We start from the raw sequence: 57,671 nt of genomic DNA on the forward strand, positions 1-57,671 counted from the left end.
GTCGTGCTGCCCGCGCTAACACTGCAGTTTGCTTCATTCAGTGAACTGTTCGGCGGAGCCGTTCTTGCAGAGCAGGTATTTTCCTATCCGGGCCTGGGGCAGGCCACCGTTCAGGCTGGGCTGCGCGGAGATGTGCCGCTGCTGCTTGGGCTTGTGCTGTGCAGTACCGTCTTTGTTTTTACAGGCAATATGATTGCAGACATTCTGTATCGTATCATTGATCCGCGGATGAAGGAGGAGCTGGTAACATGAAGCCGAAAGTAGAGCAGTCCTCTAGGCCGGTCCGTGAAATGCCTCGGTTGCAGAAAGTGATATTGGGCAATAAGGGGAAGCGGAACAAGGGTGAACCACCGAAGCTTCAAGCAGGAATGGCATTAGGGGAAAATGGCTTCAAGAGCCAGCAACGGTATCACAATCCGCGAAAACGGGCACTGATCAGGGGGAGTTTGGCATTGATCTGGATCGCGATCGTGTGGCTGACAGGGTTCATGCTCCCCGCAGAATCAACCTTAACTTCATTAATGGATCGGAATTTGGCCCCGGTATGGGCACATCCCTTCGGCACGGATTGGCTGGGGCGAGACATGTTCATGCGGACATTAAAGGGATTGGCGACCAGTATTCAGGTTGGGCTGCTTGCTGCCTGCGGTGGTGGGCTCGTGGCACTGCTGCTCGGTTTAGTCGCCGCTTCGGGCAAGCTTGCTGACAGGATCGTTTCCTGGCTGATTGATCTGTTTCTGAGTGTGCCTCATCTGGTGTCACTGGTAATGCTGGCCTTTGTCTTTGGTGGAGGGTTGTCCGGCGTGGCGGCTGCCATCGCCTTCACTCATTGGCCGAATCTGGCCCGGATTGTACGTGCGGAGATGATTCAGCTGAAATCCGCAGACTATATTCATATTTCACGCAGGCTGGGCCAATCCCGGTTTCGTATTGCTGTACATCATATGCTGCCGCACCTTGTACCGCAATTGTTTGTTGGTATATTGTTGATCTTTCCTCATGCTATTCTGCATGAGGCTGCCATTACGTTTCTGGGACTCGGGCTGTCGCCGCAGCAGCCGGCGATCGGCATTATTTTGTCAGAGTCGATGAGATATCTATCTGCGGGCATGTGGTGGCTTGCCTTTTTCCCGGGGCTCGCGCTGTTATTGGTTGTTCGTGCCTTTGATGTACTGGGAAGCAGTTTGAAGGTATTGACAGGTACAGGCAGTTCAAGGGAGGTCGGATCATATGGCTCTTCTTGAAGTAAAGGGAGTCTCCGTTTCATTCAGACGTGCTCGTGGCTGGTTTGCACATGAGGAGAGCAAGGTCATTCAGGATCTGGATCTGACCGTGAATGAGGGCGAGATTGTAGCTGTCGTCGGTGCGAGCGGGTCTGGTAAAAGTGTGCTGGCACAAGCGATCATGGGCATTCTTCCGGCCAATGCCAGGATGGAGGGACAGATCAGTTATGCGGATGAACCACTGACGAGAGAGCGGCAGCTTCGTCTGCGCGGGGATGAACTGGTGTACATTCCCCAATCCGTTAGTTATTTGGACCCGCTGATGAAGGTGGGGAAGCAGGTCCATCCTGTTAATCGGAAGTCAGATCAGCGCCGATTGTCATCCAGATCACAGATGGAAAAAGCAGAACAGGAGCTGGCGGGCCGCTATCAATTGCCTCAGGGAACCTCCAGGAAATATCCGTATGAGCTGTCCGGAGGCATGGCCCGGCGGGTGCTGATGGCTACAGCGACCTCCGGTGAGCCCAAGCTGATTATTGCCGATGAGCCGACTCCTGGTATCCATCCGGAAGTGCTGGCTGAAACGATGAGGCAATTTCGGAAACTGGCAGATCAGGGAACAGGCATTTTATGGATTACCCATGACATTGCCTCTGCATTGACCGCAGCAAACCGTATCGTCGTATTCTATGCCGGTTCCTGTGTAGAGACAGCGCAGGCTGTCGATTTTACGGACAATGGAAATGGTTTGAGACATCCTTATACACGTGCACTATGGGATGCTTTGCCGCAGAATGGATTTCAGCCCATCCCGGGCTCCCAGCCCCTAGCGGATCAAAGGATGGAGAAGGGATGCCCGTTTGCACCCCGCTGCCAAGCGGCGACTCATGCATGTATAGATAAACATCCTGAAATACGCAAGGTCCGAGGTGGAGAAGTGAGGTGTATTCATGCCACTTGAAGCACGGAATGCAGGTTACCGATACAACAAAGATAACTGGATATTTCGCGAGATGAACATGGAAGTGGAGCGTGGACAAGTCGTGGGATTGTGGGGACCCAGTGGATGCGGAAAAACGAGCTTGGGGCGCATCCTTGCAGGATATGCCGAACCTGTGACAGGACAAGTGCTGCTGGACGGGAAGCCGCTCCCTTTAACGGGAGTTTGTCCAGTCCAGCTCGTATTTCAGCATCCCGAGAAAGCAGTCAATCCACGCTGGCGAATGCGGCGTGTGCTGGGCGAAGCTGGGATGGAGGACCAACAGCTGCTGGATGCATTGGGTATTCAGTCTGGCTGGATGGATCGCAGACCCGGCGAACTGTCTGGTGGTGAGCTGCAGCGTTTTTGCGTAGCACGCGCACTGGGCAAGGAGACGCGTTACCTGATCGCCGATGAGATGACTACGATGCTGGATGCCATTACTCAGGCCCAGATCTGGCATACTGTAATGGACACGGCTCGCCAGCGCAAATTGGGGCTGCTTGTCATCAGCCATGATCATGATCTGCTGAGCAGGCTGTGCGACCGGATTATTCCCATGCCTACATTGTAGCTGCAATCAGAAATAAGCCATCTTCCCTTGATCAAATCCAGGGGAGATGGCTTATTTTCAGTATTTTGCATCAATCATTTTATTTGTTTATTTTGTTCAAAAGCACGGATAATCTGCGCATGGCTTCTTCAACTGTTGACCGTGGACAGGCTACGTTCATGCGCATGAATCCGGTGCCTTCCAATCCGAAGACTGTTCCGTCATTAAAGGCGAGGCCTGCGTCGTTCAGCAGCATCCGCACAAGATCTTCCTGCGGGATACCCAGCTTGCGGAAGTCCATCCAGAGCAGGTAGGTTGCCTCAGGCAGCTCGATTCCAACGTCCGGCATATGCTCTGCAGCATACTGCTGTACGTATTCCATGTTTCCGCGAATGTACGCAAGACAGTCGTCCAGCCATTGCTCGGCTCCGTTATAGGCTGCCTCTGCTGCAACAGCACCCAACGTGCTGATGCTGGCGAGCCCCATCGTTTTTACACCTTGCATAAAGGATTCCCGCAGGCTGGCGTTCGGAATGATGATATTGGAGGTGCACAGGCCGGGAATATTAAATGTTTTGCTTGGTGCCGTGCAGATGATGCTCAGATCCGCGATCGCATCCGAGACAAGAGTCAGCGGTGTATGCGCGCCACGTTGGTGCACAAGATCGGCATGAATCTCATCCGAGACCACCAGTACATTATATTGCACACACAGAGCAGCAAGACCTTCAAGCTCTTCGCGAGACCACACACGTCCAACAGGGTTGTGAGGGCTGCACAGGATTAACATTTTGACCCGGCCTGTCTGCAGGCAGGACTCCAGATGTTCCAGATCCATAGTGTAATGGCCATCTTCGAGACGCAGTGGGTTGGTCATCAGTTCTCTGCCTTGACCACGTACAACTTCATAGAAGGGGGCATAAACCGGAGTCTGGATTACAACGGCATCTCCCGGTACTGTGAACCGCTGGACGGCAATACTCAGGGCAGGAACGATCCCAGGTGTGAATACAACCCAATCATCACTGATTGTCCAGTTGTGACGCCGCTCCATCCATTCTCTCAAAGCTTTATGATAGGATTCCGTACGTACCGTATAACCGAAGATGCCGTGTTCCATGCGAGTCTGTAACGCCTCAATGACTGATGGTGGTGCGGCAAAATCCATATCGGCCACCCACATGGGCAGGGCATCGGCCACACCGAAAATTTCCTCCAGCGCGTCCCATTTCTCTGATCCGGTAGAGAGACGATTAATCGGCTCATCAAATGTGTTTTTCTTCATTATTAGGTTCCCCCTTCTAATCCGTTCATTCGACCACAATCGACAGATTATTATCTAATAAATTTGCTGTTTTCGCAACTCCCAGCCTCAACTTAAACTCCATAAGGTATGGTCCGAATTCCCTGAATTTATTCATAAATTCATGCATTTTCTATCATTTGATTCCAGTCACGATGTAAAAGCTACTTTTGGTTAAAGGGTTATTCCCTACAACTGAAAAAACCATCACAGTGCCATCTTACGATGACTTCCTGCAATGGTTATAGACTGGCTCAGCTTGTCTCATTCAATGAATTACAAGTGCTCGTTGAACCATCCGGCGATGTGCTCAAGACGTCGTACCCTCAGATGTGGGTGGCCGCCTCTGGACAGTTCATGATTAGCACCGGGGAAACGAACGAGCCGGGTTGTCTGTTTGCGGCGCTTCAGAGCAACATACAGCTGCTCAGCCTGCTCAATCGGACAACGCAGGTCCTGTTCACCATGCAGGATCAACAGCGGCGTATTTACATTACCGACGTAAGCAAGAGGGGAGTGTTTCCATAATTTTTCCGTATCGTCCCACGCATTGCCGCCAATCTGATCTTCTGTGAAAAAATAACCGATGTCACTCACGCCGTAAAATGAGAGCCAGTTGGAGATGGAACGCTGGGTGACAGCCGCTTTGAAGCGGTTCGTGTGCCCGACAATCCAATTGGTCATGAAGCCCCCGTAGCTGCCCCCGGTCACGCCCAAGCGGGTTTCATCAATGAATTCGTAGGTGGATAAGGCATAATCAACGGTCTCCATAAGGTCGCGGTAATCACCACCGCCATAGTCACCACGGCAGGCGTTCACAAATTGCTGTCCATAACCCAATCCGCCTCGTGGATTGGTATACACAACGGCATAGCCCTGTGCTGCGAGCATTTGGAATTCATGCATAAAGGTAAAACCATACATCATGTGAGGACCGCCATGAATTTCAAGAATGGTGGGGATCTTGATGCCGTCTACCATGCCCGCCGGTTTCATGATCCATCCTTGCAGTTGAATTCCATCCGAAGTATCAAACCAGAAGGTTTCCGGTGTACTGAGCTGGATCTCCCCTTCCAGCTGGGGATTACTGTGAGTCAGTTGAATGGAATCTGTTCCTTGATCATCAAGCTTGGGATATAAAAAGAGGTCACCTGGGTTTAGCGTATCCGCTGCGCCTGCAACGATGTGTCCGTTTTCCAGTTCAGCGAACTGATAAAATTCCTTCTCAGCTGGTAATATATACTCAGCGTGACTGCCATCCCGCGCAAAGCGTGCAATTCGGACACTGCCCTGGGCAGTAGCCAGACAGAGAATGGATGAACCGTCGCGGCTAAATACCGGACCTGTCGGGGTCAGATGTGCGCGCATATCCCCAACAAGGCTGTGATTCATCTGTACGTCCCAGTCACTGCTCAGGCACACAGGTTGGCCGCCCGAGATAGGAAGGGTGTAGAGTTTCACGAGTGTGGCATTTCCGTAGGATCGATCACTGGCAAGCAGGGCAAGAGATTGTCCATCTGGTGCATAAGCCAAACGGCTGAAAGTAAATCCTTCCGGGGTTAGCTGCTGCACATCGGACCCGTCTGCTTTGGCCTGGTACACGTGATTGGTCAGTGTATAATCGTTATGCTCCTCACCTTCCTCCGGCATTTGGGCAATCCAGACAATGGATGCTCCGTCAGGTGCCCACGCATAATCTCCGACATCATAGTGACCTGAGGTTACTGGTGTGGCTTTACCACCATCGATCGGGATAAGGAAGAGGTGAGTCCGTCTGCCATTCCATAATCCTCCGCCATCGGACTTCATGCGAATACGGTCCACAACGAGTTCTTGCAGCAGTTTGCTGTCCTGATCGGAGTCTGCTTCAGTTTCTTCAAGGATATCGACCGAAGATTTTACAAGTAACGTCAGGCCGTCCGGAGACCAGGTGAGTGAACTGGCCCCGTGCTTCAATCGGCTGATCTGTTGTGCTTCTCCCCCATCCGAGGCGATTAGCCAGACTTGTGTTTTTCCGTCATGCTCCCGCAAAAAGGCAAGCTGTGACCCATCCGGCGACCAGCAAGGTGAATGATCCTTATCACCGGAGGTGAAAGCTCTGTCCTTCCGGCTCTCCAGATGGAAGAGTCTCAGGTGAGAAGAATAACCGTCTCGTTTTTCGTTCGTTTTCCGGCTTACATATACCAGCTGTCCGCCATTGGGAGACGGAGTTGGATCATTAACCCATGTCATCTGAAAAAGATCTTCCGATGTGATGCCACGCAGACTGTTCATTGTTTGTCCTCCCCCTGATTTAGCAGATATAATTTCCTGACCTTTCCATTAATACTAAAGGAAAGCGGGAATGAGGACAACATGCTTCTACACGTCTGGCGATTACTCTACTCAACATGTGCCAGCGTAGAAGGAATTGCTGAATATACGGCGAATCCTAATGGTTGAATTGTTATGAAAGAGCTGGATATTGGCCTGATCATGCTGTTTGATATGTTGGTGTTTTGGTTAATAAGTTATGTTATTTCTGTCTGTCTATCTGTCTATCTAGTAAAGAAAGAATTCATATATAGATATAGATCATACATATTTCTGTTGAAATGAAGGAGGAGTACGAAATTGTCGACATCCTATGAACAGCAGCATGTGGAATATCCTAGCCGAAAACGAATGGGATGGCTTGCGATGGGGGCGGCACTTTTTGTGGCAGCCGGATTTTTTTTGATGTTTAGCGACTCTTCTGATTCAGGAGATTCTGTAATTTCTTCGGTGGTTGGTCTTGTTTCTGTCCTGTTTTTTGGACTCTGCCTCTGCTACAGCCTGGTGAAGATCATTAAGAAGGAACCTTCCTTTGTCGTCGATGACCAAGGATTCGTGGACTCCTCATCGTATACATCAGGAGGATTCATCCCCTGGAAAGATGTAGAGAATATTTTCATGTATGAGCTGATGGGGCAGTCTATGATCGGAGTTAAACTTAGGGACGAGAAGGCCTTTCTGGATCGTCAGACTGGCGTAAAACGCAAGCTCATGACCGTGAACACACAGATGGTGGATGCTACGGTGAGCATTGCTCAGAGCAGTCTGTCTTTACCGCTGGAACAGCTATATATCATGATGGTTGGAAGATGGAAGCGGGCGAGTGAGGAAGCGCGTACGCGTAACCCGCTGGGCAAGTCTTAAAATCGAACTAGTCTCAAATAGGAGGTATGCAAATGACACATGGACAGAAGAAGCGCACCGTTCTGCTGCCTGATGGTACTGCACTGCCTGCCATTGGGCAGGGTACCTGGTACATGGGAATAAACCGTTCCGTCCGAGCAGAAGAAGTAAAAGCATTGCGTAACGGCATTGAACGCGGAATGACGGTGATTGATACCGCAGAGATGTATGCTGAAGGCGGAGCGGAGGAAGTTACCGGAGAAGCGATAGCGGACTGCCGGGATGATGTTTTTCTGGTTTCCAAGGTCTATCCGCATCATGCAGATCGCAAGCAGATGGTTACCGCTTGTGAGAACAGTCTTAAACGTCTCGGTACGGATCGGCTGGATCTGTATTTGCTGCATTGGCGGGGACGTGTGCCGCTTGAGGAGACAGTTCAGGCTTTGGAGCAGTTGAGAGAAGCGGGGAAAATTGTGCGCTGGGGCGTATCCAATCTGGACACGGAGGATATGCAGGAATTATGGGATATTCCGGCTGGACAGCATTGCGCCGTGAATCAGGTATTGTATCATGCGGCATCACGCGGCATTGAAAACGATCTGCTGCCCTGGTTGCGGGAACGACATGTCCCTGTGATGGCGTATTGTCCGCTCGCTCAGGGAGGAAGGCTGCGGACCGAGCTGCTGGAGCATCCGGTCATTCGTGATATTGCCGGACAGCGGGGAGTCAGTACATCACAGATTGCATTATCCTGGGTCATCCGTGATGGTGATGTGTTGGCAATTCCCAAGGCCGTACAGTTATCTCATGTGGCAGAGAATGCCGCGGCCATGGACATTGTTTTGACACACGAAGAAGTGGAACGGTTGAATGGTGCATTTCCTGCACCTGAAGGCAAAGTTCCTTTGGACATCGTATAGATTCGGTGTATTACACTAGGCTAACTCACAGATAGCTGATGCCAAGAAAGAGCAGATCTCATGATCTGCTCTTTTTTTATTTTGCTCAGAGTGTTTGGACATTCATGAGAAATGATTGCATAAAGTTAGAAAGGAATGGGCTTTACATTACCAGAACACTAGTGTACTATATAACTAACACACAGATACAGGAAGGAGCGAGTGCTTTGTGACTATGGAATTTGATAACAACTTACCTATTTATCTGCAGATTATGCAGTACATCAAGAAGCAGATTGTAACAGGCACACTGAAGGCTGGAGATAAGATTCCTTCGGTTCGTGAACTGGCGGCTGAATTACAGATTAATCCCAATACGGTACAACGGACATTTCAGGAGTTGGAGCGGGAAGAAGTAGTGGAAACGAAACGGGGTCTGGGAAGATATGTGACAAGTGAGGAGTCGAAAATTATGACGATCAAAAAAGAAATGGCAGGAGAGCTGCTGGAGCGTTTTTTGACAGGCATGCAGGAACTGGGCATTGAGGAGCAGGATATCGTTACGATTGTAGCGGAGGCCGTAGCGCAAGGGCAGCATTCACAGCAGGGCAATGAACAGGGAGGGGCGGGGCATGAGTAACATCCTTGAATTGAATCACGTTAGCAAAATGTATGGCGGCAAGAAGGCTCTAAGCGATGTTACACTTGCCATCGCTCCGGGCAGAATTGTGGGACTGCTCGGAAGTAACGGCAGCGGCAAGAGCACCCTCATGAAGCTGGTTGCGGGTTTGCTGCATCCTACGAGTGGAACCATTCAGATTACGGGTAAACCGGTTGGACTTGAGACCAAGTCACTCGTTTCTTTTATGCCGGATCGCCCATTGACCGAGAAATGGATGAAGGTTCGTGATGCCATCGCATACTACCGCGATTTCTATGCTGATTTTGATGAAGTGAAGGCCAGGGAAATGCTTGATTTCATGAAGCTTGCAGAGGGTGACAAGGTACGGCATTTATCCAAAGGCATGAACGAAAGACTTCAACTAACACTAGCTCTTTCCCGCAAGGCTCGTCTGTACTTACTGGATGAACCTATTGGAGGTGTCGATCCGGTTGCCCGCGGCAAGATTCTGGATGCCATCGTGAAATTTTACGACGAAGACAGCAGCCTCATTATTTCCACCCATCTTGTGACGGATATTGAGCGGATTTTCGATGAAGTCATTTTCATTCGTGAGGGCGAGAAAGTGATGCAGGAAGAGGTAGAGACGCTTCGCCTGAAATACGGTAAAAGTGTGGATGAAATGTTCAAGGAGGTTTATGCGGAATGATGACATTGTTGAAGTATGATTTTAGAAGAAATATAAGCAGCCTGCTGGCTGGGCTGGCGATCCTGATTGTCATTCAGATCGTTCTGGTATCATTCCTTCCTGAAGTGGAGTCAGGCATTCTGGCTATAGTAGCCTACATCGGCATAGGCGTGGCCCTGTTTGTGAAAATGATTAAAACCTACTGGTCCAACATCCGAGCCTACAATCGGCGGCTTGTACCCGTGTCGGAATTATCCCATGTGATCTCTCCACTTTTGTTTGGAACGATCTGCGGATTGGCATTGTTCGCTGTGGGGGTACTCCATTTCACCATCTATAATGCCGCATACCCGGGTTCACAGGTCGCAAGTTATATCGAGATTATCAACATTGGAATTTCGGATGTAGCAACGGGTGTCCTGTTTGCCTGGTGGACTGCGATGTTCATGGCCGTTACCATCTTTTTGTCGATCTCCATTGGTGGAAGCTTCCGCTTCAAAGGCGGACCTTGGATTGGCATTGTTTCATTTTTCATCCTGAGCACCCTGGTAAGCTGGCTGGATAATCTCATTTTCTCCGGACGGATTGATCCGATGGACGTTTTCCAGGTTACCGAGAGCGATACCGAAATTTCGTTTACCTCCAGCATGTTCGAATGGTCTGGTGCCGTGTATGCGCATATTGTGTTCGAAGCTGTGCTCATGGCTCTGTTTATTGCGGCGGCGGTTTATCTGAACAGCAAAAAGGTAGAGGTTTAGACCACCAATTCATTCTTAAGTTAGCACATCTGTCAGATGGATCAGAGGATTGGTTATACTCCAGGCAGCACAGCTGAAACGGGCGATCACGATCGCTCGTTTTTTTATGGTCTGGAAGCTGGGAATTCTCCACGTTATGAAGCCTTTTCCAGTTCGCATACGTAAATAGAGATATAATGTGTGCTTTATGCCGGAGCAGGTTTAATTTGAGTAAAAGGGGAGGATGTCATGGAGCTGTATTTCAGGGACAACTTTTTCAACGCAGGCTACACCGAAATCATGACTCAGGATCAGGAGCAGGCAGGACATTTGGATTTGAAAAGTGCATTTGGCACATCGATCGATGTGTTCGATCCAGCGGGGCTGACCTGCAGCGGTCAATTCCGCATGTTAAGCAATCGCTGGGAAATAACCTCAGCGGATGGAGGACAAATGGGTGTCTTACGAGCCAGAATGAGCTTTTTCAGCAAAAGGTATGAATATGATGCGGGACCACGAGGTGTGTATGAGGTAACCGCCCCGGCATTTTCTCAGGAATATGACATTACCGGGATGGGCGGCAGAACGGTGGCAAGCTTTAGACGTACAAGCGGCTGGTTCAGTTCGGGAGCTTTTGTACTAAATAATGAGTCTGATCAGCTGGAATCCTATGAATTGATAGCCGTCGTTATGGGTGTGCATGCGATTAACAAAAGACGGAATTCAGCCGCCACATAGATCATATTAACCAACCCGAACCAGATGGTTCGGGTTGGTGTTGTTATGGGGTTATTCGCATCACGTGAGCCGGTTCAGACCTCACTTCTGGCTCCGGATCTGCATAGCGGGCAAGCACCTTGGCAGCGGTCTCGGACATGCGCTTTCGAAGCGCCGCATTCTCTACAATTCGAACCCGTTTGCCCAGAAAACGCATTTTGGACAGCACATAATCCATTTCACTCCGGGGAATCGTCAGCTCAATCCGGTAAGAACGCTGTGCTTCCACGTACTCAACCTGTTTCTCGAAGCAGGAGAAGGCATATAGAATTCGCGACAGTTCCTGGTTGAATTCAGGCAGCACTTCAATCGTGACCGTTGTCTTTCGTTTCTCGGTCAAAATAGGAATCAGTGCGATGTATTGCGACAGACTTTCCGGTTCGATGTGCTGTGGCTCCGCAGTGATCATGTTGCGCAGCTTGGTTGACATCAGCTTGCCGAAGCGGGGAGCGTACCAGAGCACGTACCATTCTTTTTTGACCATGGAATATTCAAGCTTATAAGGGAACCCGAATTGATCCTGAATGATTTGCCCATTGCGGACCCGCCCCGTCAGACGAAAGCCCTGCTGATGCATAATGATCTTTCGCAATGGTTTGAGCAGGGGATGGGAGACGCTGTTTTCTTCACTCTTCGCTTTTTCGGTCAAGTACTCCTGCAGGTTCAGATCCTGCTCCATATCCAGCATATCTTGCAGTTTGCTGTACGTGGAAGGGGTCAATGCTTCCTGGGCAGCCGTGTGATTCAGCATCATTCGGAGCCAGGACCGTTCCTGCGAAGTCCAGGTGAAGAGTCCAGTCTCATTCAATCTCGTCATGATCTGATAGTTGAACATCTTCTCGAACAGATTCATAATATTGCGCAATCTCCTTCCATTCCTTGATCATCTCCTGACGCAGCCTATGAGGTGCGATGACCTCGCAGCTTGAGCCGAAGCTCCGAAGCCACGGCTTAATCTCCGTTGTACCATTCACCCGGATTTCATACAGAAAGGTGTGATCCGTTTCGGGTGTAATCGTGCCCCACTGGCCTTGCAGACGCACCCGATCCAGAATGAAGTTGCGCTGACCGCTCTCGGGATGAAAAAAACGGACTTGAACCGTTACCGTGTTCGCCGTATCCACCAGCCAGCTGTACCGGCTGGCCTCAGCCCATTGCTGTTTGAGTTCAAGCATATACGCTGCGTCGACCGCATCCAGTTCCTCCATCTGCGTAATGCCTTCCATCCGAAACTTCACAAACCCGCGGCGCCCTTGATATCCAATGACATACCAACGGCCATACTGGTGATCATAAACCACTTCGAGCGGAAGAATCCGATTGGCGTGTCCGCCGGCTTCCCGTTCAAATCGCGGATTTGTATTCTGCGAGCTGTAGCTGGATGGCTTTTTGGGTGGAAAATAGACAAACTGGACCCGCTTGCACTGGCGAATGGCACTAAGCAGCGTGTACAAGTGCGCTTCGTCCAGAATGCGGGAATAATAATGGTACTTGTATATAAAAGGTTCAGTGACTTCCTGCTCGGGATAGCTAGTGGCAATTGCCTTCTTGAGACTGTCTCTTAACAAATATCCCTGTACTGACGGGACTTGGGTATTGGCCATGATGTCTACAAAATCATATAACTCCAGCTGCTCCTGGGCCGTTAGTTTGGTGAGGACGTCCTGCTGCAGCATATATCGATAAGGCCTGCCACCTGATTCCTTCCGGATCACGCCGACTTCCTCCAGATACTTCAGATCGGTGCGGATCGTTTTTTCGTCAGGCAGTGCCAGTTCCTCGGGCAGATCGGCACAGCAGGCATCCAGCAGTTCCATGGCGGTCAGTGCGCTGCCTTGCAGCGTATGTAAAATGACGGAAAGTCGCTGAACCTCCGTCTCTTTCATCGATTTGGCACGATAGAGGAACAGCAGCATGGGTTCTGCAGTTTCACCATACTGAAAACGGACGAGGTCCGTCATCTCTTTACTTGGCTCGGATCCGCTGCGCGGGTCCACAACAGTTTGCATGATTTCTTTTAACCTGCGTGTGGTTTTATCGAAGGTATGTACGGAGATGCCAAGTCGTTCGGCATACTGTTTGCGATTGTATGCACCGTTTGTCAGAGACAGCATGCGGAGAAACTGAATTTCTTTGTCAAAGCTTTCTTTGGCCATGAATCATCACTCCCTGGTGGCCTGGAGTCAGGCAAATAGAATAATGCTATGCTTCTCACTTCTCGTATCCCTTCATTGTAACAGGAAGAGTGGCTGGTTTCATTTTAAACTTATAAAGGTCGCCATACTTTCGCCATGTTCTTGTATAGATGGGTTAGGCATAATGAGGGTATGAAGAGATGTTTGGAAAACAACAGAACAGATGAAGGAGGCAGGCAGACATGACCCACGTTCATGAAGAAATGAGAGAGACGATTCGGCAGCAGCTTGCACAGATTGAACAGGAGGAACGGGTGCGCATTATCTATGCCTGCGAGTCAGGCAGTCGAACCTGGGGATTTCCTTCACAGGATAGTGATTATGATGTGCGTTTCCTGTATGTGAGACCGCTGGAATGGTACTTGTCGATTGAAGATAAACGGGATGTCATTGAACGGCCGATCAGTGATCAGCTCGATATTAATGGTTGGGATCTGAAAAAGGCGCTCAAGCTGTTTCGCAAATCGAATCCACCGCTGCTGGAGTGGCTGCAATCGCCCATTCACTATGACGAAAGGTACAGTGTGGCAGAACACATTCGTTCATGGTCTCCGCTCACGTTCTCGCCCAAGTCGTGTATGTACCATTATCTGAACATGGCCAAAGGGAACTTTCGGGATTATTTACAAGGCGAGCAGGTGAGAATCAAAAAGTACTTCTATGTGCTGCGTCCACTGCTCGCGTGCGGCTGGATCGAACGATATGATGCAATGCCGCCAATGGAGTTCGATCAGTTGCTTGAGGAGATTATACCTGCCGATACCCTGCTCTATGCAGAAATTCAAGAGCTTTTAAGACGAAAAAGAGCCGGCGAGGAGCTGGATCTGGAGCCGCAGCTGCCAGCCATTCAATCCTATTTGGCAGAGAAAATTGAGCATTACGAACACATGGCTGCGGCCATGACGAATGAACAGGTAATTCAATATGAAGAACTGGATCGCATTTTCCGCTTCGCACTCGAAGAGGTATGGGCGGATGAAGTGTAGGCAGAAGGACATGAAGGCATAGTAATCAAACCGGAAACGTTCCGCGCCTGGAATGGGAACAAAATGATCCAGCCTGAGATTAAAGTACGAGGTCGTGCATATTTGCACATCATCTATGGGATGGATTACCTGGAACCCGACAAATTGTCCCGGCTCAGTAAACGCAAAACGTCCAAAAAAGAACGTCATGCCCTGATGGAAAGCGCACTTGGGATGGAGGGGATTGAGCGTTTTGTACGCAGGGAGCCTGTGGAGCGGGTTCATGAATGTGTGCTTGCGACACTCTCTCTGGAGTCCGAAAAGGTCGATCCTCGATTGTAATAGAGTTCGAAAAAGCGGGGAATGCATATTGTATTAGCTAGAAATAAGGCAGGTTTGGATGAGATCTAGGCCTGTCTTTCTTTTTATTTGTAAAAATTTTGCATTTAAGATCATTTGAATTAGGAGTCTTAATTTCAATATAACTAACCTAAGCCCTATATCCTTCGCATGTCATCTGGGTAATAATGTTATATATAGCAAGTAGTCATTGGAATCTCATAACGTAACGATAGGGGGTAACCTACATGGCGTCAATGATTCTGCTGGTGAAACAGACGGAGGACGATGAAAAGGTTATTTATCGATTCGGACCCAATGAGCGGAAGATGGGACTGATTGAAATGAACAAAATCAAGGAAAGCGTGAAGGAATTGGAGCCCGTTCAGGTCGAAGGGGTAAACCCGAGCTTTTTCTTCAATCGGGCAGCACAGCGGCTGGTTCGATGTTTATTCAGGGAAGGCGGCAAGTTTCCGGAACGGACAACGTTTGAATCCTAATTTTCCTCGGGCTGTGCAGTAAGAGTTACTCGCACAGATGGCATATGTTGTGACACGAAAAAAGTCCAAGCTCATCCGATTTACGGAGCGCATGGACTTTTTTTGTGTATCAAAATGTTTTGGCAAAAGAAATGAGTGCCGTAATGGTAATGATGTTCAAGAGTGTCGAGATGAGCACCGTCTGAGCGGCAAAGTCAGGTTCGTTGTCATATTCCTCGGCCAGAATGGACGCATTTACACCGGTAGGCATACCGGATGCAATAATCAGTGCCTGTGCAGCAATCCCCTCCAGACCCAGTAGCAATACAATCGAGATTCCGATAGCCGGGCCAATCAGGAGACGCAGAAATGTGCTAATATACACATCAAGACGATACAGCCGAATAGGATATTTTACAATCTGTGCTCCGAGTGTCAGCAGTGCCACGGCAACCATACTTTGCTGCGCATATGTCAGCGGCATGGAGAGGAACGTAGGCAGCGGCACCTTCCACATGTGGAACAGAATCCCCAGTAAAAGCGCATAGGGAACCGGCATTTTGAGAAAACCGATAATCACCGCACGGTAGTTACCTTTTAGCTTCGCACCCTGGATGGATAGTACTCCATACGTAAAAGTCAGCAGGGACTGCAAGGACATGACCAAAGCCTGTATGGAAGAAGCCAGCGGGTCTCCGCGAAATACGAGCGCATTAATCGGCAGACCATAGTTGCCTGCATTGTCCAGCATAACACTGTTGTTGAAGGCGGCCTTCATGCCTTTGTTCAGCCGAAGTGTACGTGCTAACACGGACCCTACGATGTACAGAATAACTACATATATGGCATAGAAGAGAGTAACAGTCCCGAGCAGTTCACCCGACATATCAGAATGATACATGCTCATAAAGACGGCTGCGGGGGTAATACAATAGAAATTGATTTTGGCGAGGGTGTACAAGTCGAGCTTGAACACCTTTTGCATCCAGGACCCGACTCCGATGAGGAGAAAGACGGGCAGGACGACTTCAAGCATGATGTCTGCTATCATCAGTTCAGCTTCCTTTTTCATGAAAATTTCAGTCCGATTTCGAAAACACTTCAACCATTATATCATTTTATACACCAGGGAGGTCATGTGAATATGATTCCAGATCATCTGGATGTTGGGTTATCGATTCTGTTTATCGGATTTAACCCCAGCATTACATCAGGCGAAACCGGTCATCATTATGCCTATAAAGGCAACCGTTTCTGGCGCATTCTTGAACGTTCCGGTTTGACTCCTCGTTTATATCATCCGGAAGAAGACGGTGAGCTGCTTAAGCTAGGGTATGGATTTACCAACATTGTAGCCCGGCCCACTAGAGGTGTGGAAGATATTACACGTGAAGAATATGCGGAAGGACGCCAGATTTTGCGGCAAAAGCTGGAACAATTCCGACCGGAGGTTGCCTGTTTTGTCGGGAAGGGAGTGTACACCCAGTACAGCAAGCGTGCCAAAGTGGAATGGGGCTTCCAGGACGATCCGGTCGTACCGGACATTCAGGAATTCGTTGCACCGTCCTCCAGCGGACTGGTACGCATGTCGATGGATGAGATCGTTGCGATCTACTCACAGCTTAGTGACTTTGTTTCACAGAAACGATGAGGGTTATAGGCGGGAGAGAGACCGAACAAGATTACTTACTGTGCCAAAGCTTGATGAGGATTCGCCCAACCGGCTTTAACCGGATCGGAGCGAATTCTTTTTTTGGGATAAAGTGAGAAGTTTTGGAAAGTACTTCCGTCTATATAGTACAGAACCATGCATGGAAGCTGTAGAGAAGGGGGATTACATGACTCAACATATGCAGGAGGAGGAGCTCATCGAGCGTATTATTGCGGGGGATAAACAGCTTTTTTCCGTGCTCGTGGATCGATATAAAAATAAAGTCTACGGCATTTTACGCGGAATGGGCGCGAGTCATCCGGATGCGCAGGATCTTGCACAGGACACGTTTATCCGGATCTATCGTTATCTCCCGTCCCGGAGGGAAGGAAGCAGTTTCTCTTCCTGGGTATATACCATCGCTGTGAATCGGATGAGGGATTTTATACGGCAAAAGAAACCGGTCATGACGGCAGATGAACCTGGCATGGAGCCAGCCAGTGAAGAAACGCCGGAAAGGCATGTGCTGCATAAGGAGATGCAGCGGGAAATTTACCGCCAGATGGAACAACTGCCGGAATCATACCGGCTTGTCCTGCTGTTGAAATATACCAATGAGCTGAGCTATGAAGAAATTTCAGATATTACCGGCATGAGTGCAGCGCAGGTTCGAAACGCCATGTACCGCGGGAAAAAGATGCTCAAGAAACAGATGGAGCGCAAAGGAGGGTTAGCCACATATGAAGCCTATTCCAAATGATGAGGACCGGTTATGGGAGCAGCATTTGTTCCGCGAGGAGCCTGAACCAGATTTTACGCTTCAGGTGATGAAGAAACTGGATGGTGTCTCCATGGAACGTGAAGCAGAAGTGAATTTTTTCGTGAAAAAGTCTTCCAAAACCCATTGGATGCGCCGTATGGGGGTTACAGCAGCGGCTGTTGTAATTCTTGCAGGGGGAGCCTGGTTTGCTAGGGATTATAAAATAGGGCCTGAACAACCTGCGGTCAACGCAGTGAATAATCCTCCACTTCCCAATATTCCTGTACCAGAGGAACTGAAGTACTCCTATCTGGCTGATGATTACAAACGTCTCAAGCCGCTCGGTCTTGTGGTTAATCCCAATATTCATATCGAGGATCAGGGTTACACGCTTAAGATTGAAGATGTACTAGTGGACCGTTCGCAGATTGTACTTACTGTACAGCAAAATGCACCTGATGGGAGTACGATATATTCGGTTAATCCCGAAATGGGAAGGATTCATGTTACTGACGAAGAAGGACGGGAGGTCGCGACCCTTGCGAGGGATACCAGATCAAGCGGCGGCTCTCTTGATAAGTTTATTTTTCAGCTGCACGATGATATCCCTGATGAGGTAGTTGTACGTGGGGAACTGGGGCATTTGAATGTAGGGGGCCAATACAACTTCGAAACAAAATCATACGAAGATAAAGAGACGGTGGATTGGAGCTTCCAGTTTAACATCGATATGACCAAAGCCAAATCACTGGCTGTTGAAGCTCCTATGAATAACACATATACGACGCCAGAAGGTTTGAAATTGGATATGACGCAGCTTGTACGAACGCCAAATGGAACCCGGCTTGATATGAATGTAAGTCTAGACGATCAGTTGCGTGACAAAGTAGGTGAAGACTGGGAGAAACATATGGACATCCTGTATCACATCGAAATTCCCGAAACGAATGAGTACCGAATATTCAATGGAAGCAGAGCTATTGCACGTTATGCCAAATTCAGATTAAGGGATACGAGCCAGTTAAGCCAGAATGGTGGGCAAATGAAATTGTCTGAAACGTGGGATCCTGCTTTAGTGACGGTGAACGCGAAGAACATCCGCTTTGTGCTGGATGGATATACGATACCAGTAAAGGCAGAGAAGGGGATAGAAGTGGATTTGGACAAGAGACGTACGGAACCTAACCGATTCTACACTTTCGCCCGATTTGAACAGTTTGGCGATGAGGTTCTCTTATTTGATTACAATTATGAGCCAGTGTATAACGCGTCAAAGGGTGGTTTGGAGGAGAAATCCTCGCTTGTTCTAGAGGGAAGTGGAAGATTTCGAAATGAGATCAGCGGCGATAAGTGGGTAGCTGTTGATCGTCATGGAACGGAGTACCCTGTTGAAGTGATCGGAATTGTGGATAAGCCTGATCAAAATGAAGAATATATTGTGGATGATTTTAAACTGATGATCCACGGTTTTTACAAAGAGAACGGAACGAAATTCACCTTGAAAAGAACGGTAGTCCATCGGGACTTTCGGGATGTGAACTGGGCAGTGGATCTCCCTTCGTTTAAAAGTCTGCCTTGGGAGTAGTAAGATGGTTTTAATGAGCCCTTTAAATAACGGAAGCCCCGCACTATTGCGGGGCTATTTCCATATGTACACGAGCCTTTTTTTAAGGCGTAAGGCGATATCCAGTTAAGCTGATTCCCGTGGAATAAGGGAAGTGGCGAGCATGACCGTCTCCTTCGGTGTCCCTGGGCGTTCAATGCGTCTCTGCAAAGCCTCAATGGCCCGCTGTCCAAGCTCCTCCTTACACAGGTTGACCGTCGTCAGAGGTGGAGAAGACGTGGCGGCAGAGTGGACATTATCAATGCCGATCACGCGGCAGTCTTGAGGTGTGGAAATTCCGATCTCCTGCAGCTTGTTCATCCATTGCAAGGCGATATCATCATTCACTCCAATCCATGCATCGGGTCTTTCATCCTCGGGCATCTGCATGATCTCTTTTGCCAGTTGGTTAACCCATTCCCCTTGCTCATAAGGAACATTCCACTCCCGGAATGTCGCAGTGTGACCCTGACCTGTATGGAAATGATTCAATGCCAGCTCCATGCCAATCTTGCGCTGGGCGAAGCTGGCCGCACGACCGTCATCCGTAATTAATCCGATTCTGCGGGATTGTAGCGATAATAGATATCGGACAACGGTAATGCCTGCCTCCAGGTTATCATGGCTGATCGTATCGCAGTTCAGGAGCGGTTCCTGATGATCCGCCAGAACGATGGGACGGCCTGTTTGAGCAAGTCGCTGCAGAACGGCATGAGGAAATGCACCCATAACAATGACGCCAGCGCAGCGTTCCCAGTCCAGATGCGGAGCGATTGCCCGTTCCGGCGGTGTATGTTCATCCCCGGTACCAAGTGAAGGGGATACAATGGCATGATGCCAGCCACGCTCATTACAGCCAGAGATCATACCGGATAACACCCGCTGCCAGTAGTGAGGCTCCCCGCGGTTTAGCTGATTCATGCAGATGAGCGCAAACGGTGGTTCCGATTGATCTGCAGCCGTGGGTGCACCACTACTGCCAGGCGTGTTTTGACGGTATCCCAGAGCTCTGGCTAATTCAAGCACACGGGCGCGGGTGGACTCGCTGACTCCAGTCTTGCCACTGAGTGCACGGGAAACGGCATATTTGGATAATCCAAGCTGGTCAGCCAGCGTCTGAATGGATACTTTGCGGGACATTTTCATGACTCCTTCATATGTAAACAAATATTATTTTGAAGTGAACTCGTAGCAGTTTTAAATTGACGACATCACCAAGACACAGTACACTACACTTAATAACGTTATTATATATTATGATAACAAAAATAACAATAATAAACCTACGAAAAGAAGACACCATCTCTGGGAGAGTAAAAGAGCAGCTAAATCCAGACACCCAACCATACTTCATGTCGAAGGAGATAACGCCCATGGAACAGTTCAAATTACCGAAAATCCCCATGCCACATCTGGAATTGCCGCAGGCTGTGCAAGATATTCTGATCGAGGCGGACCAGCAGCTGCAGCACAGACCGAGACTGCTTGCGCAGTTCCGCAACTGCTTTCCGAGTACATTGGAAACGACGACCAAGCTGCTTGAGGATGGGACAACGTTTGTCATTACCGGAGATATTCCAGCCATGTGGCTGCGTGATTCAGTGGAACAAGTCATGCATTATGTGCCGCTCGCGAAGGAAGATGTAGCATTACAGCGGATTATCGGAGGACTGATCAAACGGCATATGTTCTATGCTGACATCGATGTTTATGCCAATGCGTTCAACGAAACGGCCAATGGCTGGCACTGGGATGCGAATGATGAGACCGAGATGTCGCCATGGGTGTGGGAGCGCAAGTTTGAACTGGATTCCCTTTGTTTCTCCATGAAACTGGCCTATACATACTGGCGTGAGACGGAATTAACAGATATTTTCGATGATCGCTTCAAACGGGTGATGGAGAGTGTGGTCCATTTATGGCAAACAGAGCAGCGTCATGCCGAGCAATCGCCATACCGGTTTATGCGCCGCAATTGTCCTGCCCATGATACGATGCGCAATGCAGGACTCGGAATGCCTGTGAACTATACGGGAATGATTTGGTCCGGTTTTCGTCCGAGTGATGATGCATGTGATTTTCACTATAACATCCCTGCAAATATGTTTGCTGCGGTGACCCTGCGCCAGATGGGGGAGATCGCCAAATGGGTATTCCGGGACGAACAATTGGTTAGCGAAATGACACGGCTTGAAGAAGAGATTCGTCATGGGATCTCTCTTTACGGCATATACAATCATCCGGTCTATGGACGAATCTATGCCTACGAAACAGACGGTTACGGCAATTATTGCCTGATGGATGATGCGGGGACGCCGGGGCTGATGTCCATCCCGTATTTTGAATATGCGTCAGCGGAGGATGCCGTGTATCAGAATACGCGCCGGTTTATTTTAAGCAAGGAGAATCCGTTCTATTATGAAGGGCAAGCAGCCAAAGGGATCGGAAGTCCGCATACTCCGCCAGGATATATCTGGCATATGGCGCTGTCCATGCAGGGACTGACGGCGGACAATGACGAGGAGATGCTGGAGATGATTGAACTTCTGGAGAATACAGATGCAGGGACGGGGTATATGCATGAAGGCTTTCATGCCGATGATCCGGACACCTTTACAAGACCGTGGTTTGCCTGGTCCAACAGTCTGTTCTCGCAGCTGGTGTACAAAGCAATGAAAAAAGGGATCCTATAGAGGGATATAAATTGGTTATACTGTTACACTCAAATACTGCAATTGCATTACCATCTTTCGATCGCTGTTATCATTTTGTGAAAATGCAACAAAATACTAAACAGTCAAGCCCAACCCGCAAATCTGTGCGGTTGGGCTTGGTTGTTTATGAAGCTATGGAAGGCCTCCGTGCTACATTGTTTTCAGCAGATCGGCAATGAACACTTTCCGGCCCGAGCGGGCGCTTTCCAGGGAAGCGAGCACCATCGCCATGCTGAACTGGTTGTCGCTGCAATCCGTCTCTGGCAGTCGCCCCGATTCGAGCGCAGTGAACATGTCTTCGAGGCAGCCATGATGTCCGGATTTCTCCATCACAGGCAGCTGACCTTCAATTCGTTCTGAAGGCTGGAAAAAGGAAGGTTTTCCGTCAGGACCAAGGTGCTCCGCAGCAACAACTTCTGCATAAATATCATCATGTCCATCCCAGATGGCCGTCCCTTTTTCTCCTGTTACACGCCATGATGCTTCCCATGAAGTAGGTGCGCCTTCTGCACACCAGGATCCGCGGTAGTTGAAGACGGAACCGTCAGACATTTCGAAGATGCATAAAGCCATTGCATTGCCTGCATACCAGGAACCTGGAGGATTGAATTCGTGACAGTAGACCGACACCGGATTGGCTCCGAGGATAAGTCTGGCCTGATCAAATGTATGAATGGCCATGTCCAGCAGCAGCGGACTGTCCATCATATCACGGAATCCGCCAAAATGAGGTCCGAGGAAAAAATCTGCCCCCGCATAACCGACCTTGCCAATGCTGCCTCCGGCGATAAGCTCCCGAAAGGCACGAATGCGCGGATCGAAGCGGCGATTCTGCATCACAGCCTGGATGCGGCCTGTCTTGCGTGAAGTCTGGACAATGTCCTCACATTCAGCGAAGGATTCTGCCAGTGGCTTTTCGCCAAACACATGGCATCCTTGCTGCAATGCTGTCATGGCGATGCCATAATGACTTGCGGGAATGGTGACATCAAATACAATATTGGCTTCTGTAGCTTTAATGGCCTCAGCAATATCCGTAAAAATGGGACAGGAGAGACCGTGCCGTGCAGCCAATGCTGCTGCTTGGTGTTCCTGTAGATCGACAAGCCCAACGATTTCCGTGTCCGGTCTTTGCATGGCGTAGTCCACCCAAGTATTGGACATGGCTCCACAACCTGCGACAACTATCCGATGCTGCTGACTCACTCAATCATCTCCTTATACCGGATTCGGAACAAAATCTCCGCCGCGGCATTGTTTCAGATAGCGAAGAGCGTGCACCTGTCCCGTCATTTCCAATTCATCTTTGTACACCGGGTCGTGCCAGCCTTCAATGTCGATCATTCCCTGGTATCCGTTTTGCCGCAAAATGGTGATGATGTCGGACCAGTTGGTATCTCCGAAGCCGGGCGTACGATGCCAGACAAACTCATGTGGACCATGAACACCATGTTCCTTGACGATATCCCAGGCAATGGTTGCATCCTTGCCATGCACGTGGAACACTTTGGGCGCCCATTTGCGAAGCTGGGGAATCGGGTCAATGAGGCTGGTCATCTGATGGCAAGGCTCCCACTCGAGGCCAATGTTTTCATCCGGAACAGCATTGAACATCATTTCCCAGGCCGTCGGATTGTGGGCGATATTCCAGTCGCCTTTCTGCCAAGTTCCGTCCATATCACAGTTTTCAAAAGCAATTCGTACACCCCTGTCTGCCGCCCGGCGTGCCAATTCGCCGAAAACCTCCTTAAACCGCGGTATGGACTCGTCAATGGGCTGATCGGTAAGACGACCCGTAAACCCGGAGACAATATCCGCTCCAAACAAGTGGGCATGATCAATTACCCGTTCCCAGCTGGCTAATGTGTCTGCGTTGTTCCCGGCACCGGTCAGCGGATTGCCGAAAACACTGACTGCAGAAATGGTAATGTCATGTTCGTCTACCAGCTCGCGGACACGTTTGGCTGTTTCGGCAAGGTCCAGATCACCTGTCGTTTGCCAGAAGGTCAGATTGAATGATTCGAAATCATGCTTCATGATCTGCGGGATTACACGGACAGCATCTGCTCCACCCACGAGGGTGCCAATGCGCAATTGATTTTTCATGGTTGTATTTCACTCCAATATTGGCTTATAGTACTTCGTGACACACTCATTATAGCCGCGCATCTGCCGTGTGGCTCTATACAATCTTGTGCAATATTAGTCCGATTTTGTGAGGAAGGGGAAGAGGCCGTGCTGGACCTGAAAGCGCTTCACGAAAATACCCGAATTGATCATAAATCACATCCGTTTCAACTGTTCCAGAATCGCTGCTCAGGCATGAAATCGGAAGAGTGTATCATGTATCTGCATTGGCATGAGCACTTTGAATTGATTGCCATGCGTAAGGGCAACGCCGTGTTTCATATTGACAGCAGGCCTTATACGGCTGGACCGGGAGAGGTACTGGTCATTCCGGGAGGGACGCTTCACGTGGGTTATGCCCTGGAAGAGGGGGATGTGGAGTATGATTCGGTCGTCGTCAATGCGGCATTATTTCATGACTTCACGCATGATCCACTTCATTTGCAGTACGTGGCTCCGTATCTGGAGGGGCGAATTCGCTTTCCGGTAAAGCCAGCGGAGCAGGACAGGATCTGCCTCGACTACTACTCGCTAATCCATGATGCGATTGAAGAGATGGTTATGCAGCCGCCTGCCTACCAGCTCGTTGCAAAGTCCAAACTGCACGCCTTGTTTACGATGCTGGCCCGTACCTTTATGCCCCAGCAGCTTCCGGAAAGAACAACGGGTTCGTATTTTCCAAACCGGGAAAGGTTTAAACAATTGATCGAACATATCGAAGCCAATGCTGCCGATAAAATGTCCGTGACCGAAGCGGCCAGTCAGGTGGGACTGAATACATATCATTTTTGCAAAATGTTTAAAAAACTGACGGGCCGTACCTTCGTCGAATACGTGAATGGATGTCGGATGACAGAAGCCGAACACTTGCTGCGAACCAGCAATCTGACCATAACCGAGATTGCTGCCAGAGTGGGGTGCGACAATGCCAATTATTTTACGAAACTGTATAAGCAGTACAAGGGGATGACTCCTTCCGAGGGGCGGATGAAGAAGGAGACTGGAGGACTGCACTGATCTCCCTTGTACGTACGGAAAAACCCGGATAGCTGCCATCTCTGGCTCTGATCCGGGTTTGAATTATTAATGGTCTGAAGTGAGAAGGCATCTAACCTTCCATTCTTATTTCATAAACCTGGCGAACAGGCGATTTGCTTTTTTGGAAAGGTCGTCCATTTTGAGATTGGCTTGATCCAGCTGATTGTAACCCCATTTGATCGTCTGCAGCATACGTGGTGAAATGGGTGTGCCTTTGATTTTTGGATAAATGTTGTGATATGCCCAGACGAGATGTTCCCACCGATTGTCATTGCCTTCCTTAATGTACTCGGATACATCAAGCACTTTCGCACGTCCATTCTGAAGCAGCACATTTTTGAGATGCATGTCTCGTGGATTCAGGCCCCGGCTGCGTACGGCTGCACGGGCTTCGTCGACATCAATCATGACCTGCTCGGGAACCGGGATTCCTTTTTCCAGACACTCCAGCAGGGTATCTCCGGGTTCATAACTGATCACGAGAATGTTTCGTCCGCTGCCGTAATAAGTGGGGAAATAAGGCAATCCTCTGAGTTGTTCATAGACCCGCTTCTCGTTCTCCAGTTTCTCCAGCGCGTGATCGGAATACACTTTGAAGGCGTATTGCGGCAATCCGTCATAGGTAAAGACAGCCGCATCCGTACCTGTTCCGATGCAATAGATACCTTCTGCATGACCGATGATATTCACCAGCTCATTCCGGTCGCTGCCAATGACCTGGATCTGTTGCAAAGCTATTTCCGCCTGGAACCAATCCGGTCGATTCATGGGTGGTGCCTCCTTTTAGGATATGCCTGTACATGTTCTAATGATATGCAACATCCTGTCCTCTATTTAGTATATTATGCGTTTTGCTCCGCAATTTCATCTTTTGGTGATGTTACTATATAAACGTTACGCTTCGAATCGGAAACGGTTGCGTGCAGAAGAAAATAGCGGGAGAGCTTGCGGCATTTTTACCCTATCCTTTATACTGTGAGCATCAAGGGATCTCAAGCAGATCCGGTATACAGAAAGGCAGAACAGCTTATGGCACAATACCCGCAGTGGTCTTATTCGCAGTCGCGGGCAAGCATGTTCGATGAGTGCCTGCGCAAATATTATTATCATTATTACGGAGCCCATAACGGCTGGAAGACCGAATCGGCTGATGAGATGCAGGTTCGACTGTACCGATTAAAACAGCTCAGCAATCTATATCTCGTGTTTGGTGATCTTGCACACCGCATGTGTGAGTCTGCGGTTCGCAGCAGGGAGGAAGGCAAAGACAAGCCGCGTGAGCATTTTCTGGAACAGACGATGCGCAAGCTGCTTAATCAGGCCTATGTGGAATCCATGGATCTTGATCAGTGGCGGCTGGACCCGAAGAACCGGGTGATGTTATCCGAGATCTATTACGGAGATGACACGCTGAATGACCGAATTGCAACCATCAAGGAGCGAGCTTCGGCATGTGTCCACAATATGTATCAGACGCTTACCTGGGAAGACCTGTCCCGGGCGAGTACGGACATTTTGGAAATTGAGAAATGGGACACCATGATCCTGCATGATACGCGTGTATATGTGAAGATGGACTTGTTGTATCGCCGCAGCAACGGCAACATTGTGATTGTGGATTGGAAGACAGGCAAGGAGGATGACTTCACGGATCAGCTGATGCTGTATGCAGCGTATGTGAGGGACCATTACCGGGTGCCGCTGGAGCAGATTGAGCTGCGAGTGGAATATCTGTTGACCGGAACACATCGCGAGTTTACCCCGACCGAAGAGGAACTGCAGAAGGTCGAGGACAATGTGGGAAGATATATCGAAGAGATGCGTTCCTGCGTGGCGGATGAGTATTACAATCGTCCAAAGGAGATGTCGTACTTTACCCCGATGCCCTCACGCCGGGCATGCAGGGATTGCAATTTCCGGGAAGTGTGCAGTGACCGAGCAGTTTGAACCACATGAAAACCCAGAACTTATAACCATACGCGAGTCTATTCCCCGTAAAAATAAATCAAGAAGCGCCAGTTCGGTCAATGCCTGACCGGACTGGCGCTTCTTCTCGTTCCACAGGCCAGCGACAAGGCGCCGGGTGGAACGACCATATACAGATTACTGGACAGCGGCAGGATTCTCCAGCGCCTGTCCTGCAGGAACATAGGCATGCCCGAGATCCCGTGCCACTGCCTCATACGTGATGTGTCCATTCAGCACGTTGACCGCGCTGCGAATGGACGCATTGCCGCGAATCGCGGAGGCTGCACCATGGTTGGCCAGCTGCAGCGCATAAGGCATGGTGGCGTTGGTCAGCGCCACCGTGGACGTGCGCGGCACCGCGCCTGGCATGTTCGCTACCGCATAATGCACGACACCATGTTTCACATAAGTTGGTTCATCATGGGTCGTGATATGATCAATGGTTTCGACAATCCCGCCTTGATCAATCGCCACATCCACAATGACCGATCCGGGTGCCATGGTCGTAACCATCTGCTCGGTGACGAGTTTGGGCGCTTTGGCGCCGGGGATCAGCACCGCACAGATCAGCAGATCTGCAGCAGCGACAGCTGCCGCAATGTTGGATGCACTGGATACCAGCGTATGAATCTGATTGCCGAATATATCATCCAGCTGGCGCAGGCGGTTCAAATTCAGGTCAAGGATGGTCACATCCGCTCCCAGACCAATTGCAATTTTTGCCGCATTGGTACCGACCGTACCTCCGCCAATAATGGCCACCTTGCCACGGGTAACACCAGGGACACCGGATAACAGAATGCCTTTGCCACCTTCGGTTTTCTCCAGCAACTGGGCCCCGATCTGAGCCGACATTCGTCCGGCAACTTCACTCATTGGGGTTAGCAATGGGAGCGTACCGTTAACCTCAAGCGTCTCATACGCTATGGCGATTACCCGGCTTTCGATGAGCGCTTTGGCCAGTGCTGGTTCCGCAGCCAGATGCAGATAGGTGAAGAGAATCAGTCCTGGACGGAAATAGGCGTACTCACTCGCAAGCGGTTCTTTGACCTTGATAATCATATCCGCCTTTGACCAAACGGCTTGGGCCAGATCCTGAATGACAGCTCCGGCTGCCTGATACTCGCTGTCCGTAAATCCACTGCCCAATCCTGCGCCCTGCTCAATCATCACCTGATGCCCCGCTCTGACAAAATCAGCAGTACCGGCAGGGGTTATGGCTACACGGTTTTCATTGTTTTTGATTTCTTTTGGAATCCCGATTCTCATACCCATGCACCTCGTCCATTTAATGGTTGTCAACTTATACTACAAGTTTATGACCTGACTAACGGATTTGCACCTTACTTTATGTCTATGTTTTCGAAGATTTAATCAACATCATGTCGAAAAGGGCTGTTCAGGACATTTGTCCATGAATTATAATGTAAGAAAAAATAACATTACGAGGGATCGATATTGAGAAATGATCGTGTTTTTACGATAAAGGATCTTTTGGCACGGCCTGTCTTTGCCAAAGCGCGTCTGGCTGCAGGACAAGGGGGAACATCTCGTCAGGTCGGATGGGTTCATGTCTTGGAGATTACCAATGTTTCTCCATATGTCAGTCCCCATGACCTTATATTATCCACTGGGCTGTGGCTTCAATCGGAAGAGGGACGTGAAGAATATCTGCTTCAGCTGATTCAGAGTGAAGCGGCGGGGTTGTGCGTCGAGTTCGGCACCAGCATACATGGCATTCCTGAAGAATTAATTAAACTTGCGGACAGTCACCAGTTTCCGCTCATCGTATTTGAACAGCCGGTAAGGTTCGTTGAGATTACACAGGATATTCATGCTCTGCTCATTAATCACCAGCACCAGCTGCTTAAGAGTCTGGAGACGTACTCTCGTCAGCTTCAGCAGCGGACGTTACAGAGTACCGACATGTCTGCTGTACTGAATCTGCTTCATGAATATGCGGCCAAACCGGTTGTGTACATCTCTTCTATGGAGCCAGGCAGCTTCGTGCCAGGTCTCCCCCCGGAGATGGAGCAGGCAATCTATACCTGGTATGAACAGGAAGTGGAGCATTTGGATCTCAATGATTCGGATACCGAATTATGGTTTCGCATCGATGAACAGAATGTATTGCTGTGTCACCCAGTCGTCTGTTTTGGCCAGGTGTTCTCTGCAGTGGGCATGATCGTGCATCCTTCTGCACCAGTGGAGTACCTCAAGCTGCTGCTTGATTATACAGCGAAAGCAGCAGCAGCTTTGACCCTGCGTTCGCAGTTTCTCGAAGAGAAGATGGTCCGCAATCAGAATGAATTAATTCAGGATTTGATGAATGGTCATATCCATCAGGAGGAGCAGGCACAGACCCGGATGGGACTTCGATTGCTGGTGAAGGGCCAGTACTGGTTTGCTGGAGGGGTTATTGAAATTGAGCATCAGCTGAAAGGGACAGGACGGGAACGGATGGAGGCAAACCATCAGGATATTCTGGTTTTGTTAAGATCCCTGCTTAAGAAGAACAATCTGCCCAGCCTGATCATGCTGAAAAATAACCAGGTCTACCTATGCTGTGCCAAGGAAGAGAGCAGTACATCTACGTCCCAGAAGCTGGCTAAAGCACTTGAAAACATTATTGGTGATGTGAGACGGTTTGCGGGTCGCAATCTGAAGCAGGTTGCGATTCATGCCGGGTTTGGCAAGATTCGCAACCGCTTGACCAGCATGCCGGAGAGTCTGCAGGAAGCTTATCAGGTTATTGAGGTTTCCCGATCCGTGAAGCGGATGGAACATATCTGCTTTTACGAACGTATGGGTATATATCAAATGTTGAAGGCGCTGCCTCAATCGTTCCTTCGCCCTTTCGTGAACGACCATCTGGGTGTGCTGATCGAATATGACCGTACACACCACCTCCAGCTTGTGGAGACGCTTGAAGCCTATTTGCAAAACTTTGGTTCCAAGCGTGACGCTGCTGCCCAATTGTTCATACATCGACAGACTTTGTACAATCGATTGGAGAAGCTGGGAGAGCTGATGGGACCCGGTTTTATGGAACAGGGGAGAAGAGTCTGCCTGGAGATGGCGCTGCTTGCTCATAACATGATTGAGGATGAACAGGCTCATCGTTCCTGATGATGTGGAAGCAGTGGAAAAGTGGTTTAGTAGTTTTTACCGATACGGCGGGACGGACGCAGTTCTGGCAAAATCGAATGACCTGACACGGAACGTCGACCGCGAAAGAGCTTGGGTTGACCCGTGGATGGGGCAAGGGATAATGAAGTAGGAGCCGCTAATCGGTAAGGAGATAACGTTCGATCAGTGCTGCCCCCTGTCTCTGACTTTTGGGAATAAAGTTCTTTTTCTCCCAACCATTCAACCAATCGTTCATGTTTGATTCCGAGTTGTCCGCTCAAATTACAGATATCGAGGTTTTTTCTCACACAAATCCGCCTTTCCTGGAATATCGTCTTATGGTATATGGAAGGTAAGCAAGAAGTTTGAGATCAGTGAATGCTTATGTATTTCAGAGTCTGCCATAGGCAAATGCCACTAGATCGGTGTGCTCGATTGGCGGAACGGTTAATTATGTTTAAACAGCGAAATTAGTTCATCTATCCCGTGTTAAACGTTTGCATCACGCTGTTTAGAGATTTTTCAATTATTTGGCTTTCTTCAAGATTTTATCATTTCATGTGTTACTGCGCGTCTCAATATAGTCTCAATTTTGCAAGGGTATCGCGTATAGTAAAAGTACCAGTATCTAGTACGGAGGACATACATGGGAAACAGTAGTGAGGTACAGAGCGACAGACACGATGAACATGGCAAACGTTTTGTAGGACGGGCCAAGGAGATGATGACCCTCGATCGATGGTTTGACGATCCGGAAGCTCCTTTAACCATTTTTTCAGTAACGGGAATGGGAGGGATCGGCAAATCATCCCTGCTCTCGGAGATGTTGTCGGTATCCCGTAATCGGGGGGCTACGGCCATATGGATGGATGGCAGATCCTGTGGTTCAACCCCCTCGGTCTTTTTGGAGTATCTGTCCTCGACTTTGGGGCTGGAAACGATGGAGAGCAATGTCGATCTCCGGCCTCTTAGCCGTCTGAATGAAACATCAGTGCACAAGAGATTGGTGATTGCGGTAGACAATTATGAAGAGCTTGCCTTACTGGAAAGTTGGTTTATGGAGGTTTTTGTGACCAAACTCTCATCTGCCGGGGTACTGGTGATTTTGGCATCAAGGTCTAAACCAACTACGGCATGGCGTTCGCATCCCCGATTGCGGCAGCGTCTGGTGCAGATGCCGCTTCAGCATTTTACGAATGTAGAAGTTTCGGAATACATTGCTGGTGCAGGATCGTTGAATACCGGCATGGCGGGGACCATTGCACGCATGACGGACGGGCATCCGTTTGGGCTTGCTCTTGCGGTGGAAGCGGCGAACCATCGGCAAAATGTAAACCTGGCGGAGTGGGCAGAACTGTCATACATGATCAGTGCACGGCTGCTGCTTGAATTGACGCTGCCGCGGCTGCATCCCATGATCGAGGTACTCACGCTGCTCGAAACAGCGAATCAGGAATTGTTATCTTCTGTCCTGCAAACGGAGGTCACACTGGAAGAGTACCAGGCGCTTAAGCGAATGTCCTTCATCCGCTCGGATCCGGATGGTCTGGCATTGCATGATCTGGCCAGATTGCACCTGCTTCGGGACTTTCGTCAGCGTGAGCCGCAGCGGCTGCAAGCCATGCGTGTACGTATTGCGGGCTTGTTAATGCCTCTTCATGCACAGGCCGGACCGCATGAACAGCGACAGATTGCCCGGAGGATGCTCCTTTTGTGTCAGGAATCCATGCTTCAGCATCGAAAATATGCGGATGTATCCACCGAGTCCCTGTTTTCACCGCTGGAGGTGATGCGGGAAGGTGACCTGCCCTTACTGCACAGATTGTTGGAGGAATGGTGCGAATACAGTGTAGAACCATGGCAGGCGGAGCCTTACCGTCCTTTTTTAGATGAGTTGGCACAGCGTTATCCTGAAGGAATTGTATTGATGCGTGACAGGAGCGGTGATCCCATTGCCATGTTTATTACGGTACTCGTCCACCGGGAGAGCAGTGAGATGCTGCTAAGATATTTTCCGGCAGAAATGAAGGAATGCTTTACCCCGCAGGAACTGCATTGTGATCCGGATCAGACGGATACCCATTTTGCCGTACTGGCAGCTGCAAGGGACGATGTGCCGGGTTACAAACGTGAAGAACTCGTGGGCTATATGGCATTGGACAGATTGTCCCTGCTGGGTGACGGGGCGAGAGTGATGCTGGTCGCTACCAACCCGAACCTCAAGTTGTTTTTGCAAAGCATCGGTTTTCGAATGAGGCGAGCGCGAACTCGCGTCTGTGACCAGTATGAAGATCAGGCGGATGTGCTGGATCTGGATTTGCGCAATGGACAATTCGGAGAATGGGTAATGTCCCTGCTGGATCCCGAAAACCAAGGGAGCAGGATACAGCATGGCTCGAAAGATGGGGACATGGATCAATTGCCCTGGACTGAATCGGATTTGCGAAAAATGCTGGCACATCTGCACTCTCCAGGTGAACTGCATACCTATGCTGCACGAGTAAAAGGTGTGCAAGATGGGATGGAGCTGCAGCTGCGCGTGCTGGATTTGCTGGAGGGACGTGCCCACGGAATTTCTCAGCAGGACCAGATGCTTTTGTATGCAGCTTACTGGACCCATGCGGGCAATCCGACGGCCGCGGCTCAGGCCTGTTCGATGAGCCGGGCCACATTTTACCGCCATTTGCGAACTGCGCTGATCCGGCTGACACGGGTATTATAACTTCATATGGAAAAAATGAAGAAGAGGCTGGTCATAGACCAAGTCTCTTCATTCGGTTATAGAGCGTTGCTCGTGAGATGCCGAGCTGCCTCGCGAGTGTCCGCTTATTACCACCTGTTGATTGTAGACACTGGAGCAGGAGATTCGATTCATATGCATCCATCTGTTCCTGATAGGACAGGGGAGAGACTTCAAATGAGGGGCCATTGTTGTCTTCTTGAATGATTTCCCGTACATCCCCGGTAGAAGATAGTGATGCCAGATCTGTTATAGTTTGTAATGTTGCTGGCTCATCAGCTGTGGAAGACGGCAGTTCCACAGTTAAGGTGAGGGATTCCGGCAGATATTCCGGCTTGACCTCACCGTCTGTTGTAAGAATGGTGATGCGTTCAATCACATTGCGAAGCTCCCTTACATTGCCTGGCCATTCATAGCTGAACAGCAGCTTGAATACTTCGGGAGGGACCAGTTCGATGTGGCGGTTATAGAGCAGAGAGAACTCTTGGAGAAAGCTTTGGGTTAGTTCGTATATATCTTCCTTGCGCATGCGCAGGGGAGGAATGATGAGATTAATGACATTCAGGCGGTAGTAGAGATCTTCCCGAAACTGGTTCTTGGCAATCATGCCCAGCAGATTCTGGTTGGTTGCCGCGATAATCCGGCAATTCGCCTGTTTCATGCGTGTTCCGCCAACGGGGAAGTAGCTCTTCTCCTGAAGTACACGCAGCAGTTTTACCTGCAGCTCCAGTGGCATTTCGCCGATCTCATCCAGAAAGAGTGTACCGCCTTCGGCAAGTTCAATTTTCCCCTTTTTCCCTTTTGGATCTGCCCCGGAAAATGCCCCTTTCTCGTATCCAAACAACTCACTCTCGAACAAAGAAGCGGGGATGGCTCCACAGTTAATGGCAATAAAGGGGGCTGTCTGCGGCTCGCGCAGGTCATGAATGGCTTTGGCAAACAACTCCTTGCCTGTTCCGCTCTCCCCGAGAATAAGTACCGTGGCTGAGGTCGTGCTGATCTTGCGTATGGTCTCGAGACACTGTTTGATGACCGGGCTGCTGCCTTTGATTCCTGCGAACGGGTCCAAATCCGGGCGCAAACGCGCGACGGCTTTCTCCAAATGCTGAACTTTGGATGTCATATGTAATAATTCCTGATGCAGGCGAATTTCAGTTGTTATATCTACTTCGGCAGCTACCGCACCCACAATGCGCCCATCCAGTACAACTGGACGAGCATTGATGAGAGCAAACAGATCCGGCCGAGGTTGATGCTGCTTGCGATAGACGGTTTCGCCAGTGTACAGCGTCTTGAGCGATTGCAGCCGATCAGGTGGGAAAAAGTCTGCTGCCGGCTGTCCGATGATGTCCTTTTTGTTAATGGAAAAAACATGCTCTGCACCTGACGTCCAGTAAGCCACCTTGGCTTCTTCGTTAATCAGGGTTAGCGCAGTCCCTGCCGTTTCGAGTGTGGTCTCAAAATAAGCCTCTATGAGGCGATGGGCGTGCAGCATTTGTTGCAAAACATCATTTAGCGAAATATATCCCATTGGAAGACCTTCATCCTGAACCAGCAGGTAGGGGCTTTCGTTGAAATGGTGAAAGGTCTCTGACAGGTCGGTGGACGAAGAAATAATGGGTATAGGAAGGGACTCATTCAAATTACTCAGGTCTGTCCTCAGAAGGGACATCACATCTGGAAGTAAATGTTTCATCGGTTTCACCTCATTCGAGCATGATGATCAGAAACGACACCTGTTTTGTTCATCGCTACTTGCAGTACGAATCGTTGTTGAGCAATGAAATGATCGGGGAATGATTGTTAGACATATTATAGCGCTCGAAATAAGTTGTGTATATATTTTTTGACATGGGGTGTAGGTGTTAAAGAGTTGGAATCTAAATAAACAAGGTTAACAAAATTAGTATACGCTTACATAAATACATATTGCTTCTCTTTTTAACTAGTTTTAAATATATTAAGTTCCTAAGTTAGAATCAAGTGAAGAAAAGTGACATCGTAATAGGGTGGTTTACACATGGGGGGGAATCGCGTTGTGTCTCGAATTTTGGACATTTCAATTTGGGATGCTTATTTTTTAGACATTAAACGTGAGGGGAATGTGCTATAAGGGTGTTGAATAGAAAAAACCATGCGACCTTAAAAAACTGGGGATCACATGGTTATATGCATAGAGGAAACGGGTTATCTAAACATGTTTTTGACCACCATCCAGAGATTTGCCGGTTTTTCGGCAAGACGGCGAGTGTAATATGGATACCACATGGTTCCGTAGGGGACGTAGCAGCGAATCTGGTATCCTTCCCGGGCAAGCCGTTCCTGTTCGCTCATCCGCAGTCCGTACAGCATCTGAAACTCAAACGCATCAGGAGAGATTCCCCGGTCTTTGGCATACTGTTTGGTCCATGAAATAATGTGGTCATCATGTGAAGCTACTGCCGTGTAGACGCCCTGATCCAGATGCTGGCGAATCATGGACTTGAATTGCTCAATGACTTCGGATGCGTTCTGATAAGCTACTGCGGCAGGCTCTTTATAAGCGCCCTTGACGAGGCGAAGCCGGATGCCTTCACGAATCAAGTCCCGTGTATCCTCTTCAGTCCGATGCAGATAGGCTTGCAGCACCGTTCCCGTATTATGAAGTCCCTCGGCATGAAGACGGCGAACGATATCCAGTGTGGCTTGGGTGAATGGACTGTCCTCCATATCAATGCGGACAAACAAATTATGCAGCTTCGCCTGTGCTGCCACGGAGCGGATATTCCGATAACCTTCCTCCGGGTCGAGCGCAAGACCCATCTGGGTTGGCTTCAATGATACGTTGGAGTCTGCACCCTGGCGAGCAATGCCTTCCACGAGCCTTATATATTCATCGCGATACAAGGCAGCTTCGCTCAATCGGGTAATGCCTTCTCCCAGATGATCCAGTGTGGCCATAATGCCTTTGTTGTTCAGAACCCGAATCTCTTCCAGCGCTTCTTCCAGTGTGCTGCCTGCGATAAACTTGCCTGCCAGTTTTTTGCCGTATTTGATGGACAGATTCTCCACAGCTTTATTGCCCGCAACAGTCAGCAGTGTTTTGCGGTACATTTCCGTTCCGATACTCACACTAGTTTCCTCCTTATGGATCATGCTTCTTATAATCCGTTTATTAAGCAAGAATCGTGCCAAAGTGTCGTGTTCCGCTGAATCATTCGTAAATTGGAATGGTTGGACATCGTGGGCATTGGGCAGATCTTTTATTTTATTCCTCCCCAACCGGAGTTGGCACGGATCTTGCTACATATATTGGGTGATAAGTAAAAATGCATGGCAAGTCAGGCAAGCAGCCAGCAACCCCAACATCCTGAAGGAGGAATTATTCATGAATATCCCTTTTGTTAACGAACCATTTACGCCCTTTGCTGTACCGGCCAACAAGGAAGCCTTTGAGAATGCACTTCGCAAGGTGGAATCCGAGCTGGGACAGGAATATTCCATTATTATTGGCGGGCAAAAGATAACGAGCACTCGTACCTTAACCTCCGTAAACCCGGCGGCCAAGGATCAGATGGTTGGAACGATTTTTCAGGCAGATCAGGAGCTGGCAGAGCAGGCGATTCAGACGGCAGCAGAAACGTTTCGTACCTGGAAGCATACGGACCCGAATGAACGCGCACGGTATTTGTACAAAGCAGCCGCGCTCATGCGCCGCCGCAAACATGAGTTTTCTGCCTGGATGGTGTATGAAGCAGGCAAGACCTGGCCGGAAGCGGATGCGGATACAGCGGAAGCCATTGATTTTATGGAGTTTTACGCCAGGGAGATGCAGCGTCTTAGCGAACCTCAGCCTTTGGCCCGGATTGCAGGCGAGGACAATGAATTGACTTATATCCCGCTTGGTGTGGGGGTCGTTATTCCACCATGGAACTTTCCGCTGGCCATTATGGCAGGCATGACTTCAGCTGCACTCGTTTCGGGAAATACAGTCGTCCTGAAGCCTGCCAGCACCACGCCGGTTATTGCAGCCAAATTCATGGAACTGCTGGCTGAAGCGGGAGTACCGGATGGCGTCGTGAACTATTTGCCAGGACCAGGCAGTGAAGTCGGGGATTATCTGGTGGATCACGCGTTAACCCGTTTTATCAGTTTTACCGGGTCAAGGGATGTGGGTCTGCGGATTAATGAACGGGCAGCACGCACAGCTCCGGGACAAAAATGGATCAAGCGGGTGATCGCGGAAATGGGCGGTAAGGATTCCATCGTTGTGGACAGCGAGAGTGATCTGGAGCTGGCTGTGGAATCCATTACGGCATCGGCATTTGGGTTCTCTGGACAAAAATGTTCCGCCTGCTCCCGAGCCATTATTCATAAGGATGTGTATGATGAAGTATTGCAGAAGGTGATTGAGCGTACAAAGAAGCTTACGATGGGCAGTCCACTTGAAGCAGGCAGTCAGGTGGGGCCAGTAATTGATGACAAGGCATATGCCAAGATCAATGAATATATTGAAGTGGGCAAAGGGGAAGGAAGGCTGGTATTGGGCGGAGGTACTGGGGATGCCCAGGGTTATTTCATTGAACCAACGATTATTGCGGATGTTGACCCGCTGGCCCGGATTGCACAGGAGGAGATTTTTGGACCTGTGTTGGCTTTTATCAAGGCAGATACGTTTGAGGAAGCACTGCATATTGCCAACAATACTGATTATGGCCTGACAGGTGCGGTTATCTCGCGGAATCGTAAACATCTGGAACAGGCGAGACGGGAGTTTTTTGCAGGCAATCTGTACTTTAACCGGAAATGCACGGGAGCATTGGTAGGCACTCATCCGTTTGGCGGATTCAACATGTCGGGGACCGACTCCAAAGCGGGCGGAAGAGACTACTTGCTGCTATTTACACAAGCCAAGCTGGTATCGGAAAAATATTAAATTGAACAGTGGCTCCGGCCTCTAACAAACCAACGTTTTTTATGCTATTATTCCGGGAAAATATACTCGTTCGTGATCTGGAAGCTGCAAATTCGCGCAAAAGGAGGGAGAACCATGTTAGGAATGCAGTTGGTGCAGGAGCAGCGTGTGCGGCTGTCCATCACACCAGAGATGAAGCAGTCCATTCATTTGCTGACGTTGTCCAGTCAGGAACTGGTCCGTTATCTGCTGGAAGCAGCGGATGAAAATCCGGTCCTTGAAGTAGAAGAACACGCTGCCCCGCTGGTTCGGCTCCCGCGAAGAGGGAATCAGGGAACGTTTGCTTCCTATGATCCGCTGCTTCAGGCCAAAGGTGCTGAACCAACACTTGAGCAGCAGCTGTCCGCTCAGATTCGCATGTTGGATCTCCCGCCAGCGCTTGCGGCAGCAGCTGTATATTTGGCAGGGTGTGTCAATGATGACGGCTATCTGACGATGGATTTGGCTGAGGTGTCATCTGCATGCGGTATATCCATGGATAAGGCGGAAGCAGGATTGAATATCCTTCAATCGCTGGACCCGGCAGGCGTGGGTGCACGCAGCCTGCATGAGTGCTTGCTGCTTCAGATCCGGCGGGATCCGTCAGCCGTTCGCTATGCAGAGCGGATGGTAGAGGCGGGACTGGCGGAACTTGTACCGTTCCATCCGGGCAAAGCGGGGACCCGGCTCGCTATTACTTCAAGAGAGGCTCAGGCTGCGTATGATTATATTACCCGGCTTGATCCCAAGCCCTGTCGTTCCATTGGCTGCAGTGAGCGTCCGCACTTCATTATCCCGGATGCCGTTGTGGAATTGCGACATGGCGAGGTATATTTGGGGCTCCATTCGGCAGGGAACCTCCGTGTATCCTTGAATGAAGCATGTTCTCGCTGGATCAGACATGGATCTCCGGACGAGGTCTGGTCTGCCCGGGCAGCGGAGGCAAGAGCAATCGTTCGCAGTGTACAGCTGCGGCGCAGAACATTGATACGTGTACTCACGGCTGTGATGGATGAGCAAAATCGCTTTTTGCATGAGGGGCTAGCGGGGCTGAAGCCGCTCAATCTTGCGATCGTTGCCAAGAAGATTGGCATGCATGAGTCCACCGTAAGTCGTGCTGTTAACGGGAAATATATTCAGACGCCTCATGGGGTATTTGAACTGAAGTCTTTTTTTGCCACAGCCATTGGGACAGCATCTGGAGATCAGATGTCTGCCGCAGCGGTTAAGCTTCGGTTGAAGGAATTCATTCGTACAGAGCAGGTTAACCAGCCTTATTCTGACAGCCGATTGGCAGCACGGTTAGCCGAGGAGGGAATCGTGATCTCCCGTAGAACGGTGACAAAGTACAGAGAAGAGCTTCAGATCCTGCCTTCGCTTGAGCGAAAGCGCTGGGGGTAACATCACAATGCGTTCTCTCATAACATAACAACAGAAGCCTCTGCAGACCGGGTTACGGTCTTGCAGGGGCTTCCTGTTTCATTTTCATATAATCTCAATAAATCCAATTAGCGTAGGTTCATTACATATTATGCAGGAAACGCTCCCCGGCAATACCCGGAGTTGTCATCTGTTCCGGATGCATGATCTCTTCAAGCTCTTCTATTGTGAGCAATCCGCGTTCCAGGATGATTTCTTGGAGCGAAGCGCCGGTCTTCAGGGCTTCCTTCACGATGGACGCAGCTACATCATAGCCCAAATGCGGATTGAGTGCCGTAATGACGCTGAAGCTTTGTTTCATGATCAAGGCACAGCGTTCGCGGTTTGCTTCCATTTCCTCCACGGCATAACGGGTGAACACATCAATGCCGTTATTCATGATTTTCAAGGATTGCAGCAGGTTGAATGCAATGACTGGCCCCATGACATTCAATTCAAATTGTCCGGCTTCACAGGCCATACAAATGGTATGATCATTCCCCATCACCTGGAAGGAAACCTGGTTGATAACTTCAGCCATAACGGGATTGACCTTCCCTGGCATGATCGAAGAACCGGGCTGGCGAGCCGGAAGGCGGAGTTCGTTGAATCCCGCACGCGGGCCGGATGCCATCATTCGAATGTCGTTACAGATTTTGGACAGGTTGACCGCGCATACTTTGAGTGCAGCAGACAGCTCCATATAAGCATCCGTATTTTGCGTGGCATCCACGAGGTCATCAGCCGTCTGCAGCTTCAGTCCGGTAACATCGGACAAATGCTCGGTTACCTTGAGGATGTACTCCGGTTTGGCATTAAGTCCGGTACCTACTGCCGTAGCGCCCAGATTAATTGTAAGCAGGCGGCGGTTTGCAAATTGCAGACGTTCCATATCGCGTCCCAGCACTCGTGCATAGGCACCGAATTCTTGTCCCAGACGGATGGGCACTGCATCCTGAAGATGGGTGCGTCCTACTTTGACCACATCATTAAATTCCAGTTCCTTTTTAAGAAAAGCGTCCTGCAGCCGCTTCATGGTAGCGAGTAACGTTTCAGACAATTGATACGCGGCGATTCGCAGTGCTGTTGGAATGACATCGTTGGTGGATTGCGACATGTTCACATGGTTGTTGGGGTTGCAATGGAAGTAGTCCCCTTTGTTCTGCAGCAGCAGTTCAAGTCCGCGATTGGCCAAAATTTCATTCATATTCATATTCATGGAGGTGCCTGCACCGCCCTGAATGGAGTCAACAATAAAATGATCCAGATGATGGCCTTTCATCATCTCTTCTGCGGCCATGACGATGACATCGCCAATTTTGGGTGGCAGCATTTTCAGCTCCATATTCGTGACTGCTGCGGCCTTCTTCACGGCAGCCAGAGCTGTAATCAGCTCCCGGTGCACCGGAACGCCGGTAATCGGGAAGTTTTCCACGGCCCGCACCGTCTGTATTCCGTAATAGGCATAAGCAGGAATTTCTTTTTCACCAATAAAATCTTTCTCCGTCCGTGTGGACATTGTAGACATTTCTTTCGCCTCCAGTGGCATCCAAAAATAGGTCAGCTCCGGCGATGCCGAAGCGCACTCAGTATATCACTTAAGCAAAATGGATGCCAGGCTAAATGATTTTACCCGAATTACCGATAATAATTAAAATTAGGGGTATTAACCTGGCTTCATGCTGGGTGGATCGAGGTGTAACAAACTTATCTTATAAATTATGCACCACAAGGAAGAAAAGGTATTCATGGTGGACAAGATGGGTGTGCATTTGGTTTTTTTCAGTGATGTAGATCACATGATATTTGGTCGATGATTGGTAAAATAGGAAAAAAGGACTATGAGGTGTGAATATGAAGTGGACTTTAGGCGCAAAGACAGTCGCAGGTCTGGTACTAATTTCAATTATTACGTACGGAACTAGCGGCTTTTTTATATTTTTCCTCCAGGACTGGCTCTCGTTTTCGATGCCAAGCTGGTTATATATCACCTTAGTGCTCATTCTAGGGGTATGCTGGAACGGAATTCTTGGATGGTTCGCCTCACGCTGGCTGACCCGTCCGATTGTTCACCTGGCGAAGGCAGCACAGCAAGTCTCTTCAGGAGATTTGACAGCCGAAATCCCCCAGCGCCGTGCGCAGGACGAGCTTACCGTTTTATATGATGCGTTCCGCGCCATGGTTGCCAATCTGAGAAGTATTGTGAACGACATTGCGGACAGTACGCGTACCACTTCACAGAATGCCCAGTCTCTCAGTGAGGCGATTACACAGGCGGCAGAACAGATCGAGATGATGTCGGAAGCGGTAGATCACATTGCGGTAGGGGTAGAGGAGCAGAAAGTGACTTCCCACCAGTCGTTGATTACTGCGGACGAGATGTTGAACGATTTCCAACGCATGCACAACCAGTCGATTGGTATGACAGAGATGTCAGGGCAGATGGAACGTTCGGTTGGCCACACGAAGCAGACATTCTCGTTTCTGATGAAGGGAATGGATGAGCTGGCTGTATCGCATAATCGTTCCCGTGACATTATGCTTCTGCTGGAGAAGGAAGCTTCGGACATCGAGGCCATCACACAATCGGTCAAAAACATTGCCGAAGAAACTGCACTGCTTGCCCTGAATGCATCCATTGAGGCGGCTCGTGCCGGGGAAGAGGGAGCAGGGTTTGCAGTTGTTGCGCAGCAGATTCGCAAATTGTCGGACGAGAGTACACAATCGGTTCACCGAATTAACGAACTGATTAGTCGTGTACAGCAGCGCATCCGTGATACGGCCCAGTTGATTCATGAGCAGCATGGACTTGTCGTGACCGAATCCCAGCGGACCATTAATGTGGATCAGACGCTGCAGGAATTAACCGGAACGGTTGAGGTATTTATGAAGGGTGCACATGATATCGGATCCAAAATCGCGGAGCAGACGGTTCGGGTTGAACGGACTCATGGTCACGTAAAACAAATTCAGGGGAAAGCCGGCTCGTTCTCGGACGAGGCCAGACGGATTATGGATGCCGCACATGAAGAAACGGCAATCATGCAGGAAATCTCCTCCTCGGCTGAAGAGCTGAGACAACTCACCGATCGTTTGATGGACAAAACCAAAGCATTTCGGATGCAGCCTTAGGCTGTTTCCGGAATGTTTTTTTCTTTTTATGGATAAAGCCGAACATTCTTTCGTAAAAATAGATGTTTGTAAAGTTTTTTTATGAAACATTAACAAATTCGCAACGACTGGGCGATAAATGACGATATAATAGTATTATTCCATTTTAAAAGAAGGAGCCCAGCATATTGAAAACTTGGACAGGTATCCTGCTGATGATCGTTTTGGCGGTTGTTACCATCAGTACAACCTCAGCTTCCAGAACTTCCAATGAACAACAAAAACAGCTTAACATAGATGATCAATCCAGCCAGACCGAAGCGGTCGTGGCATCCAATATTGAAACGATGAATGAAGCATCCTTTTTATCGAAAGAAGCAGCTCCTGTAAAAAAAGAGAACGTTTCGGTTGCTCCGGAAAATGAAAATGTGAGACTATACCCCATGCAAGTTGAGGGTTCAGGATATATTTACAACGGCATGATTCTTGAAGTGAATGGAAAGACGCGTGAGTTCAGTGAGTGGCAGGGGGAAGGCGGGTCCTACAAACCCGAAGTACATGAACTGGATTTGAATGGAGACGGCAAGAAGGAGATTGTTGTGCTGTTTACCGAAGGACATGGAACAGGTATTTATTTGGGGCAAGCGCACATTATAGATCCGGACACGCTCGAAGAGATGAAGATGGAGTCTCTGGATGAGGTCGTGAAGCAGCATGTCCAATCAAGAGTGGACGTAACGTCAGGGCAAATTACCATTAACGTCGCTGTGAATGGAGTGAATGTAGAACCTTCTAAGATAGAGGGAGAAACGGAAGGCTTAACCTATAGTGATGAACTCAAGTTCGGCGACGTGGTGTATTACAGTGTGGAGAACGGCCAGCTGGTAGTGACAGCGTCCGGTGCATATGGTCCATCTGAGTACGACGGTGATCTGACATTTGTCTATGCCTATCAAGATGGCGAGTGGAAGGCCGTGAACGTGGAATACAGTACAGAAGAGTATGAAGATGAGTATTACGAGTCCTTTGATTGAATTTACTAGGTAGAGAAGAATTAAAGGTTTGATTGCACGTAGGAAAAGAATAACTTATGCTTCTGTCTTTTTAGACAGGGGCAGTAACGGTGAGGCTGAAAAAAAACGAGGATATTTAGCCTCGCTTTGTACTGTGCCAATACAGAAAAATTTCCATAATATTGAATTAAAATGGTTGACAATCCCACTTTAGTCGTTTAAATGTATAAAGGACAATTCAATTTTAGTGTCTGGGAGGGATTTATAATGAAAAAAAAGGTCGTGCTGGGATTAATGGTGGGCACACTGACACTCGGGATTGGTACAGGTGCACTGGCAGCAACAGGGCTTGAGCCAATTAAGGCATATCTGAATAGCAAGATTTCTCTGAAAATGAATGGTGCAACTGTCACAGCCAAAGATGCCAATGGCAAGACGGTACTCCCCATTACCTACAATGGAACAACGTATTTGCCAGTGCGTGCAGTGGGGACATTGCTAGGTACGGAAATCACTTATGACAGTGCAACCTCTTCGGTTCTGATCGGCGGCAATAATGGATCTGCCCCAATCGAAGAGAATAAGTTGTCGTTGAGTTCACTTGGAGAAGCCGTGCTTGGAACCTCCGGGTGGCACACCAAGGACCCGGGCGACACCGAGTACAAAGGGACAGATTACAAAGATGTATATCTTCATACAGACTCCGTGAAACAAGGTGAGAGCTTTCAGATTATGACACAAAAAAAGTATTCCAAGTTACATCTGGAACTGGCAGCCATTGCGGGTTCCCACGACATCAGAATAATAGATCATAATAATACAACACTGAAAACACTCACAGTTGCAGCAGATAGTGGGTTGCAGGGTGTAGATGTTGATGTTTCCGGGGCTGATTTTGTCTTTGTGGAGATCGTTGATGAAGAAGCGGGTTCTTCTCTTTTCGTTCCATTGACCACTTCATATCTGACTAAATAATTTATTCTTGATTAAAAAACGATTATTGTCACGTCGTTATCTGGTCCAGTTGAACCTTCGACGCATCCAATAATCGTTTTTGGTGTGAGAGAAAATGATCTAGAGTTATGAGTTGGTTAACGAATCATCGTGTCCAGCGGTTTCAGATTGGCTTCGATCTCTGCCCGGCGACCTTCAAGGAATGGTGGCAAGGCGAGCGATTCTCCCAGATGGGCTAACTCTTCGTCTGTATCAAAACCAGGCCCATCTGTTGCGAGCTCAAACAGGATGCCATTGGCTTCACGGAAGTACAGGGAACGGAAGTAAAAGCGATCGACGAAACCGGAATTCGGGAAACTGAAATTGCGAACACGTTCCACCCATTGTTTCAATTCTTCTTCATTGTCTACGCGGAAGGCAACATGGTGCACGCTGCCGCGTCCTGGTCTCTCCATCGGCAAGTCGTTGCGTTCCTCAACGTGAACCTCTGATCCGCTTCCTCCTTCGCCGGATTCAAATACGATGACATCCGGCTGCCCTGCTACAAAAGCAGGATAGGTCCCTTTTTGGCGGAAGCCAAGCAGTTCAGTGAGGACCGGAGCCGTCAATGATGCATCCTGAACGGTAAGGTGTACAGGGCCAAGACCGACAATGCCATACTCAGCCGGCACCGGGCTCTGATCCCATGGTTTGCCGCCAGGTACACCTTTATTGTTCTCGTCGGAAACCAGGATCAGACGCTGGCCTTCGAAGTCGGTAAATGAAAGGGTAGCCCGGCCTCCACGGTTCGTGATTTCACCATGAGGGACTTCAAACTCATCAAAACGTTTTATCCAATATTGGAGTGCTTCATCACCAGGAACACGCAGAGAGGTGGCAGAGATGCTGTTAACGCCTTCCCGTGTCTGTCCGGCCATCGGGATTTCGAAGAAGGTAAGCTCAGTGCCGGGATTGCCTTTTTCATCTCCATAGAAGAGGTGATAGACGGAAACGTCGTCCTGGTTTACTGTTTTTTTGATCAGGCGAAGGCCCATGACAGTTGTATAAAAACGATAGTTCTCAGCGGCGCGTGCGGTCAGTGCAGATACGTGGTGCAATCCTTTGATTTGCATTTCAATTCCTCCTGAATAAGTGGGATAGGGATATATCTAGTATTTGTATACTTATTTAACTTTTATAAAGCGACTAACTTTTAGTTTGTTTTGATCTGGATTTATCTTAACATAAAGATATTTAGAAAGCAACACCTATATACAACATTCAATGGGATAGACTTTCCCTTCGTTTAATGCCAAAATGAAAAATATGACATTTCGAGATACTACTGCTTGTATATGAAAGGAGATGGAGATGGGATTTCCCCAGTGGCTCGACCCTTATGATGCAGAGCCCTTTATCATGTTTTCGAATCCACATTTGTGGGCGATGGGCTCATCAGCAATGATGATCATCCTGCTGTTCCTGTTTCGAAACCGATTGAGGACATGGCCGGAGCGTACACGTCGGGTGATGCGAATTGCTCTGGCAGTCTTCATGCTGGGCTGCGAAGTTGTACTTCAATTCTGGTATGTCTACGGTGGGGTGTGGAGTGTAAGGACTTCGTTGCCGCTGGAGCTATGCAGTCTTTCCCTGTTGTTGTCAGCCGTGCTGCTGTTAACACGAAGTCGCCTGCTGCATTCTTCCCTATTGTTTGCAGGGATTGCAGGTGCCCTGATGGCGATCATAACCCCCAACCTGGGATATGCGTATCCACACTTTCGTTTCATTCAATTTTTTACAGCCCATGCCTGTATTATTCTTGCTTTACTCTACATGACCTGGGTGGAACAGCTTCGTCCAAGTTGGAGGTCTGTAGCAGGCTCGATGATTTTTGTGAATGCGGCTGCGCTGGTTGTATACGTAGTGGATGTGCTTCTGGAAGCCAACTATATGTTCCTACGTCACAAGCCGGAAACGGCATCCGTACTTGATATGCTGGGACCTTATCCGCTATATATTTTGGGGGAAGAGGTGCTGGCACTGGTGATGTTCTCGCTGATGTATGTGCTGTTCTTCGCCATCCCAGAGCGATTAAAGAATCGAGTGAAGAAGGGGAGAAGTTCGGCGGTGTGAACAACTAAAGTTAAAAATAAAAATCCCGCAGTATCCTGAGCATCAGGAGACTGGCGGGATAATTGATTTTTTCGAGAGAAACATATTGGCGAACACGTTATCCACGAAGCAGGGATTCTGCACCATCCACGTAGATACGCGTACCGGTTACATGGGAAGATTCATCGGAAGCCAGGAAAAGCACCAGGTTGGCTACCTGCTCGGACGTGCCGGGTTCGCCTTTGAGCGGATGTTCATGACCTTCCGGGAATTCTACCGGGATCTGCACTTCCTTCAGGTCATCTGAAGGATAAGTATTGTCATCAATATTGGTATCAATGGCACCAGGGCACACCGCGTTGACACGGATCTTGTAACGCGCAAGTTCCAGCGCAGCCATCTTCGTAAAAGCGGTTTGGCCTGCTTTGCTGGAAGCGTATGCAGAGAAACCGACGCCAGAGAACACCCGGTTACCATTAATGGAACTGGTGATGACGATGCTGCCTCCGTGGTCTTTCAGATGCGGGATGGCATACTTGACAGTTGCGAATGTACCGCGCATATTTATCCCCATCGTTTGGTCCCAGTCTTCCGGTTCCATCGTTTCGATAGGGGCCATCGTCCCGTTGATGCCGGCATTCGCGAATACGATATCCAGTTTACCGGCTTCTGCTGCGGCCTGGTTAATTGCCTTCTGCACATGATCGGGTTTGGAGATATCGCATTCGATAACGTTAGCTTCTCCGCCGGCTTTTTCAATCGTCTGCTTCGTTTCTTCTGCGTTTTCGGGTGTACGGTCCAACAGAAATACTTTGGCTCCATGCTCGGCGAAACGTATGGCGGTTGCCTTCCCAATTCCCGAACCACCTCCGGTCACAATCGCTACTTTCCCTTTCAGACGCTGTTCACTCATCCTAATCCCTCCGTGTCCTAGAAATTTCAGTGTACTCTCTATCTCTACATACCCGGTTCAGGGGAGGTGAATCATATCCATATATACTTGTCCAGATAAAAAACAGGGCCGCTGAACGGTCCTGTGTGTGTACATAAGATGACGTAGATATAAGATGATCAAGCTGAAAAGTTATTTATGTTTCTTCCAGTCCAGAGAGCTGTTATTCAGCAAATACTCAAAGTCATTATCCCGCCGTTTTTGTTCCGCTTTGCGAGCTTCCTCCGCCTGCTGGCGTTCCTGTTCCTTGCGGTCTGCCTCGGCAGCCTTGGCTTCATCCGCCTGAGCTTTCAGTTTCTCAAGCACTTCGCTGCTGAGCAGGTCCTTCAGTGTCGTTGGTTTATCCTGAGCTGCTTTGGGAGCAGCAGGTTGTTTTTTTGATTTTGCCATGGAAAAATCTCCTCTCAAACATAAATCAGGTTCCCTGTATCGATCAGTAGTCATAGTATATCAGGTTCCCCGGATCCATTCCAACGAAACGATGCAATAAAAGAAGGAGATTGACTGTTCCGTGACGAATGAAAACGGGTATAAAATCATATAGTATTACCGATACTGCGACTATTCCCTGGAGAAAGGAGTCGTTGTTCGTGGAAGTTGACCGTAGTTTATTGAAAGGGCTTGCATGGGGAATTGCCTTCAGCTGCCCGCTATGGATTGCGATAATTGGCTGGTTCCGTTTGTTGGGGTGGATGCTGTGAGATCAGCGGGTTGCAGAGCTGCTGTGTATATATGACGTAGAGGGCTGTTTTTTAACACCTTCTATGTAAACGCTATCATTGAATAAAGCTCTGCCTTGCGTTTTACGCAGGACAGAGCTTTTGTTTGTCGTGTACCGAGGAGATTTATTCCTCTGGCATTTTTACAGGTTGAGGATATTCCAGCCCGTGAGTATCTACAGTCACTTTTTTCATCACCTGATCGGTAACCGGTTTGTCTTCTTGGCCTATTTCCTGAGCTGCAATTCCATCGACTACGTCCATACCTTCTGTAACTTTGCCGAAGGTAGCATAAGCATTATCAAGATAATCAGCATCGGCTAACATGATGAAAAACTGTGAGCCGGCTGAGTCTAGGTTATCTGATTGACGAGCCATAGAAATCACTCCACGTGTATGATTCAGATGGTTTTTGTGTCCGTTGGATGTGAATTCACCCTTAATGGCATATCCTGGACCTCCCGATCCGTTACCATTCGGATCTCCGCCCTGAATCATGAAGCCTGGAATGACGCGGTGAAAGATCAAGCCATCATAGAAACCCTGATTGGCGAGTGAGATGAAATTGTATACCGTGTTCGGCGCAATCTCCGGATAGAGCTCGATCACGATCTTTTGCCCATCCTGCATTTCAATCGTGGCCACCGGATTTGGCCCTTCAGGAGGAGCCGGAACGGCTTCCGTAGCACCGCTTGAAGGACGTCCGCAACCACTAATAACGATAAGCAGCAGCACCATAATCAGCGATGCAGCTGTTGTTTTTTTCCATCGTAAAGACATGAAAACGTTCCCCCTTGCATCTCTGCATAATATGTTTCAACGGATTTATTTTGGGATAATCCATCAACTATCATACCGTTTTTTGGGACTGAAAGGCAATCCAAGCTTTGATATTGCGGGTCCCAGGGATGGTCTTCATGGAAGCATAGGTGTAAAATAAGGAAAATGCTTCCGCAGCAGGGACGTACGGGTCTGTTCCGTCCGCTCCAATACACGGCAGTCCCGACGTCAGTAACGGAAAGGACGTGCGGGTATATGAACTTCTCGTGGAAGCGTAATTTGGTGATTTTGTGGATTGGTGTGTTTTTTTGCAGCACCGCGTATTCAATCTCCATCCCGTTTCTGCCCTTGTTTCTGAGTGGCGATCTGGGCGTTCGTAATCACCTGGAGTTTTGGTCAGGGCTTGCCTTTGGCATTACGTTTCTGGCCAGTGCGTTGGTGTCTCCCTTCTGGGGGTCACTGGCTGACAAATACGGGCGCAAGCCAATGCTGATCCGGTCGGGATACAGCCTTGCGGTGTTGTATTTGATCAACTATTTTGTACAGGATCCATATTCACTCATCGTTGTTCGGCTATTTCAGGGGCTGCTCGCTGGTTTTGTTCCGGCTGCCATTGCACTGGTGGGCACCAATACGCCGGAAGAGAAGACTGGGTACGCACTGGGGATTATGTCCACGGCCGGAGCTACCGGCGGTATCATTGGTCCGTTAATTGGCGGGGTTGTCAGCCACTACTTTGGCAACCGGAATGCGTTTTTATTTTCGGCCATCGTAGTGTTAGTCTCTGCGATCATCGCAACCTTCTGGGTGAAAGAGGAGAATTTCAACCGCAACAAGGCGCGCTCCCATGTCATGGATGATATTCGTGAAGCCAGGGCGAATCGGTTGTTTGTTACCGTGCTTGGCATGATGGGCATTTGTACATTTTCCGTGATGATTCTGGAGCCGTTATTGACGGTCTACGTCATGGAGATGGGCATTCAGCCGGATCGGGCATCGCTCAGTTCGGGTATTATTTTCTCAGCAGTTGGTGTAGCCACGGTCATTATGGCACCGAGATGGGGGAGAATCGGTCAGCGCATCGGTTACGGTAAAGTACTGATCATTGGACTCGTAGGTGGAGCAGTGGGGAATTTACTGCAGTTTTTCACGACAGGTTATATTGGATTTGGTGTATTGCGGTTTGTGTATGGCCTGTTCTTCGCAGCTGTGTTCCCGGCCATCAATGCCATGATCGTACAGGTGACTGATCCGGGTTTCCGAGGCAGGGCTTTTAGCCTGAATCAATCCGCATCACAGATCGGTACGATGGCGGGGCCGATTATCGGCGGTATTCTTGGGGGATGGCTGCCTATTCGCTGGATTTTTATCATTAACGGAATAGCGCTGCTGCTCACCGCCATTGTGGCCAAGTGGTCCGGGTTGGAACATAAACTTCCGGGATCAGGCAGATCAACATCAGAGAAAGCGGTATCAGCGGATCGTTAGATGGATATGAAGAGAGGAGATGGCGCTGTAGCAATACGGCAGCCATCTTTTTACTGTTACAAACTATGCTGAAATGTCATATAGACTAAAAAAGGAACCCCCCTTTTGCAAGAGGATTCCTTTTATATGAGATATTCAGATTGTACCATTTTAGACTGTTCCACTTCGTATTGCACCTGCGTTATTCTTCAGGATCGGATTTCTCCTTCGGGATGGCATGCTCCACAGCATCACGTTGATCTTCATCCTCCAGGGCATCCGGAAATGAATCTTCCGTAAAAAGTCCAAAATCAGGATCGATATCCCGCTCGGTCACCAGATTATCCGGTGTAGGGACATGTTTTTTATGATCGTCCTCCATTGTGCTGCACCTCCTTATCCCGCTTTTGGGTGGATCGCCAGAACTAACGTCGCGGGAGAATATCATCCTGCGGTTTGGCATCAGCACCGGCACCATTGAGCAGATCGGTACCATGGAGGGCATCCGGGTCAGGTGCAGCAGGATCAACCGGGCTATCCGGCTGCAGAAGATCCGCATCAGGTACGGATTCCAGCGCAGGCTCTGCCAAACGTGATTCCAGTTCCTCGTCTTCTACCGCAGCTGCAGCTGCAGGAGGAAGAGCGGACTCATCGGTTTCGATGCGTCTTCCGGATACTTCATCGAACGTATCCATATCACTTTCCGGCACTTCTGTTTCTGGTGGAATATCGCGGGACCTCTGGTATCGGTCGTAATAGCGGTCGCTCTCGTCATTGCTAATAGGTCTGTCCTGCAAAGGCATAGGTAAGCAACTCCTCTCAAAAAGTTATATTTGATTCCTGCATCGATTGTGCTGATATCTTCAAAAGGTTCATACCCCGTAGTTACCCAAAGGCTAAACGTTGTAATCTCGCGCTTCTTAGCATTCCCTTGGTTGCACCGAATATGACTAAATAACATGAACTGTTAATTCAACAATAAGGAAGGGGCAGAATAAACCTGAAGAAGCGAAGTAACAGGTGTAGTAATGCCTAGATTGTTATATGTTTTAAAATTTGGGGAATACATATTTGACCAGAAAGTACAGGAAGCCGAAAAAAATGATCACATAAGCCGCATATTTAATAAAAGTGGAGGCGACCATGCTTGAATCCGATTTATGCTGAATGTCTTTCCGTTCTACCTCTACCGTTTTGTGTGGCTCGTTCATTTGAATCATCTCCTTATAAGTGGTGGTTGCTTTGAGGAACCATTACACCCACTGGAGCAAATTGAATCGCAAAGTCGCAATACAGCTTTCGCCCGAGGCCTATGTTATGATGGAGCATGATGAAGCAGGGAGGGATTCCAGTTGGAATGGTACACACTTGGCAATATGATCACTCGAATTCGGATTGGGCAAAAGGCATCTACACCCGGATTTTCGCGCACGGTCATTAGGCGTCCGGATGGGTTGTTCTGGGTTGGTGGCATATGGTCTGGACAAGTTGTCCAATTGCGAGATTTTCTTTTTTCGGATATATGGACGATTTATGAGGATGAGGAAACCGAGCAGTGGTTGAAGTTTCGCGACTCCTATGAACGGACGGAACGCGAGATGATTGAGAACCAGTTCGAAGATCTGCGCGAGTAAAACGAGTGATAACTGGATTTCCCTATTATAAAATGGAAATAAATATAGGGTTAAACCAAAATGTGATTTTTTTCGTTTGTCCCTAGAAGGTGACACGTTAAATCGTGGCGAATCATAAATGATAGAGTTATGGGATTGATAAAATCAGCATGATGTGTCAATGAATTAATGCAAAATGCTCAAAATATGAACTTTGAGGTGCTGTGAATGAAAAATGTGCCCAAAGCTATCATCGTCCTATGGATCAGCCTGTTATTCATCATGTATTGGCCGCAGGGGGTGAGCGCGGCAAGTGTACAGGAAGATAATAGACCTGTCCCCATTACGACATGGGAAGTTAAATGGGGGAATGAACACGATCAGGGATTTATCAGCGAATTGGGAAGACCCGATGAAGTCTGGGAGCGGCAAGGAGTGGACAGGCCGGATTACACCACGGTTAATCCTTCTGCGGAGTCACTTTGGACTCGCTTGACCATTCCGCAATTGCACGAGGATAACTCTGCCATTCGCTTTGAAAATATTAAAGGTCAACATATTGTGATTTACCTTGAAGATCGTAAAGTGTATGAAAATTATCATTATAATTACGACAATAATGCGGTGCTTTTACCACTATCCATCAAAAATTCGAATGTTCCACTGTATATATGGACTGAAACTGCCAATGGTCGACTCGGAATATTCGGGACGATTGAGGTAGGGAGATACACCATTTTGCAGGAAAGATATATTCACAATGGCTTGTTGGATGTGATATTAGGGGCGACCTTTCTGTTTACAGCCATTACGATGCTGAGTTGTACGTTCTTTTTCGGCAAATTCCATAAGGGGTTATGGATCTCGTTATGTATTGTCATGGGTTCAATTGGAACAATGATCATAACGTATTCGCAATTTTTATATACGTTCTACCAGATCTACGGGGATCTGTACTCCATACTGTTTGATATGGCGATGCTGGCAGGAATGCCTGCGTTATGTTATTTCTTCGAACAGATTATCGGAAAAGGTCCTTATGGAGTTTTTACCAAGTTGAGAAAATTCCAGCTCGTTTATTCGGGTATTGCGATTATGGCCCTGCTATTATATTTCATATCGAGCGGTCAATGGGATTTCTTTTATGTAATTTTGGTTCAAAAGGCAATCGGCGTCATTTTGGTGATTCTGCTGACTTTGCTAATGATTGGCGCCATCTCCCAAGCGCTTCAGCAAAATAAGGAAGCGATGCTGCTGGCTGCGGGATACAGCACGTTTGCACTTATCAGCGTAGCGGAACTGTTATGGTACTACCAGCGCAATGGCACATATCATCTCATATGGTGGAAGTGGTCTATGGTTGCTTTTATCGTATCGCTTATCGCGATTCTGGGCAGTCGTTTTGCGGAAAAACACAGACAGGTCATTGAATACTCCAAGGAACTGGAGTTGTTCAACAATGAGCTGCAGCGCTCCGAGAAGATGGAGATCATTAGTGAATTGGCTGCTTCTGTGGCCCATGAGGTTCGGAATCCACTCCAGGTGACCAGAGGTTTTCTGCAGCTCATGACTGAGCAGGAAGACAACAAAAATAAGGGGTATGTGCGCATTGCACTGGAAGAACTTGACCGGGCATCAGGGATCATTACGGACTTTCTGACATTTGCCAAACCGGAGTTCGATCATATTGCCTCTCTTAATATTGCAGATGAATTCACTCATATTGAAGGGATTCTGGTGCCTATGGCCAATCTGGAAGGTGGTAAAATAACGACCGATATTCCGCCAGATCTCTGGATCCGAGGCAACTCTTCCAAGTTCAAACAGGCTTTTATTAATATTATCAAAAATAGTATCGAAGCTCTGCAGGGGCAGGGACAGATTGACATATGGGCGTATGCCCAGGATGGAATCATTAAAGTTCATGTAAGGGATAATGGGGAAGGGATGGATGAGGAAGCGCTGGTCCGTCTGGGTGAGCCTTATTTCTCCAACAAAATCAAGGGCACCGGTCTTGGCATGATGGTTACCTTCCGCATCGTGGAAGCGATGCATGGAGAGATTTCATTTACAAGCACAAAAGGGGTAGGAACGGAAGCCGTTGTATCTTTTGCCGAGTTCGTCGATTGACGGACTGGCAGAAGATTTGGCGGCTTCAGTCGTTCGCTACCCCTTGTTCGTTTAGTGGTTGCTTAGAGCCTTCAATGGTTTTCTCAGGTTCTCCATGGTCCGCAATTGACGTCATAGTTTACTTTGGACGGATTGGGAGGAATAACAAGAACATAGTCGTTCTGCTGCTCTTCCACCGTACGGATCTTCACCTGTTCCGGAATATCAATGCCGAATGCATCGCGAAGTGCCTGTTTTGGATTGGAGTGCAGTTGTTGTCTGAAATGCTCATCGGTCCAGGCCTTTTCAATAATATCCTCATGTAATGTTCTCTCAGATACCATCATTGTTCAACAATCCCTTCTTATATGAAATTTGAACTTTCACAGCTTCATGACTTCCCGCGGAGGGTTAAGGCATGTTCGCTGATCCAGTAGTGAAACCCGCCTTGATGAAGCGATCTTTTATGCTGCTTGATCGCCTCGACAGCTTGTACAAGTGTCTCGCATAAGTGAGTATCAAAAGCAAACAAGTGCGAAATTCCTGAGTTAGACGATGTTAGCGTATCATGATACCGGTAAGCAATATCTACATATGAGTTCATGATAGGGGTGCTGTACATGTTGTTCCGGATCCGCTCACTTAACGTTCGTGTAGGATAAGGTAGTTTAAGAGCAGCAGAGACATGGGAAAGAAAACTATTGTAATTCCCTTGCGCTGCATCCTGATCCATGTCGTTAAAATCATCTGTCATCTGGAGGGTCATGAGTGCGATGTTAATGTCAGGACATACTGCAGCTATCCGGTGTGTCTGGTCCAGAAGAAGAAGGGCACCTACGGCACCGAGCTGAAGTGGGGCTGCTTTATGGGCAATGAGAAGCGGGTTGTCCTTGAAGTAATCCATCTGTTTCTCGCCGTTAACACTTACAGCCCAATCCGCTACATATTGTCTGAAGTACGTCCAAAACTGGGAGGACGGGCTAAATAAGTCTGAGTAAACACGTAAAGCATCCATATAGTATAGATTACCCAAGGATAACTTCAGCGTACTGTCTTCAGGACGTTCATCCATAACCTCATCCAGATTGAGAAAATACATCATATGAATCAGACAGGCCGTGCTTAACTTGTGTGCAGTCTGTGGGGGGAGTCCGTCTGAAATTTGCATCCAGAGCGGAATAATGTAGCCGATATAGCTGTGACCTGAATCACGCAACAGGGGATTAATCAAATGAAGTTGTTCCAGTGCATGTCCTGCCATCGGTTCAGGATAGTTCTGCACCAGCTGCTCGGCAGCAGCGAACACCACCTCCAAATCGGATCTAAACGGATCAAACCATTCTCTCCGCATCGTTTTCTTACGCCCTTCCTGCAATAAAATGATTAAGGACTATTCGACTAGATCATGGAGTTATACCCAGTATAGCGGATATGAATTGAAAAAAATAGGATCTTTTGTGATGAATTGTGAAATAAATGATGACATTTTGTATTTTTATGGGATAAAAAAGAGGGATTTAGGCTCAAACTAGAGGTAGATCACAGTATTTCGACATACGAAAGGCGGAAAAGAAATGAAACACAGATGGAAAACATGGTTGGCAAGTGGTATGACAGCTATATTCATATTAGCGGTATCGGGAAATGCTGTCTCTGCCAGTTCGGTAAAAAAGCCCGACAGTACTGACCAGAAAACCCCAGCTACCTCCACGAGTGACAAGCATCCGTGTATACAGGCAGGGCATGGATTATTTATGATTGGGGAAACCGCTGATCTGCTCGGAATCGGGTTAAGAGACCTGAAAGAGCAGATGGAGCTTGGAAAGACGTTGACTCAGATTGCCAAGGAGCGTAAGGGCCTTAGCGAAGAACAGTTACTGCAGAAGCTGAAGCCCTCTCTTGCGAAACGTCTGGATCAAGCAGCGGCAGATGGCTGCTTAACCAAGGAGCAGGTCTCCGCAGCCAAGGCTGGCATGGATGAAAAGCTGAAAAAGGTCATCAATACCCCGCTCAGAGAGCTGCGGAGGGAATTTGCAGGTCATGGAAGAAAGCATCCTTCCTTGAACCACAAGACGATTGCCCAATTTATCGGCATCACTCCCGAACAGCTTCAGGAACAATTGAAAAGCGGCAAGTCGCTTGCTGAAGTTGCCAAGGCACATGGGATCAGTGAAGCACAATTAATTGATAAGCTAAAGGAGCAATTGACCGGTGACCTGCAGCGGCTCGTGAACCGTAAGGGCGGGGCACACCAGGCCCCACGGGAGCAAGCGCCAGGGCACCCGGCTTCGACCGAGTCTGATTGATCTATGTATATGCAGGGCGCCAGTCTTCCTTGGAAGACTGGCGCCCTGTCTTCGTCAATTCGTATTAAAAGCCAAGGTACCGAATGTTGTTTGGCCGGCGAGGTCTACACAAATTCCAACGATCCTAGCTTGTTTCCCTGGAATGGCTTGCACGAACCGGTGTAACGGGCCCGGGTGTTCTTCGGGGATCCATTCCATCCAAACCATGAACAGGCGAGTTGTGTTTTCTCTTACGCTGCAGCCCAACAGTATAGCGGGAACCCGGTAACCGTGAAAGTCCGCAGCTAATCGCCAGCGCTATGGCTGCCGTCACCAGGAATGACAGCAGGGTTATCGGCAAATGCCAGCCACCCAGCTGGAGTGGTCTGGTGAAATAGGCGATTGCATAGATGATTAATGCATGCACGAGATATCCGCCGAAAGAATAACGGCCGATCCAGGTCAGCAAGTTCAGAAATTTCGTTGTTTTGCCCCTTAAAAGGATAAGGAATCCATACAACATGAACATTTGCGCCATGATAATAATGAACGTTGTCGGCTTCAGATATGTCGATATATTCAGATTGACGACATCTCCCGATCCTCTCAGCACATCGTAACCCAGCCAGATGTACATGCCAATGAATATACTTACCATCCACGGCAGTGCCCGAACGCTCCAGTTTCTCCATGTATCCACGGCCCATGCGCATACCGCGCCCAGCAAAAAGTAGAACCAGTACATCACCCAGGAGTAGGAACGATACTCCAGCAATGTCGACCAGGGCTGAGAAAGGGATGCTGCCCAGCCGCCCATGTCATAATAGGACCATTTCATCAGCAAGCCATATATTCCCGCTGCAATCAGAACAAGGAACAGGACGGAACGAGTAGGTGTTATCCTGGTTATTTTAATGATCTGACGATATACCAACTGGACTCCGATCCAAAACAGAGGAAATAACACGTAAAACTGAAAAATCATAATGACAAACCAGAGGTGATACCCTGTCTGCGGGATAAAGAGCTCACGGATCAGGCTGCGTAGATCGAGCGTACCTGAGCTCCAAAATTCAGGCGTGAAAATGCGGACAGACAGCCAGTAGATCAGCGTCCAGAGGACAAACGGGATATAGATATCTCCGAACCGTTTACGGATGAACCGGGTGTATTCCGGCTTGGCCTGACGATGATGATAAAAGAGCATTACACCGGACAAAAACACAAATGTCGGCGTTCCGAACCGGGTCAAATGATAGATCATGGTCAGCATGATGGAATCCGGTTGTTCAATATCCGAACGATAGATATATTCGGCGATGTTGTGCTGCATAACGATGGCGAGAAACGCGATCCCCCGCAGCTGCGTCCACTCTTCTATACGCGGTTTACCCAAGTGTGGACCGCCTCCTTCCAACATACATGATCATTAAAGGTTACTCTTTCAACATTAAGAGGAGATTAAATGGTGAAAATAGGATAAAAAAAACGGCAGCCATTAAGGCCACCGTCATTATGTTTATTATTGCTGCGCCTGAGCATCTTCATCAAACAGATTTTGAATATAGGCCTGGAGTTTG

The 57,671-nt window shown here is 48.8% G+C and carries 55 protein-coding genes and 1 pseudogene (2 of these 56 cut by a window edge); 31 read left to right on the forward strand and 25 right to left on the reverse strand.

Annotation, left to right across the window (positions count from 1 at the left end; genetic code table 11):
* The 4 genes from HP552_RS24760 to HP552_RS24775 form a co-directional block, all read left to right on the forward strand.
* Window positions 1-252: the final stretch of an ABC transporter permease gene (locus HP552_RS24760; RefSeq protein WP_175398058.1), read on the forward strand. It extends 744 nt beyond the left edge of the window; only the last 252 of its 996 coding nucleotides appear in the window; its start codon lies beyond the left edge, outside the window; the stop codon is at window positions 250-252.
* Between the two features lie 116 nt (window positions 253-368).
* Window positions 369-1,244, forward strand: coding sequence for an ABC transporter permease (locus HP552_RS24765; protein WP_175398409.1), 876 nt, complete (start codon window positions 369-371; stop codon window positions 1,242-1,244).
* Window positions 1,231-2,184, forward strand: coding sequence for an ABC transporter ATP-binding protein (locus HP552_RS24770; RefSeq protein ID WP_175398059.1), 954 nt, complete (start codon window positions 1,231-1,233; stop codon window positions 2,182-2,184). The genes HP552_RS24765 and HP552_RS24770 overlap by 14 nt, the downstream gene beginning before the upstream one ends.
* Window positions 2,174-2,776, forward strand: a complete 603-nt coding sequence (locus HP552_RS24775; RefSeq protein WP_175398060.1) for an ABC transporter ATP-binding protein — start codon at window positions 2,174-2,176, stop codon at window positions 2,774-2,776. The genes HP552_RS24770 and HP552_RS24775 overlap by 11 nt, the downstream gene beginning before the upstream one ends.
* Before the next feature lie 79 nt (window positions 2,777-2,855).
* Here the strand turns inward: HP552_RS24775 and HP552_RS24780 are convergent, their stop codons facing one another.
* Together HP552_RS24780 and HP552_RS24785 are read right to left on the reverse strand one after the other, a co-directional pair.
* Entirely contained in the window at window positions 2,856-4,040 is a 1,185-nt protein-coding gene (locus HP552_RS24780; protein ID WP_175398061.1) for a MalY/PatB family protein, read from the reverse strand.
* A gap of 294 nt (window positions 4,041-4,334) precedes the next feature.
* Complete coding sequence (locus tag HP552_RS24785) at window positions 4,335-6,332, reverse strand: S9 family peptidase (protein ID WP_175398062.1); 1,998 nt, start codon at window positions 6,330-6,332, stop codon at window positions 4,335-4,337.
* A 339-nt stretch (window positions 6,333-6,671) separates the two neighbouring features.
* Between HP552_RS24785 and HP552_RS24790 the strand changes: the two genes are divergently transcribed.
* From HP552_RS24790 to HP552_RS24815, 6 genes are all read left to right on the forward strand, one after another.
* The gene (locus HP552_RS24790; protein ID WP_175398063.1) at window positions 6,672-7,235 is read left to right on the forward strand and encodes an STM3941 family protein; all 564 of its coding nucleotides are present in this window, start codon (window positions 6,672-6,674) and stop codon (window positions 7,233-7,235) included.
* A 32-nt stretch (window positions 7,236-7,267) separates the two neighbouring features.
* Window positions 7,268-8,134 carry an aldo/keto reductase gene (locus tag HP552_RS24795; RefSeq protein ID WP_175398064.1) on the forward strand — a complete coding sequence of 289 codons (867 nt, stop codon included), beginning with the start codon at window positions 7,268-7,270 and terminating at the stop codon, window positions 8,132-8,134.
* Between the two features lie 208 nt (window positions 8,135-8,342).
* Entirely contained in the window at window positions 8,343-8,753 is a 411-nt protein-coding gene (locus HP552_RS24800; RefSeq protein WP_175398065.1) for a GntR family transcriptional regulator, read from the forward strand.
* A complete protein-coding gene (locus tag HP552_RS24805; protein WP_175398066.1) occupies window positions 8,746-9,444 on the forward strand; it encodes an ABC transporter ATP-binding protein in 699 nt (232 codons plus the stop codon). Before HP552_RS24800 ends, HP552_RS24805 begins: the two co-directional genes overlap by 8 nt.
* Window positions 9,441-10,181, forward strand: coding sequence for a hypothetical protein (locus HP552_RS24810; protein ID WP_175398067.1), 741 nt, complete (start codon window positions 9,441-9,443; stop codon window positions 10,179-10,181). Before HP552_RS24805 ends, HP552_RS24810 begins: the two co-directional genes overlap by 4 nt.
* Window positions 10,182-10,409: 228 nt before the next feature.
* Window positions 10,410-10,898, forward strand: coding sequence for an LURP-one-related/scramblase family protein (locus HP552_RS24815; RefSeq protein WP_175398068.1), 489 nt, complete (start codon window positions 10,410-10,412; stop codon window positions 10,896-10,898).
* A gap of 43 nt (window positions 10,899-10,941) precedes the next feature.
* Here HP552_RS24815 and HP552_RS24820 read toward each other — a convergent pair whose 3' ends face one another.
* Complete coding sequence (locus HP552_RS24820; protein WP_175398069.1) at window positions 10,942-11,790, reverse strand: WYL domain-containing protein; 849 nt, start codon at window positions 11,788-11,790, stop codon at window positions 10,942-10,944.
* The gene (locus tag HP552_RS24825) at window positions 11,738-13,093 is read right to left on the reverse strand and encodes a helix-turn-helix transcriptional regulator (protein WP_175398070.1); all 1,356 of its coding nucleotides are present in this window, start codon (window positions 13,091-13,093) and stop codon (window positions 11,738-11,740) included. The genes HP552_RS24820 and HP552_RS24825 overlap by 53 nt, the downstream gene beginning before the upstream one ends.
* Window positions 13,094-13,314: 221 nt before the next feature.
* On the opposite strand from HP552_RS24825, the gene HP552_RS24830 reads away from it, so the two are divergent.
* The 3 genes and pseudogenes from HP552_RS24830 to HP552_RS24840 all read left to right on the forward strand — a co-directional run bounded on the left by HP552_RS24830 (window position 13,315) and on the right by HP552_RS24840 (window position 14,936).
* Window positions 13,315-14,118: a nucleotidyltransferase domain-containing protein gene (locus HP552_RS24830; protein WP_175398071.1), complete on the forward strand. Its 804-nt coding sequence runs from the start codon at window positions 13,315-13,317 to the stop codon at window positions 14,116-14,118.
* Window positions 14,119-14,121: 3 nt separating this feature from the next.
* Window positions 14,122-14,439 (forward strand): annotated as a pseudogene (locus tag HP552_RS35835) (polynucleotide kinase-phosphatase); the annotation flags it as partial.
* A gap of 245 nt (window positions 14,440-14,684) precedes the next feature.
* Window positions 14,685-14,936, forward strand: a complete 252-nt coding sequence (locus tag HP552_RS24840; RefSeq protein ID WP_095288864.1) for an RNA-binding protein — start codon at window positions 14,685-14,687, stop codon at window positions 14,934-14,936.
* Between the two features lie 109 nt (window positions 14,937-15,045).
* Here HP552_RS24840 and HP552_RS24845 read toward each other — a convergent pair whose 3' ends face one another.
* On the reverse strand, window positions 15,046-15,966 hold the full coding sequence (locus tag HP552_RS24845; protein ID WP_175398072.1) for an AEC family transporter: 921 nt from the start codon (window positions 15,964-15,966) through the stop codon (window positions 15,046-15,048).
* A gap of 93 nt (window positions 15,967-16,059) precedes the next feature.
* On the opposite strand from HP552_RS24845, the gene HP552_RS24850 reads away from it, so the two are divergent.
* From HP552_RS24850 to HP552_RS24860, 3 genes are all read left to right on the forward strand, one after another.
* Window positions 16,060-16,566 carry a mismatch-specific DNA-glycosylase gene (locus HP552_RS24850; protein ID WP_175398073.1) on the forward strand — a complete coding sequence of 169 codons (507 nt, stop codon included), beginning with the start codon at window positions 16,060-16,062 and terminating at the stop codon, window positions 16,564-16,566.
* Between the two features lie 187 nt (window positions 16,567-16,753).
* A complete protein-coding gene (locus tag HP552_RS24855; protein WP_175398074.1) occupies window positions 16,754-17,326 on the forward strand; it encodes an RNA polymerase sigma factor in 573 nt (190 codons plus the stop codon).
* Entirely contained in the window at window positions 17,307-18,911 is a 1,605-nt protein-coding gene (locus tag HP552_RS24860) for a DUF4179 domain-containing protein (RefSeq protein WP_175398075.1), read from the forward strand. The genes HP552_RS24855 and HP552_RS24860 overlap by 20 nt, the downstream gene beginning before the upstream one ends.
* 105 nt (window positions 18,912-19,016) lie before the next feature.
* Here the strand turns inward: HP552_RS24860 and HP552_RS24865 are convergent, their stop codons facing one another.
* On the reverse strand, window positions 19,017-20,069 hold the full coding sequence (locus HP552_RS24865) for a LacI family DNA-binding transcriptional regulator (protein WP_175398076.1): 1,053 nt from the start codon (window positions 20,067-20,069) through the stop codon (window positions 19,017-19,019).
* A gap of 233 nt (window positions 20,070-20,302) precedes the next feature.
* On the opposite strand from HP552_RS24865, the gene HP552_RS24870 reads away from it, so the two are divergent.
* Complete coding sequence (locus tag HP552_RS24870; RefSeq protein ID WP_175398077.1) at window positions 20,303-21,622, forward strand: glycoside hydrolase family 125 protein; 1,320 nt, start codon at window positions 20,303-20,305, stop codon at window positions 21,620-21,622.
* A gap of 171 nt (window positions 21,623-21,793) precedes the next feature.
* On the opposite strand, the gene HP552_RS24875 is transcribed toward HP552_RS24870, so the two are convergent.
* Window positions 21,794-22,807, reverse strand: a complete 1,014-nt coding sequence (locus HP552_RS24875; RefSeq protein ID WP_217506559.1) for a Gfo/Idh/MocA family protein — start codon at window positions 22,805-22,807, stop codon at window positions 21,794-21,796.
* 54 nt (window positions 22,808-22,861) lie between these two features.
* The gene (locus tag HP552_RS24880; RefSeq protein WP_175398079.1) at window positions 22,862-23,749 is read right to left on the reverse strand and encodes a sugar phosphate isomerase/epimerase family protein; all 888 of its coding nucleotides are present in this window, start codon (window positions 23,747-23,749) and stop codon (window positions 22,862-22,864) included.
* 129 nt (window positions 23,750-23,878) lie between these two features.
* On the opposite strand from HP552_RS24880, the gene HP552_RS24885 reads away from it, so the two are divergent.
* Window positions 23,879-24,787, forward strand: a complete 909-nt coding sequence (locus HP552_RS24885; protein WP_175398080.1) for an AraC family transcriptional regulator — start codon at window positions 23,879-23,881, stop codon at window positions 24,785-24,787.
* 105 nt (window positions 24,788-24,892) lie between these two features.
* Here HP552_RS24885 and HP552_RS24890 read toward each other — a convergent pair whose 3' ends face one another.
* Window positions 24,893-25,576, reverse strand: coding sequence for a serine/threonine-protein kinase (locus HP552_RS24890; RefSeq protein ID WP_175398081.1), 684 nt, complete (start codon window positions 25,574-25,576; stop codon window positions 24,893-24,895).
* A gap of 261 nt (window positions 25,577-25,837) precedes the next feature.
* Here HP552_RS24890 and HP552_RS24895 point away from each other — a divergent pair, with 261 nt between their 5' ends.
* Window positions 25,838-26,755, forward strand: a complete 918-nt coding sequence (locus tag HP552_RS24895; protein ID WP_175398082.1) for a PD-(D/E)XK nuclease family protein — start codon at window positions 25,838-25,840, stop codon at window positions 26,753-26,755.
* A gap of 156 nt (window positions 26,756-26,911) precedes the next feature.
* On the opposite strand, the gene ald is transcribed toward HP552_RS24895, so the two are convergent.
* Entirely contained in the window at window positions 26,912-28,045 is a 1,134-nt protein-coding gene (ald, locus tag HP552_RS24900) for an alanine dehydrogenase (RefSeq protein ID WP_175398083.1), read from the reverse strand.
* 189 nt (window positions 28,046-28,234) lie between these two features.
* Between ald and HP552_RS24905 the strand changes: the two genes are divergently transcribed.
* On the forward strand, window positions 28,235-29,905 hold the full coding sequence (locus HP552_RS24905; protein ID WP_175398084.1) for a PucR family transcriptional regulator: 1,671 nt from the start codon (window positions 28,235-28,237) through the stop codon (window positions 29,903-29,905).
* Between the two features lie 26 nt (window positions 29,906-29,931).
* Here the strand turns inward: HP552_RS24905 and HP552_RS24910 are convergent, their stop codons facing one another.
* Entirely contained in the window at window positions 29,932-30,213 is a 282-nt protein-coding gene (locus tag HP552_RS24910; RefSeq protein WP_175398085.1) for a hypothetical protein, read from the reverse strand.
* A 338-nt stretch (window positions 30,214-30,551) separates the two neighbouring features.
* On the opposite strand from HP552_RS24910, the gene HP552_RS24915 reads away from it, so the two are divergent.
* Entirely contained in the window at window positions 30,552-32,627 is a 2,076-nt protein-coding gene (locus HP552_RS24915; RefSeq protein WP_175398086.1) for an nSTAND1 domain-containing NTPase, read from the forward strand.
* 31 nt (window positions 32,628-32,658) lie between these two features.
* Here the strand turns inward: HP552_RS24915 and HP552_RS24920 are convergent, their stop codons facing one another.
* The gene (locus HP552_RS24920) at window positions 32,659-34,341 is read right to left on the reverse strand and encodes a sigma-54 interaction domain-containing protein (RefSeq protein WP_175398087.1); all 1,683 of its coding nucleotides are present in this window, start codon (window positions 34,339-34,341) and stop codon (window positions 32,659-32,661) included.
* Between the two features lie 491 nt (window positions 34,342-34,832).
* Entirely contained in the window at window positions 34,833-35,756 is a 924-nt protein-coding gene (locus HP552_RS24925; protein WP_312884343.1) for a proline dehydrogenase family protein, read from the reverse strand.
* A 256-nt stretch (window positions 35,757-36,012) separates the two neighbouring features.
* On the opposite strand from HP552_RS24925, the gene pruA reads away from it, so the two are divergent.
* A complete protein-coding gene (gene pruA / locus HP552_RS24930) occupies window positions 36,013-37,560 on the forward strand; it encodes an L-glutamate gamma-semialdehyde dehydrogenase (RefSeq protein ID WP_175398089.1) in 1,548 nt (515 codons plus the stop codon).
* Between the two features lie 114 nt (window positions 37,561-37,674).
* A complete protein-coding gene (rpoN, locus tag HP552_RS24935; RefSeq protein ID WP_175398090.1) occupies window positions 37,675-38,979 on the forward strand; it encodes an RNA polymerase factor sigma-54 in 1,305 nt (434 codons plus the stop codon).
* Window positions 38,980-39,100: 121 nt separating this feature from the next.
* Here the strand turns inward: rpoN and HP552_RS24940 are convergent, their stop codons facing one another.
* Window positions 39,101-40,525, reverse strand: coding sequence for an aspartate ammonia-lyase (locus HP552_RS24940; RefSeq protein WP_175398091.1), 1,425 nt, complete (start codon window positions 40,523-40,525; stop codon window positions 39,101-39,103).
* A gap of 326 nt (window positions 40,526-40,851) precedes the next feature.
* Between HP552_RS24940 and HP552_RS24945 the strand changes: the two genes are divergently transcribed.
* The 3 genes from HP552_RS24945 to HP552_RS24955 all read left to right on the forward strand — a co-directional run bounded on the left by HP552_RS24945 (window position 40,852) and on the right by HP552_RS24955 (window position 44,096).
* On the forward strand, window positions 40,852-42,129 hold the full coding sequence (locus HP552_RS24945; RefSeq protein WP_175398092.1) for a methyl-accepting chemotaxis protein: 1,278 nt from the start codon (window positions 40,852-40,854) through the stop codon (window positions 42,127-42,129).
* Between the two features lie 167 nt (window positions 42,130-42,296).
* Entirely contained in the window at window positions 42,297-43,142 is an 846-nt protein-coding gene (locus HP552_RS24950) for a hypothetical protein (protein ID WP_175398093.1), read from the forward strand.
* A gap of 246 nt (window positions 43,143-43,388) precedes the next feature.
* Window positions 43,389-44,096, forward strand: a complete 708-nt coding sequence (locus tag HP552_RS24955; RefSeq protein WP_175398094.1) for a stalk domain-containing protein — start codon at window positions 43,389-43,391, stop codon at window positions 44,094-44,096.
* A 116-nt stretch (window positions 44,097-44,212) separates the two neighbouring features.
* On the opposite strand, the gene HP552_RS24960 is transcribed toward HP552_RS24955, so the two are convergent.
* Complete coding sequence (locus HP552_RS24960; protein WP_175398095.1) at window positions 44,213-45,187, reverse strand: ring-cleaving dioxygenase; 975 nt, start codon at window positions 45,185-45,187, stop codon at window positions 44,213-44,215.
* 238 nt (window positions 45,188-45,425) lie between these two features.
* Between HP552_RS24960 and HP552_RS24965 the strand changes: the two genes are divergently transcribed.
* Window positions 45,426-46,187: a YwaF family protein gene (locus HP552_RS24965; RefSeq protein ID WP_175398096.1), complete on the forward strand. Its 762-nt coding sequence runs from the start codon at window positions 45,426-45,428 to the stop codon at window positions 46,185-46,187.
* Window positions 46,188-46,284: 97 nt separating this feature from the next.
* Here HP552_RS24965 and HP552_RS24970 read toward each other — a convergent pair whose 3' ends face one another.
* The 3 genes from HP552_RS24970 to HP552_RS24980 form a co-directional block, all read right to left on the reverse strand.
* The gene (locus tag HP552_RS24970) at window positions 46,285-47,079 is read right to left on the reverse strand and encodes an SDR family oxidoreductase (protein WP_175398097.1); all 795 of its coding nucleotides are present in this window, start codon (window positions 47,077-47,079) and stop codon (window positions 46,285-46,287) included.
* 171 nt (window positions 47,080-47,250) lie between these two features.
* A complete protein-coding gene (locus HP552_RS24975; RefSeq protein WP_175398098.1) occupies window positions 47,251-47,508 on the reverse strand; it encodes a YqkE family protein in 258 nt (85 codons plus the stop codon).
* 455 nt (window positions 47,509-47,963) lie between these two features.
* On the reverse strand, window positions 47,964-48,617 hold the full coding sequence (locus tag HP552_RS24980; RefSeq protein ID WP_175398099.1) for a peptidylprolyl isomerase: 654 nt from the start codon (window positions 48,615-48,617) through the stop codon (window positions 47,964-47,966).
* A gap of 165 nt (window positions 48,618-48,782) precedes the next feature.
* Between HP552_RS24980 and HP552_RS24985 the strand changes: the two genes are divergently transcribed.
* Window positions 48,783-50,105, forward strand: a complete 1,323-nt coding sequence (locus HP552_RS24985; protein ID WP_175398100.1) for an MFS transporter — start codon at window positions 48,783-48,785, stop codon at window positions 50,103-50,105.
* A 181-nt stretch (window positions 50,106-50,286) separates the two neighbouring features.
* On the opposite strand, the gene HP552_RS24990 is transcribed toward HP552_RS24985, so the two are convergent.
* The 3 genes from HP552_RS24990 to HP552_RS25000 form a co-directional block, all read right to left on the reverse strand.
* Window positions 50,287-50,466, reverse strand: coding sequence for a hypothetical protein (locus HP552_RS24990; protein WP_175398101.1), 180 nt, complete (start codon window positions 50,464-50,466; stop codon window positions 50,287-50,289).
* A gap of 43 nt (window positions 50,467-50,509) precedes the next feature.
* Window positions 50,510-50,887, reverse strand: a complete 378-nt coding sequence (locus tag HP552_RS24995) for a hypothetical protein (protein ID WP_175397973.1) — start codon at window positions 50,885-50,887, stop codon at window positions 50,510-50,512.
* 246 nt (window positions 50,888-51,133) lie between these two features.
* Complete coding sequence (locus tag HP552_RS25000; protein WP_175398102.1) at window positions 51,134-51,295, reverse strand: hypothetical protein; 162 nt, start codon at window positions 51,293-51,295, stop codon at window positions 51,134-51,136.
* 141 nt (window positions 51,296-51,436) lie between these two features.
* Between HP552_RS25000 and HP552_RS25005 the strand changes: the two genes are divergently transcribed.
* Both HP552_RS25005 and HP552_RS25010 read left to right on the forward strand, forming a co-directional pair.
* Window positions 51,437-51,718: a hypothetical protein gene (locus HP552_RS25005; RefSeq protein ID WP_175398103.1), complete on the forward strand. Its 282-nt coding sequence runs from the start codon at window positions 51,437-51,439 to the stop codon at window positions 51,716-51,718.
* 207 nt (window positions 51,719-51,925) lie between these two features.
* On the forward strand, window positions 51,926-53,827 hold the full coding sequence (locus HP552_RS25010; RefSeq protein WP_175398104.1) for a sensor histidine kinase: 1,902 nt from the start codon (window positions 51,926-51,928) through the stop codon (window positions 53,825-53,827).
* 83 nt (window positions 53,828-53,910) lie between these two features.
* Here the strand turns inward: HP552_RS25010 and HP552_RS25015 are convergent, their stop codons facing one another.
* Together HP552_RS25015 and HP552_RS25020 are read right to left on the reverse strand one after the other, a co-directional pair.
* Complete coding sequence (locus HP552_RS25015) at window positions 53,911-54,153, reverse strand: NHLP leader peptide family RiPP precursor (protein ID WP_175398105.1); 243 nt, start codon at window positions 54,151-54,153, stop codon at window positions 53,911-53,913.
* A 44-nt stretch (window positions 54,154-54,197) separates the two neighbouring features.
* Window positions 54,198-55,157 carry a hypothetical protein gene (locus HP552_RS25020; protein WP_175398106.1) on the reverse strand — a complete coding sequence of 320 codons (960 nt, stop codon included), beginning with the start codon at window positions 55,155-55,157 and terminating at the stop codon, window positions 54,198-54,200.
* 223 nt (window positions 55,158-55,380) lie between these two features.
* Between HP552_RS25020 and HP552_RS25025 the strand changes: the two genes are divergently transcribed.
* Window positions 55,381-56,112, forward strand: coding sequence for a hypothetical protein (locus HP552_RS25025; RefSeq protein ID WP_175398107.1), 732 nt, complete (start codon window positions 55,381-55,383; stop codon window positions 56,110-56,112).
* Window positions 56,113-56,236: 124 nt separating this feature from the next.
* On the opposite strand, the gene HP552_RS25030 is transcribed toward HP552_RS25025, so the two are convergent.
* Entirely contained in the window at window positions 56,237-57,487 is a 1,251-nt protein-coding gene (locus HP552_RS25030) for an acyltransferase (protein WP_175398108.1), read from the reverse strand.
* Between the two features lie 126 nt (window positions 57,488-57,613).
* Window positions 57,614-57,671 carry the end of an LCP family protein gene (locus HP552_RS25035; RefSeq protein ID WP_175398109.1) on the reverse strand. Its footprint extends 917 nt past the window's final position, so 58 of the gene's 975 nt are visible here — the last part of the coding sequence; its start codon lies beyond the right edge, outside the window; its stop codon occupies window positions 57,614-57,616.

Source organism: Paenibacillus xylanilyticus (genome assembly GCF_013359935.1).
Classification (GTDB): Bacteria; Bacillota; Bacilli; order Paenibacillales; family Paenibacillaceae; genus Paenibacillus; species Paenibacillus xylanilyticus.

Bases quoted from the DNA above. Each gene is read 5' to 3' on its own strand.
- HP552_RS24985 (WP_175398100.1), top strand. From the start codon at position 48,783: ATGCTTCCGCAGCAGGGACGTACGGGTCTGTTCCGTCCGCTCCAATAC.
- ald (WP_175398083.1), bottom strand. From the start codon at position 28,045: ATGAGAATCGGGATTCCAAAAGAAATCAAAAACAATGAAAACCGTGTA.
- pruA (WP_175398089.1), top strand. From the start codon at position 36,013: ATGAATATCCCTTTTGTTAACGAACCATTTACGCCCTTTGCTGTACCG.
- HP552_RS24955 (WP_175398094.1), top strand. From the start codon at position 43,389: ATGAAAAAAAAGGTCGTGCTGGGATTAATGGTGGGCACACTGACACTC.
- HP552_RS24810 (WP_175398067.1), top strand. From the start codon at position 9,441: ATGATGACATTGTTGAAGTATGATTTTAGAAGAAATATAAGCAGCCTG.
- HP552_RS24850 (WP_175398073.1), top strand. From the start codon at position 16,060: ATGATTCCAGATCATCTGGATGTTGGGTTATCGATTCTGTTTATCGGA.
- HP552_RS24770 (WP_175398059.1), top strand. From the start codon at position 1,231: ATGGCTCTTCTTGAAGTAAAGGGAGTCTCCGTTTCATTCAGACGTGCT.
- HP552_RS24960 (WP_175398095.1), bottom strand. From the start codon at position 45,187: ATGCAAATCAAAGGATTGCACCACGTATCTGCACTGACCGCACGCGCC.
- HP552_RS24865 (WP_175398076.1), bottom strand. From the start codon at position 20,069: ATGTCCCGCAAAGTATCCATTCAGACGCTGGCTGACCAGCTTGGATTA.
- HP552_RS24880 (WP_175398079.1), bottom strand. From the start codon at position 23,749: ATGAAAAATCAATTGCGCATTGGCACCCTCGTGGGTGGAGCAGATGCT.
- HP552_RS24780 (WP_175398061.1), bottom strand. From the start codon at position 4,040: ATGAAGAAAAACACATTTGATGAGCCGATTAATCGTCTCTCTACCGGA.
- HP552_RS24965 (WP_175398096.1), top strand. From the start codon at position 45,426: ATGGGATTTCCCCAGTGGCTCGACCCTTATGATGCAGAGCCCTTTATC.
- HP552_RS24775 (WP_175398060.1), top strand. From the start codon at position 2,174: ATGCCACTTGAAGCACGGAATGCAGGTTACCGATACAACAAAGATAAC.
- HP552_RS24815 (WP_175398068.1), top strand. From the start codon at position 10,410: ATGGAGCTGTATTTCAGGGACAACTTTTTCAACGCAGGCTACACCGAA.
- HP552_RS24830 (WP_175398071.1), top strand. From the start codon at position 13,315: ATGACCCACGTTCATGAAGAAATGAGAGAGACGATTCGGCAGCAGCTT.
- HP552_RS25000 (WP_175398102.1), bottom strand. From the start codon at position 51,295: ATGAACGAGCCACACAAAACGGTAGAGGTAGAACGGAAAGACATTCAG.
- HP552_RS24820 (WP_175398069.1), bottom strand. From the start codon at position 11,790: ATGAATCTGTTCGAGAAGATGTTCAACTATCAGATCATGACGAGATTG.
- HP552_RS24945 (WP_175398092.1), top strand. From the start codon at position 40,852: ATGAAGTGGACTTTAGGCGCAAAGACAGTCGCAGGTCTGGTACTAATT.
- HP552_RS24870 (WP_175398077.1), top strand. From the start codon at position 20,303: ATGGAACAGTTCAAATTACCGAAAATCCCCATGCCACATCTGGAATTG.
- HP552_RS24915 (WP_175398086.1), top strand. From the start codon at position 30,552: ATGGGAAACAGTAGTGAGGTACAGAGCGACAGACACGATGAACATGGC.
- HP552_RS24795 (WP_175398064.1), top strand. From the start codon at position 7,268: ATGACACATGGACAGAAGAAGCGCACCGTTCTGCTGCCTGATGGTACT.
- rpoN (WP_175398090.1), top strand. From the start codon at position 37,675: ATGTTAGGAATGCAGTTGGTGCAGGAGCAGCGTGTGCGGCTGTCCATC.
- HP552_RS24990 (WP_175398101.1), bottom strand. From the start codon at position 50,466: ATGGAGGACGATCATAAAAAACATGTCCCTACACCGGATAATCTGGTG.
- HP552_RS25010 (WP_175398104.1), top strand. From the start codon at position 51,926: ATGAAAAATGTGCCCAAAGCTATCATCGTCCTATGGATCAGCCTGTTA.
- HP552_RS24855 (WP_175398074.1), top strand. From the start codon at position 16,754: ATGACTCAACATATGCAGGAGGAGGAGCTCATCGAGCGTATTATTGCG.
- HP552_RS24845 (WP_175398072.1), bottom strand. From the start codon at position 15,966: ATGATAGCAGACATCATGCTTGAAGTCGTCCTGCCCGTCTTTCTCCTC.
- HP552_RS24825 (WP_175398070.1), bottom strand. From the start codon at position 13,093: ATGGCCAAAGAAAGCTTTGACAAAGAAATTCAGTTTCTCCGCATGCTG.
- HP552_RS24895 (WP_175398082.1), top strand. From the start codon at position 25,838: ATGGCACAATACCCGCAGTGGTCTTATTCGCAGTCGCGGGCAAGCATG.
- HP552_RS24920 (WP_175398087.1), bottom strand. From the start codon at position 34,341: ATGAAACATTTACTTCCAGATGTGATGTCCCTTCTGAGGACAGACCTG.
- HP552_RS24765 (WP_175398409.1), top strand. From the start codon at position 369: ATGGCATTAGGGGAAAATGGCTTCAAGAGCCAGCAACGGTATCACAAT.
- HP552_RS24840 (WP_095288864.1), top strand. From the start codon at position 14,685: ATGGCGTCAATGATTCTGCTGGTGAAACAGACGGAGGACGATGAAAAG.
- HP552_RS24785 (WP_175398062.1), bottom strand. From the start codon at position 6,332: ATGAACAGTCTGCGTGGCATCACATCGGAAGATCTTTTTCAGATGACA.
- HP552_RS24805 (WP_175398066.1), top strand. From the start codon at position 8,746: ATGAGTAACATCCTTGAATTGAATCACGTTAGCAAAATGTATGGCGGC.
- HP552_RS25020 (WP_175398106.1), bottom strand. From the start codon at position 55,157: ATGCGGAGAGAATGGTTTGATCCGTTTAGATCCGATTTGGAGGTGGTG.
- HP552_RS24860 (WP_175398075.1), top strand. From the start codon at position 17,307: ATGAAGCCTATTCCAAATGATGAGGACCGGTTATGGGAGCAGCATTTG.
- HP552_RS24975 (WP_175398098.1), bottom strand. From the start codon at position 47,508: ATGGCAAAATCAAAAAAACAACCTGCTGCTCCCAAAGCAGCTCAGGAT.
- HP552_RS24890 (WP_175398081.1), bottom strand. From the start codon at position 25,576: ATGAATCGACCGGATTGGTTCCAGGCGGAAATAGCTTTGCAACAGATC.
- HP552_RS25015 (WP_175398105.1), bottom strand. From the start codon at position 54,153: ATGATGGTATCTGAGAGAACATTACATGAGGATATTATTGAAAAGGCC.
- HP552_RS24995 (WP_175397973.1), bottom strand. From the start codon at position 50,887: ATGCCTTTGCAGGACAGACCTATTAGCAATGACGAGAGCGACCGCTAT.
- HP552_RS24875 (WP_217506559.1), bottom strand. From the start codon at position 22,807: ATGTCCAATACTTGGGTGGACTACGCCATGCAAAGACCGGACACGGAA.
- HP552_RS24970 (WP_175398097.1), bottom strand. From the start codon at position 47,079: ATGAGTGAACAGCGTCTGAAAGGGAAAGTAGCGATTGTGACCGGAGGT.
- HP552_RS24940 (WP_175398091.1), bottom strand. From the start codon at position 40,525: ATGTCTACAATGTCCACACGGACGGAGAAAGATTTTATTGGTGAAAAA.
- HP552_RS24980 (WP_175398099.1), bottom strand. From the start codon at position 48,617: ATGTCTTTACGATGGAAAAAAACAACAGCTGCATCGCTGATTATGGTG.
- HP552_RS25025 (WP_175398107.1), top strand. From the start codon at position 55,381: ATGAAACACAGATGGAAAACATGGTTGGCAAGTGGTATGACAGCTATA.